Source organism: Psychrobacter frigidicola, assembly GCF_007997305.1.
In the GTDB taxonomy this organism is placed as follows: domain Bacteria; phylum Pseudomonadota; class Gammaproteobacteria; order Pseudomonadales; family Moraxellaceae; genus Psychrobacter; species Psychrobacter frigidicola.
In genome coordinates this window covers 1,153,428-1,211,098 of the sequence record NZ_VORZ01000001.1, presented here as the reverse complement: position 1 = coordinate 1,211,098, position 57,671 = coordinate 1,153,428, and the positions used below count along the sequence as shown (strand labels likewise).

The 57,671-nt window shown below is 42.1% G+C and carries 43 protein-coding genes and 1 tRNA gene (1 of these 44 only partly in view); 27 read left to right on the top strand and 17 right to left on the bottom strand.

The genetic code is table 11. The annotated features are described in order from the left end of the window. Positions 1-76: 76 nt before the first annotated feature. The 3 genes from ES754_RS04895 (at position 77) to ES754_RS04885 (ending at position 4,531) form a co-directional block, all read left to right on the top strand. Positions 77-1,225: an extracellular solute-binding protein gene (locus ES754_RS04895; protein ID WP_147222572.1), complete on the top strand. Its 1,149-nt coding sequence runs from the start codon at positions 77-79 to the stop codon at positions 1,223-1,225. Positions 1,226-1,357: 132 nt separating this feature from the next. Then, complete coding sequence (locus tag ES754_RS04890) at positions 1,358-3,022, top strand: ABC transporter permease (RefSeq protein ID WP_147222570.1); 1,665 nt, start codon at positions 1,358-1,360, stop codon at positions 3,020-3,022. Positions 3,023-3,172: 150 nt separating this feature from the next. Further along, positions 3,173-4,531 carry an ABC transporter ATP-binding protein gene (locus tag ES754_RS04885; RefSeq protein WP_420825325.1) on the top strand — a complete coding sequence of 453 codons (1,359 nt, stop codon included), beginning with the start codon at positions 3,173-3,175 and terminating at the stop codon, positions 4,529-4,531. Positions 4,532-4,556: 25 nt separating this feature from the next. Here the strand turns inward: ES754_RS04885 and ES754_RS04880 are convergent, their stop codons facing one another. Both ES754_RS04880 and ES754_RS04875 read right to left on the bottom strand, forming a co-directional pair. After that, a complete protein-coding gene (locus tag ES754_RS04880) occupies positions 4,557-5,426 on the bottom strand; it encodes a methyltransferase domain-containing protein (protein WP_147223303.1) in 870 nt (289 codons plus the stop codon). A 59-nt stretch (positions 5,427-5,485) separates the two neighbouring features. Beyond that, entirely contained in the window at positions 5,486-5,761 is a 276-nt protein-coding gene (locus ES754_RS04875) for a hypothetical protein (RefSeq protein WP_147222568.1), read from the bottom strand. A gap of 557 nt (positions 5,762-6,318) precedes the next feature. Here ES754_RS04875 and gyrA point away from each other — a divergent pair. The 5 genes from gyrA (at position 6,319) to ES754_RS04850 (ending at position 12,785) form a co-directional block, all read left to right on the top strand. Further along, a complete protein-coding gene (gene gyrA / locus ES754_RS04870; RefSeq protein ID WP_227677965.1) occupies positions 6,319-9,081 on the top strand; it encodes a DNA gyrase subunit A in 2,763 nt (920 codons plus the stop codon). Positions 9,082-9,309: 228 nt separating this feature from the next. Then, on the top strand, positions 9,310-10,380 hold the full coding sequence (rarD, locus tag ES754_RS04865; protein ID WP_147222564.1) for an EamA family transporter RarD: 1,071 nt from the start codon (positions 9,310-9,312) through the stop codon (positions 10,378-10,380). 202 nt (positions 10,381-10,582) lie between these two features. Then, the gene (locus ES754_RS04860; RefSeq protein ID WP_147222562.1) at positions 10,583-11,251 is read left to right on the top strand and encodes a glutathione S-transferase; all 669 of its coding nucleotides are present in this window, start codon (positions 10,583-10,585) and stop codon (positions 11,249-11,251) included. A gap of 150 nt (positions 11,252-11,401) precedes the next feature. Continuing rightward, positions 11,402-11,638: a hypothetical protein gene (locus tag ES754_RS04855; protein ID WP_227677679.1), complete on the top strand. Its 237-nt coding sequence runs from the start codon at positions 11,402-11,404 to the stop codon at positions 11,636-11,638. A gap of 40 nt (positions 11,639-11,678) precedes the next feature. Further along, a complete protein-coding gene (locus ES754_RS04850) occupies positions 11,679-12,785 on the top strand; it encodes a ribonuclease Z (RefSeq protein WP_147222560.1) in 1,107 nt (368 codons plus the stop codon). Between the two features lie 28 nt (positions 12,786-12,813). On the opposite strand, the gene ES754_RS04845 is transcribed toward ES754_RS04850, so the two are convergent. Next, a complete protein-coding gene (locus tag ES754_RS04845) occupies positions 12,814-13,758 on the bottom strand; it encodes an ATP-binding protein (protein WP_147222558.1) in 945 nt (314 codons plus the stop codon). A 110-nt stretch (positions 13,759-13,868) separates the two neighbouring features. Between ES754_RS04845 and ES754_RS04840 the strand changes: the two genes are divergently transcribed. Continuing rightward, on the top strand, positions 13,869-14,894 hold the full coding sequence (locus tag ES754_RS04840; RefSeq protein WP_147222556.1) for a serine/threonine-protein kinase: 1,026 nt from the start codon (positions 13,869-13,871) through the stop codon (positions 14,892-14,894). On the opposite strand, the gene ES754_RS04835 is transcribed toward ES754_RS04840, so the two are convergent. Together ES754_RS04835 and ES754_RS04830 are read right to left on the bottom strand one after the other, a co-directional pair. Further along, the gene (locus ES754_RS04835) at positions 14,862-15,401 is read right to left on the bottom strand and encodes a hypothetical protein (protein WP_147222554.1); all 540 of its coding nucleotides are present in this window, start codon (positions 15,399-15,401) and stop codon (positions 14,862-14,864) included. The two genes, ES754_RS04840 and ES754_RS04835, sit on opposite strands and share 33 nt — an antisense overlap. Before the next feature lie 207 nt (positions 15,402-15,608). Beyond that, a tRNA-Leu gene (locus ES754_RS04830) sits at positions 15,609-15,693 on the bottom strand. Between the two features lie 378 nt (positions 15,694-16,071). Between ES754_RS04830 and rimO the strand changes: the two genes are divergently transcribed. The 13 genes from rimO (at position 16,072) to ES754_RS04765 (ending at position 31,312) form a co-directional block, all read left to right on the top strand. After that, positions 16,072-17,655: a 30S ribosomal protein S12 methylthiotransferase RimO gene (rimO, locus tag ES754_RS04825; protein ID WP_147222552.1), complete on the top strand. Its 1,584-nt coding sequence runs from the start codon at positions 16,072-16,074 to the stop codon at positions 17,653-17,655. 168 nt (positions 17,656-17,823) lie between these two features. After that, the gene (pyrH, locus tag ES754_RS04820) at positions 17,824-18,549 is read left to right on the top strand and encodes a UMP kinase (RefSeq protein ID WP_147222550.1); all 726 of its coding nucleotides are present in this window, start codon (positions 17,824-17,826) and stop codon (positions 18,547-18,549) included. Between the two features lie 108 nt (positions 18,550-18,657). Beyond that, a complete protein-coding gene (frr, locus tag ES754_RS04815; protein ID WP_147222547.1) occupies positions 18,658-19,212 on the top strand; it encodes a ribosome recycling factor in 555 nt (184 codons plus the stop codon). Between the two features lie 285 nt (positions 19,213-19,497). Beyond that, entirely contained in the window at positions 19,498-20,250 is a 753-nt protein-coding gene (gene uppS / locus ES754_RS04810) for a polyprenyl diphosphate synthase (RefSeq protein WP_147222545.1), read from the top strand. Between the two features lie 112 nt (positions 20,251-20,362). Continuing rightward, positions 20,363-21,172: a phosphatidate cytidylyltransferase gene (locus tag ES754_RS04805; protein WP_147222543.1), complete on the top strand. Its 810-nt coding sequence runs from the start codon at positions 20,363-20,365 to the stop codon at positions 21,170-21,172. Between the two features lie 248 nt (positions 21,173-21,420). Continuing rightward, positions 21,421-22,623, top strand: a complete 1,203-nt coding sequence (gene ispC / locus ES754_RS04800; RefSeq protein WP_147222541.1) for a 1-deoxy-D-xylulose-5-phosphate reductoisomerase — start codon at positions 21,421-21,423, stop codon at positions 22,621-22,623. A 48-nt stretch (positions 22,624-22,671) separates the two neighbouring features. Next, positions 22,672-24,048 (top strand): RIP metalloprotease RseP, encoded by a 1,377-nt coding sequence (gene rseP, locus ES754_RS04795; RefSeq protein ID WP_147222539.1) that lies wholly within the window; start codon positions 22,672-22,674, stop codon positions 24,046-24,048. A 263-nt stretch (positions 24,049-24,311) separates the two neighbouring features. Further along, a complete protein-coding gene (gene bamA / locus ES754_RS04790; protein WP_147222537.1) occupies positions 24,312-26,741 on the top strand; it encodes an outer membrane protein assembly factor BamA in 2,430 nt (809 codons plus the stop codon). 141 nt (positions 26,742-26,882) lie between these two features. Continuing rightward, positions 26,883-27,899 (top strand): UDP-3-O-(3-hydroxymyristoyl)glucosamine N-acyltransferase, encoded by a 1,017-nt coding sequence (gene lpxD / locus ES754_RS04785; protein WP_147222535.1) that lies wholly within the window; start codon positions 26,883-26,885, stop codon positions 27,897-27,899. 103 nt (positions 27,900-28,002) lie between these two features. Beyond that, on the top strand, positions 28,003-28,518 hold the full coding sequence (gene fabZ, locus ES754_RS04780) for a 3-hydroxyacyl-ACP dehydratase FabZ (protein ID WP_147222533.1): 516 nt from the start codon (positions 28,003-28,005) through the stop codon (positions 28,516-28,518). 115 nt (positions 28,519-28,633) lie between these two features. After that, positions 28,634-29,413: an acyl-ACP--UDP-N-acetylglucosamine O-acyltransferase gene (gene lpxA, locus ES754_RS04775; protein WP_147222531.1), complete on the top strand. Its 780-nt coding sequence runs from the start codon at positions 28,634-28,636 to the stop codon at positions 29,411-29,413. A gap of 285 nt (positions 29,414-29,698) precedes the next feature. Next, positions 29,699-31,183: a sodium-dependent transporter gene (locus ES754_RS04770; RefSeq protein ID WP_147222529.1), complete on the top strand. Its 1,485-nt coding sequence runs from the start codon at positions 29,699-29,701 to the stop codon at positions 31,181-31,183. Further along, on the top strand, positions 31,184-31,312 hold the full coding sequence (locus ES754_RS04765; RefSeq protein ID WP_147222527.1) for a methionine/alanine import family NSS transporter small subunit: 129 nt from the start codon (positions 31,184-31,186) through the stop codon (positions 31,310-31,312). It begins immediately after the preceding gene. A gap of 100 nt (positions 31,313-31,412) precedes the next feature. Here the strand turns inward: ES754_RS04765 and tgt are convergent, their stop codons facing one another. After that, positions 31,413-32,564 carry a tRNA guanosine(34) transglycosylase Tgt gene (tgt, locus tag ES754_RS04760; RefSeq protein WP_147222525.1) on the bottom strand — a complete coding sequence of 384 codons (1,152 nt, stop codon included), beginning with the start codon at positions 32,562-32,564 and terminating at the stop codon, positions 31,413-31,415. Between the two features lie 215 nt (positions 32,565-32,779). Between tgt and ES754_RS04755 the strand changes: the two genes are divergently transcribed. Further along, positions 32,780-33,427: an SOUL family heme-binding protein gene (locus tag ES754_RS04755; protein WP_147222523.1), complete on the top strand. Its 648-nt coding sequence runs from the start codon at positions 32,780-32,782 to the stop codon at positions 33,425-33,427. Positions 33,428-33,539: 112 nt separating this feature from the next. On the opposite strand, the gene asd is transcribed toward ES754_RS04755, so the two are convergent. Further along, positions 33,540-34,673, bottom strand: coding sequence for an aspartate-semialdehyde dehydrogenase (gene asd, locus ES754_RS04750; RefSeq protein ID WP_147222520.1), 1,134 nt, complete (start codon positions 34,671-34,673; stop codon positions 33,540-33,542). 395 nt (positions 34,674-35,068) lie between these two features. On the opposite strand from asd, the gene ES754_RS04745 reads away from it, so the two are divergent. Beyond that, a complete protein-coding gene (locus ES754_RS04745; protein ID WP_147222518.1) occupies positions 35,069-36,199 on the top strand; it encodes an endonuclease/exonuclease/phosphatase family protein in 1,131 nt (376 codons plus the stop codon). A gap of 487 nt (positions 36,200-36,686) precedes the next feature. Here ES754_RS04745 and ES754_RS04740 read toward each other — a convergent pair whose 3' ends face one another. The 3 genes from ES754_RS04740 to ES754_RS04730 form a co-directional block, all read right to left on the bottom strand. Continuing rightward, on the bottom strand, positions 36,687-38,660 hold the full coding sequence (locus ES754_RS04740; RefSeq protein ID WP_147222516.1) for an acyltransferase family protein: 1,974 nt from the start codon (positions 38,658-38,660) through the stop codon (positions 36,687-36,689). Positions 38,661-39,427: 767 nt separating this feature from the next. Next, positions 39,428-40,840, bottom strand: a complete 1,413-nt coding sequence (locus tag ES754_RS04735; protein WP_147222513.1) for a peptidylprolyl isomerase — start codon at positions 40,838-40,840, stop codon at positions 39,428-39,430. Positions 40,841-40,995: 155 nt separating this feature from the next. Further along, the gene (locus ES754_RS04730; RefSeq protein ID WP_147223301.1) at positions 40,996-44,076 is read right to left on the bottom strand and encodes an LPS-assembly protein LptD; all 3,081 of its coding nucleotides are present in this window, start codon (positions 44,074-44,076) and stop codon (positions 40,996-40,998) included. Positions 44,077-44,620: 544 nt separating this feature from the next. Between ES754_RS04730 and ES754_RS04725 the strand changes: the two genes are divergently transcribed. Together ES754_RS04725 and murU are read left to right on the top strand one after the other, a co-directional pair. Next, positions 44,621-45,751 (top strand): aminoglycoside phosphotransferase family protein, encoded by a 1,131-nt coding sequence (locus ES754_RS04725; protein ID WP_147222511.1) that lies wholly within the window; start codon positions 44,621-44,623, stop codon positions 45,749-45,751. 124 nt (positions 45,752-45,875) lie between these two features. Then, positions 45,876-46,604 (top strand): N-acetylmuramate alpha-1-phosphate uridylyltransferase MurU, encoded by a 729-nt coding sequence (gene murU, locus ES754_RS04720; RefSeq protein ID WP_147222508.1) that lies wholly within the window; start codon positions 45,876-45,878, stop codon positions 46,602-46,604. 122 nt (positions 46,605-46,726) lie between these two features. Here murU and ES754_RS04715 read toward each other — a convergent pair whose 3' ends face one another. The 7 genes from ES754_RS04715 to ES754_RS04685 all read right to left on the bottom strand — a co-directional run bounded on the left by ES754_RS04715 (position 46,727) and on the right by ES754_RS04685 (position 56,172). Further along, positions 46,727-46,843 carry a DUF2474 domain-containing protein gene (locus ES754_RS04715; protein ID WP_147222506.1) on the bottom strand — a complete coding sequence of 39 codons (117 nt, stop codon included), beginning with the start codon at positions 46,841-46,843 and terminating at the stop codon, positions 46,727-46,729. A gap of 22 nt (positions 46,844-46,865) precedes the next feature. Further along, entirely contained in the window at positions 46,866-47,882 is a 1,017-nt protein-coding gene (gene cydB, locus ES754_RS04710) for a cytochrome d ubiquinol oxidase subunit II (RefSeq protein ID WP_147222505.1), read from the bottom strand. Beyond that, on the bottom strand, positions 47,882-49,393 hold the full coding sequence (locus tag ES754_RS04705; RefSeq protein ID WP_147222503.1) for a cytochrome ubiquinol oxidase subunit I: 1,512 nt from the start codon (positions 49,391-49,393) through the stop codon (positions 47,882-47,884). Before ES754_RS04705 ends, cydB begins: the two co-directional genes overlap by 1 nt. Before the next feature lie 519 nt (positions 49,394-49,912). Further along, positions 49,913-52,405: an esterase/lipase family protein gene (locus ES754_RS04700; protein WP_227677681.1), complete on the bottom strand. Its 2,493-nt coding sequence runs from the start codon at positions 52,403-52,405 to the stop codon at positions 49,913-49,915. 354 nt (positions 52,406-52,759) lie between these two features. After that, positions 52,760-53,863 (bottom strand): tetratricopeptide repeat protein, encoded by a 1,104-nt coding sequence (locus ES754_RS04695; protein ID WP_147222501.1) that lies wholly within the window; start codon positions 53,861-53,863, stop codon positions 52,760-52,762. Between the two features lie 173 nt (positions 53,864-54,036). Next, positions 54,037-54,681: a 2-polyprenyl-3-methyl-6-methoxy-1,4-benzoquinone monooxygenase gene (gene coq7 / locus ES754_RS04690; protein ID WP_147222498.1), complete on the bottom strand. Its 645-nt coding sequence runs from the start codon at positions 54,679-54,681 to the stop codon at positions 54,037-54,039. Between the two features lie 168 nt (positions 54,682-54,849). After that, positions 54,850-56,172, bottom strand: coding sequence for an MFS transporter (locus ES754_RS04685; RefSeq protein ID WP_147222496.1), 1,323 nt, complete (start codon positions 56,170-56,172; stop codon positions 54,850-54,852). Positions 56,173-56,567: 395 nt separating this feature from the next. On the opposite strand from ES754_RS04685, the gene ES754_RS04680 reads away from it, so the two are divergent. Beyond that, positions 56,568-57,671 carry the 5' end (the start) of an autotransporter assembly complex protein TamA gene (locus tag ES754_RS04680; RefSeq protein WP_147222494.1) on the top strand. 2,277 nt of this gene lie beyond the right edge of the window, so only the first 1,104 of its 3,381 coding nucleotides appear in the window; its start codon is at positions 56,568-56,570; its stop codon lies off the right edge, out of view.

The following is a 57,671-nucleotide window of genomic DNA, read 5'->3' as shown; positions in this document are numbered from 1 at the left end:
AAGTTTTTCTTATCTATTAGCAGTTGATTAAATAATCCTACCTCATCTACTTATTGCCCCATTTATGGAGAAAACCATGCCGTTGAATGCCGTTACAGCATTGCCCTCTTTTACTCGTCCTGTAAAGGCCACCTTATCTGTTGCGGTCTTTAGCTTGATGTTAGGTTTGGTTGGTTGTAATAAAGCGGAAACGCCTGAGCAAGGAGCCGATACCGATGCGCCAGTAGAAACTACCGCCCCAGTCGCGGGTCAAGATGCTGCGACCAATAGCACTGCAACGGCCAACAGTGATCAAGTGGTGACCATTTACTCTTCACGTAATGAGCAGTTAATTAAGCCATTATTAGATCAATATACCGAAGAAACCGGTGTGAAGATTGAGCTGGTCACGGATAAAACGGGTCCACTAATGGCGCGTCTAGATGCTGAAGGTAAGAATACGCCAGCAGATATGCTATTAACAGTTGATGCCGGCAACTTATGGCAAGCGGCGGAGCAAGGCTTGTTGCAACCCGTATCTTCTCCTATTTTAGAGGCTAACGTTCCTGCTAAGTACCGTGATCCTAAAGGCTTGTGGACAGGTCTGTCTCTACGCGCGCGTACTATATTTTATGACCCAAGCAAAGTTGATGCTGCCCAGCTATCAACCTATGCCGATTTAGCCGATCCAAAATGGAAAGGTAAGCTATGCCTGCGCTCATCGAAAGCGGTTTATAATCAGTCACTAGTTGCCAGTATGATGGAAAACTTAGGCGTAGAAAAAACGGAACAAGTTATTCGCGGCTGGGTGGATAATTTAGCAACGGACGTGTTTAGTGACGATACCAGCATGTTAGAAGCCATTGCTGCTGGTCAGTGTGAAGTCGGTGTTTCTAATAGCTATTATTACGGTCGCCTGCTTGATGAAAAACCTAATTTCCCAGTAAAAATATTTTGGGCGAACCAAGACACTACCGGTACCCATGTGAATATTTCAGGAGCTGGGGTCATTGCAAACTCAGACAATCCAGATGGCGCGCTTAAATTGATGGAATGGTTATCGTCTGATAAAGCACAAGGTTTATATGCCAGCTCTGATAAAGAATATCCTGTCAAAGAAGGTATCGATGAGTCGGATTTACTCAGATCTTGGGGTCCGTTCAAACAAGATACTATCAGCGTTCAAAAGTTTGGTGCTTTACAGACGCAGTCTATTCAATTAATGGATAAAGCGGGCTACAAATAATTCGCCAACTGTCTCTTAGCCAAATATGCTTAGCTAAACACAGCCAGTCTAAACACTGCTTTGATACATACAATATAATACGATTTTTTTATGCGTCTGATATGGTAATAATTTTATGATGACATTAAATCTATGATGACCATGCCAAAAGCGTCTAATCGTCAAAGCGATACGGTCAAAAAAGCCCGTGTTGCTAGTCAAGACCATACGGTCGGCAAACGGATTATCTCGAAATCAGTCTTAGGACTGATTTCGTTGTTTATGCTCGTCCCAATTTTAATTGTGCTGTTGTCATGGACACAGCCGGTGGCAGATATTTGGACGCACATGCGTGAATATATACTGCCGCAAGTGCTCAAAAATACGGCAATATTATTACTGATGGTGACAGTAATCTCTGGCACTATAGGCACTGCGCTTGCGTGGGTGACTAGTATGTATCGTTTTCCTGGACAGCGGTTTTTTGCGTGGGCGCTGATGTTACCACTAGCAATCCCAGCTTATGTTTTTGCCTTTGTCACGATAGGCATTGTTGATTTTAGTGGGCCACTGCAGACAGGGCTGCGTGATTTTGGTATCAGTACCGCTATTCCCTCGGTGCGCAATGTATGGGGTGCCGGTATTGTACTGTCGCTGGCATTTTATCCTTACGTGTATTTACTGGCGCGCCAAGCTTTTTTATCACAGGGTAGGCGCGCTATTGAGGCGGGTCAAATGCTGGGACTAAGCCGCAGTCGAGTGTTTTTTCGTTTGGCGTTACCGCAAGCGTTACCTTGGGTTATTGGTGGACTCTTACTTGCTGCGATGGAAACCCTCGCTGACTTTGGGGCTGTGTCTGTATTTAATGTAGATACCTTTACCACGGCTATTTATAAAGCGTGGTTTGGCTTTTTTAGTTTAACCACTGCCGCACAGTTGGCTGCCTTACTTATTGGCGTAGTGTTTATCGTTGTATTATTTGAGCAGTATTGGCAAGCCAAGCGTGGCAATGCAGTGACGCAAGGAAATAGTCGTCGCTTTGAGACCAGTATACCGGCTAAGTACGCGATGACGTTACTATGTACCGTGGTGTTTTTTATTGCCTTTTTAGTGCCGTTCTTACAGCTGGTGTATTGGACAGCGATGAATTTTCAGCAAGATTTTGATGCGCGCTATATTGGTTTTGTTACCAATAGTCTGCTGCTTGCTAGTATGACAACGTTATTTATCGCCGTTCTAGCCGTTATCATTGCATGGGTTAAACGGCAGTATCCGGATAAATCGACTAAATTGATGACCACTTTAGCCAATTTAGGCTATGTCGTGCCGGGGACAGTGTTGGCTGTTGGCGTATTTATACCGATTGCATGGCTAGACAATCAACTGATTGCTTTTGGCATTACCTCACATCAAGTCTTGTCAGGTAGTGTCATTGTCATGCTGCTGGCATTATCAACCCGCTTTATGACCGTTAGCTTTCAGCCTGTTGATCGCCAATTACAACGCTTGACTATTAATCAAGAGGCCGCAGCCAAGTTGCTCAGTGATAGCCCCTTTCAGCGCTGGCGACAAGTGGTGTTACCAGTGCTTAGCCCAGGCGTATTAACTGCTTTATTAATGGGCTTTGTTGAAGTCATGAAAGAGATGCCTATTACTTTAATGACACGTCGGCAAGGTTGGGATACGCTGGCAGTACGCGTGTTTGAGATGACCAGTGAAGGCATGTGGGCAAGAGCCGCCTTACCAAGCTTACTCATTGTACTGGTCGGCCTGATTCCGGTCTGGATATTGCTGCGTCAAAGCGACAAAACTGGCTAGCCATATCTGCTAAAATATCATGTCTATTGAAACTCTATGTTATAGCACTTATTCAACCTACATTAGGCAGATAATAAAATAGATTCATTACTTCATGTTTATCGTTCTACTCATTAATCGCTTACTGGTACTGTTATGTATACTGACTTTATGAACGACTCGACCGACCACCCAGACGCCAAGGCAGCCAAGACCAAAGCTCGGCTTAGCAATAAAAAAGCGTCTTCAGCGTCAATATTATTAGCACCGAATGCTCAAAAAAAGCGGTTACAAGACGGCCAAGCACAAAATTGGCAGGCGGAGAGCATGCAAGCTCAAGATAGTAAGACCTCTAAACAAGATAAAAACCATACAGGATATTTCAATCCTGCAATTACTGATAAACCCTATTTTAGTGTGCAAGATTTGGTTGTAGGATACGACGATACAACGGTGGTGGATGGGCTGTCCTTAACTTTACAACAGGGTGAAATTGGCTGTTTTCTGGGCTATAGCGGCTGCGGAAAAACTACAGCCCTACGAGCAATTGCAGGGTTAGAACCCACACGCTTTGGTATTGTTAGTCTAAATGAGCAATGTTTGACTGAGCAGACTAAGCGCAAATCCTATGCGGTTTCTCCGGCTAAACGTGGTATGGGCATGGTGTTTCAGGACTATGCGCTGTTTGGGCATTTAAGCGTTGCTAAAAACATCGCCTTTGGTTTGAATAAATGGTCAGCAGCGGATAAAAAAGCGCGGGTAGCCGAGATGTTAAGTCTGGTTGAATTGTCTGAACATGCGGATAAGCGCCCGTCTGAGCTTTCAGGTGGTCAACAGCAGCGGGTGGCTCTCGCGCGCGCCTTAGCACCAAAACCTAAATTATTGCTACTTGATGAGCCATTCTCTAACCTCGATGTGGTATTGCGTGAATCGCTTGCCATGAGCGTACGAGATATTCTTAAACGTACCAATACCACAGCAATTTTAGTGACTCATGACCAAAATGAAGCCTTTGCATTAGCAGATAAAGTGGGCGTCATGCATCAAGGCAAGCTGGTACAATGGGCAACCCCAACTGAGTTATATCATGAGCCCGTCAGTCCGTTTGTCGCTGAGTTCGTCGGTGAAGGGGCGATGATTGATGGCATTATTGAAGCGGGGCATGTTGAGACCGCGCTTGGTGACATTTATCGGCGTATGGAATGCTATGATGAGGCTGGGCAGCCGCAGTACTGCGAGTATGACTATCCCAATGGGACACTGATTAAGGTGCTAGTCCGCCCTGATGACATCATTCATGATGATGACAGTACGCAGACAGCGTTGGTGGTTGGGCGTGTATTTCGTGGGGCAAATTATCTATATCGCCTGCAATTAGACGACGGACAGACGGTATTGGCCTTGGTGTCCAGCCACCATAACCATGAAGTAGGTTCGCGTATTGGCATACTACCGATGCTAAAACATGTGGTGGTCTTCGACGAAAAAAATGTCAACGCTACCACGTGGTCAGAATACGATATGTCATAAGCCGTTATTAAAGTGCTTAGTTATATTAGATTTGACGAGTCGCCAATATGTGCAAGTAACGTCCTAACCATTTATAAGGTTCTTGCCGAGAGTAGCGTAACTCCATCCGAATAACAGCTTCAGGGTCGTTATGACCGCCTCGTTTGAGCGGCGCATAATCATGGAATACGCGTAGACCACTAGTGAGTACGGTTTGATAATGATGCTGTTGTAACCATGACTCGACTTCTTGCTTGGCGACCGGATGATTCGGGGTCAAGCTTTTTTTGTTATCAGCTTTATAATTCGTGTTATCGAGTAAATTAAAATTACCCATAATCAGGTTACGATAATCAAAGCTTGCTGGGTTATAAAAACACAGTGACAGCGCACCATTTTCAGTGAGCTGACTGTCAAAAAAGTCCATAATATCTGCCGGTTCTGCCAGCCATTCAAGTAACGCATGACACAGTATTAAATCAAAAATTTCCGTACTATCAGCTGAATTGTTAGCCGCCAACCTACCTGCAAGTTCTTGATACGGACAAACATACCATGTCAGATTACCAAGAGTATCAGCATCCTCTACACTTGCTTTTGCTTTATCCAACATATTGGCTGAGATGTCATTAACTACTACTGCATGTCCCCGCGCTGCCAGCTCAATTGCTATTTGTGCCAATCCTGCACCCACATCCAAAATACGTAGCGGACGGCCAAGTGCCTCTGTCATCTGTTCAGTATATTCGAAAATATCACGCCGTAATACTGCTAATCGAATATCTCCTTTTAAGCCGCCATAGACTTTTTTTTCAAAATGATCAGCAATAGCATCAAAGCTACGGTCAGTACGTGTCTCTTTAGTTTCTATTAGTTTTTGTGCTTGGTTGTCTTTATTATCATTGTCAGTTTGCATAAGCATTTACGCTGTCTTTATTAAAGTAAAAGTAATGAGGTTGTCTAAGTAGTATGGCATTAACGTCGCCGATTGATAACCCATTTAAAAATCAGCTTGGACAAGGTAATAATCACAAATACGACGACTATAAACACCCAAATACCCGTGCCTTGCAAATTAGCCTGATACGCTTGAGCTAAATAGGCAGATAGTCCCATGGCAATCAGTAATGAGCCCCAACGTACAAAGGGCAAGGCGCTATAGTTATGATTGGGAAATTGGACAGCATAATCGCTAGAAAAACTGTAAAGCACCATTGCTAAAATCCAGATGATAGATAAAACGATGTCCATAAGAAGAAGTGCCTATATATTAAGTAGCTGTATAGTAAGTGTCTGAATATTAAAGAGCTATGTTTTAAAGGGTGATAATATAATGGCACATACTAAATGCCTATTTTAAACATTGCTTAGTGTAGCGAATAGAAATATTTTATCTACCCTATACTTATAAAAATATCTAAAACCCTTTTATCTTATTACTAAAAAAACTCCAGCAAGCGGTTTCTAATCGATCATTCACAATGTGGAAGTTATTAGAACAAAACGGACATTTTTATACCGTATACCAGTCGTAAACCTCATGGTTTCTCTACTGTTAATAACGTGCAAAAGCCCCTAGATGGGCAAATTTGTGCTAAAATAGCTTCTTTTATTCAACATTAAAACTATCGCCATTTCTCTCTACCTTTGCGCTATTTGTATGGCTTTTTTTATGGTTTAAAGTTGACAAGTCAACGGTGTCTCAGACCGTTGTTTTCAACAACGACCTTATTTAACTCTCCATCAAAGCTGCTGATGATCAACGTCAGTAAAAGTGCAACCTCTAGAGAGTGAATGTGAGTGAAGGAATGTATATGAGCGAATCGGTCAGTCCTATTGGTATCGTCGATGAATTAAAACAATCCTATTTGGATTACGCGATGAGCGTGATTGTCTCGCGCGCGCTGCCCGATGTGCGTGATGGATTCAAGCCAGTACACCGCCGTGTGATGTATGCCATGCACGTGTTGTCGAATGATTATAATAAGGCTTATAAGAAGTCGGCACGTGTCGTCGGTGACGTCATTGGTAAATACCATCCCCATGGCGATAGTGCAGTGTATGATGCGATTGTGCGCATGGCGCAGGACTTTAGCTTGCGTTATCCAATGGTCGATGGTCAAGGGAACTTTGGTTCGATTGATGATGATCCACCGGCGGCGATGCGTTATACCGAAGTGCGTATGACCAAGTTGACTCACCAAATGCTGGCGGACTTGGATAAAGATACCGTCGATTGGGAAGACAACTACGATGGTTCTGAGCGCATGCCAAGCGTCATGCCGGCACGTGTTCCGAACTTATTGGTCAATGGGGCAACTGGTATTGCGGTCGGTATGGCAACCAATATGGCACCGCATAACTTGACCGAAGTTATCAATGCTTGCTTAGCCTATGCTGAGAATCCTCAAATCTCTGGTGAGGAGCTGATGACGTATATCTCAGGTCCTGACTTCCCGACCGGCGGTATTATCTACGGTCGCGCTGGTATCCAAGATGCTTATCGTACGGGTAAAGGTCGCCTGCATATTCGTGGTCGTTATCATATTGAGCCAATGACTGATACGGGTGTTAACCGTGATCGTGAGCGTATTGTGTTCACTGAAGTACCGTATCAATCTAACAAAGCTAAGATGATTGAGCGTATTGCTGAATTGGTTCGCGATAAGAAAATTGAAGGTATTAGTGAGATACGCGACGAGTCTGACAAAGACGGTATGCGTATCGCTATCGATTTACGTCGCGGTGAAACCGCTGAAGTTATCGTCAATAACCTGTTTCTACAAACACCACTTGAGTCTAGCTTCAGTATTAACATGGTGGCGCTAGATAATGGTCAACCTAAATTATTGACCTTGCGTCAACTGATTGCTGCTTTTGTACGTCATCGTCAAGAAGTCGTGACCCGTCGTACTATTTATGAGTTGAATAAAGCGCGCGTTCGTGGTCATTTGCTCGAAGGTTTGACTGTTGCATTGGCGAATATTGATGAAATTATTGCAGAGATTAAAGTGTCTGCAAGTCGCGCCATGGCCCGCGAAAACCTGCTCAATAATACGTGGGGCTCAGGCAGCGTACAAGCAATGCTTACAGCGGCAGGTAGCCAATCCGTACGTCCTGATTTCATTGAAGGCGAAGATCCAAAAGCACCGTTTGGCTTAATTAAAGATGATGATGAAGCTAAGCAGCGTTATCGTTTATCTCTCGATCAAGTCAACGCGATTTTAGAGATGCAATTACATCGTTTAACGGGTCTTGAGCAAGATAAACTGACAGAAGAATATCAAGATTTATTACGTGAAATCGCTCATTTAGAATCTATTCTTGGTGATTTTGATAAGTTGATGACGATTATCTCTAATGAGATGATTGAGATTCGTGAAAACTTCGGCGATGAACGTCGTACTGAAATTGTTGATTCACGTACTGACTTTAGCCGCGAAGATTTAATTCCAGAACAAACGGTAGTCATGACCGTTTCGCGTACCGGCTATGCCAAAACCCAACCAATCGACGATTATGTCGCACAAAAGCGTGGCGGTAAAGGCAAGTCTGCCACCGCTATGAAAGAAGATGATGTGATTGATCATTTGGTTGTGACATCAACGCATGCAACGGTACTGTGCTTCACGGATACCGGTCGTGTGTTTAGCTTACGCGGTTTTGAAGTGCCGATAGCCAGTCGCGGTGCACGTGGTCGTCCATTAGTGAACCTGATCGGACTTACCGGTGATGAATCAGTCACGACTATTTTACCAATTCCGCAAACTAAAGACGAGGTGACGGGTCATTTTGTATTCTTCGCTACTGCCAACGGTACTGTTAAACGGGTTGAGCTTGAGCAGTTTGCAACTATCCGTTCTAACGGTCTTATTGCGGTTGGTTTGGAAGAGGGCGACAAGTTAGTTAGTGCCCGTATTACCGATGGCACGCAAGATGTCATGCTGTTTGCATCGAGTGGTAAAGCCATTCGCTTTGATGAAAACGATGCCCGCTCAATGGGTCGTACCGCCAAAGGCGTGCGCGGTATGCGCTTGGCTGAAGGCGATTCTATCAAGTCGTTGGTCGTTATCAAAGAGAATGTTAGCGAAATCCTCATTGCTTGTGAAAATGGCTTTGGCAAACGTACCTTTATCAACGAGTTTAATACCCAACATCGTGGCGGTGGCGGTGTGATTGCCATCAAAACCAGCGAGCGTAATGGCGCTTTAGTACGAGCGACTAAAGTTGAGCCTGAAGATGATATTATCCTAATATCTGATAAAGGTACATTGGTACGCACGCCCGTTGAGCACGTCGCTAGTGCAGGTCGTAATACCCAAGGCGTTACCCTAATTCGTCTGTCAAAAGATGAAAAGCTCGTTGCTATGGCGCGAGTTGAGCATGACGAAGACGATAATGCTCTAATCGATGCATTGAGAGAGGACGGCACGTTTGAGGTAGATGGTCAGGCACAAATAGATATCGATGCAGCGACTGGTAGCACCGATATGTCTGACATCTCTGAAACTATTGATATTGCCAATGACTATAGTTTAGATGACGAGGCATTAGGCGACGATACGGAATAAGTATTTAAATTGATGGCCTGATAGACAGGACAGATAGCTGTCTATCAGGCCATGTTTTGAGCCATTTAAAGAAGATAATTTACTATAATTTGTCTTAATATTATTTCAGCGTTTTAATAAAAAGCCTCCGACGTCATCGTCTGAGGCTTTTGTTTTTTCTTATAAATTACTAGTAAAGAAATTATTTTAAAGTCTGTTTTTCTAAACTATTTTTTAAAGGCTATTGTTATGTCGACTGGCAATCAAACGGTGCAGGGAACTGCTGCTGCGGTGATAGCGAATTTTTTATTTTCGTTACTGTTCTTATTCGGCCTGTTCTTACAACCCTTATCAGGTACGCAAGTAGCGGCGTGGCGAATAGTCATGATGCTGATTAGCATTGTTTTGTTGATAAGTATCTTAAAACAATGGCAGCACACTTTCGATTATCTCAAAACGTTAAAAACACCAAAAGAATGGCTGCTATTTATATTACCAACACCGATTTTGGGTGGACAAATTTGGCTATTCATGTGGGGCCCCGTTAACAGTTTAGGGCTTGATGTGACCTTAGGGTACTTTTTATATCCATTAGTGATGATACTGGTCGGCCGCTTTTTTTATAGTGAAGAGATGAGTGTTTTGCAGTGGGTTGCCACTATGTGCGCGGCCATCGGTATTGGCTACGATGTTTTTCAATATGGGTCGATATCGTGGGCAACTTTATTTGTATGTTTGGGTTATCCCCCTTATTATCTGCTGCGGCGCAAATTGGCTGTACCCCCTATCACAGGTTTATTGTCAGATTTGGTGCTATTGTTACCGGTTGTTTTGGTGATGCTTTATAATAGTGGCGGCTTTAACATGGCATTACATGCGAGTAAACTTTGGTATTTATTACCGCTACTAGGCATTGTCAGTACGGCCGCGATGTCGCTGACAATGGTTGCTAGTAGTAAATTGCCCGTGTCATTATTTGGTACATTGTGCTATCTAGAACCCGTATTCCTATTCATTTTTTCAATTACTATTTTGAACCAAAATGTCGAAGAGGCAGGCTCATTGTTAATGTACGGTCTGATATTTGCCGCGTTATTAATTATGATTTTAGACAGCGCGCTGAGTTATATAGCTCGCAGGCGCGACGACCGTCTACAAGCCTATGATGATTTGCAAATTAACAGTTTTCCACCACGCCGCCGTATAAAAAATCGGCGTATTAAGGGGGTACTGTTGGCGCATCGCTTTCGTAGAATCAGACGCTATCAACAGAAAATAGATAAAATGAATCGTAAAATTGACCGACTACATTCTAAGTAAAACGCTTTTGTGGGATGGTCTATTTATATTGATATTAAGAAAATTTAATTAAAATTTGACTGGATTAAGATTGACCAGACAGGCATTGTTTTTCGTAACCGTTGCGCGCGCGTGCTGTGTTCAAGGTGAGTTAAGTGCGCTATGATTACTAACAATAGTGCCTTTTTACCTCGTTTATGATAACTTATTATTAGGATAACCTATGTTACATTTGCATCACTTAGAAAACTCGCGTTCGTTCCGTATTTTGTGGCTATTAGAAGAGCTGGGAGTAGATTATAAGCTGACTTCTTATAAGCGTAATAAAGCGTACTTAGCACCTGACAGCTTAAAGAAAATACATCCACTGGGTCATGCGCCTATATTAGAAGTGGACAATCAGGCGTTGGTTGAATCTGGTTTCATTATTGAATATCTCATTAAGCATTATGATACAGAACAGCGCTTTAAGCCTGCTGATGATAATGATGCTGCGTGGGATGCGTACACCTTTTGGATGCATTTTGCCGAAGCATCAGTAATGCCTTTATTGGTCATGCGTTTGGTATTCACTAAAGTTGTCGAAAAATCGCCAATGCTGATAAAACCTATTAGTAAAGGCATTCGTAAGCAAGTCGAAAACACAATGATTAATGACAATCTAGCGAAAATGCTGACCATGATGGAGCAACAGTTACAGGACAACCATTGGTTCGCAGGCGAAGCTTTTAGCGCTGTTGATATTCAAATGCATTTTGCAGTGGTCGCTGCCAATACAGGCGAAGGATTAGACAAGGCAAGATATGCTAATTTATTAAATTGGCTGAAACGCTGTCAGGAACGGGACGCTTTCAAACGTGCGGAACATAAAGGTGGACGTATCCAGTTTTAATAGAGATATTGATAGTTAACCTAAAGTTTTATATGCAATAAAAATGGCTAATGTTAAGTAACATTGGCTATTTTTGATAGGATATCTTATAACTCATTACGCATAAAACAATATGTATAAAAGATTACTTATAATATAAAAGGTAAGGCAATGACAGAACCTAATAAGCTTGGCGCTAAAGCTACTGGCCCTTTGGTAGCGCAAGAAATTAATCAGCAACAAGTTTCTATCAAAGCATGGTCACAAAAGATATTGGTTGCTTTATTATGTGTTGCGAGCTTTTATGGGGGCTGGAAGTCACATGAATCGAGTATGGTCAATCAATGCTTTGCCAGCGGCGGACAAATCGTTGAAGGTGGAAAAACTCTATTATGCAAATTATCGTAGATGGAGTGCCCTTATTTATGTCTAAGATGAATAACAAACTATGCTACAACTGACTTTTTTAGGAACATCGGCGGGGGTGCCTACCAAGCAACGTAATGTAACTGCGCTTGCAATTGAATGCCTTAATCCATATTCGTCAGGGTCTAAACAAAACAGTCGCAAATCGCGCCCGTGGTTGCTGATTGATTGCGGCGAAGGTACTCAGCAGCAGCTTTTACATACCAAATTGTCCCTGCATCAATTGACAGCGATTTGCATTACCCACGTACATGGCGATCATTGTTATGGACTACCAGGCTTATTAGCCAGTGCGGCTATGTCAGGACGACGTGAACCACTAACACTTATTGCTCCAAAGGCAATTGCAAAACTTCTGGATGCAGTGACTTTAACCACTGAACTATATTTTCCATTTGCTGTTCATTTTATGGCGATTGAGGATATATTGTTTCAGCAAGCGGGTAAGGTCGCAATTACTCTAGATACGCAGCAACAACTTACCATTGACATTACGCCGCTATCGCATCGTGTACCATCTTATGGCTTTGGTATCACTCAGACTATCAGTCGTCGTACCTTGAACACCGATAAACTAGTAGCAGAAGGTATCCCTGCAAGTGCGTTATGGGGCAAGCTACAACAAGGTAAGGATGTCTATATAGAAAGCGGGCAGCAATTGCGCTCAGCGAATTATGTCAATAGTGAGGAACTGTGCACCCGAGTAATTATCGCTGGAGACAATGACACGCCAAGTTTGCTTGCAGATGCCGTCAAAGAGGCTGATTTGTTAGTTCATGAAGCGACTTATACTGCTGAGGTATTATCCAAAATCCAAGCTAAAAATCCGGACTTTGATCCGATGCATAGTAGCGCACAACAAGTCGGTAGGTTTGCGCAAGAGATTGGCGTTAAGAATTTAATCTTGACTCACTTTAGCGCCCGTTATCAAAGCTTTGATAATCCACAAAGTAACACACCAAATATGGGACACATTCGGCAAGATGCCAAAAGTGTTTATAAAGGTAACCTATGGCTGGCAGCAGATTTTGCGCAATATCTGGTTAATGGTGTAGCGGAAGAAACAGCAGAAGGTCAAACGGATAGCCGCGTACTATACTTAGGTTCTGCACGCGGCAATAAACAGTAGTGCTTTAGAATGAATCTTTAGCGATTTATTAAAGTGCATTATCCGCAGCTTTTAATTGCGCCTGACCTATCCAATAACGACTAAACTGATAGGCTACTCGTCCCGAACGTCCGCCACGCTCAGATGCCCAACGCAATGCATCAGCTCTAGTTTTTTCATCCAGTTCATGATTGTCAATCCCGTCTTCATCATTGCTAACAATACTTTCCGTAATTTGCCCTTGCTGAATGGTTAAGTAATGCTGAACGATTTGCAAATAGGTTTCTTGATTCATCGGATAAAACGATAACCATAAACCAAAGCGATCGGATAATGATACCGTCTCATCAATCTCTTCATAAGGATTGACCTCATCAGTCTGACCATTGTAAATATTGACATTATCTTTCATCAGCTGCGGCAATAGATGGCGGCGATTACTAGTAGCGTACACTAGTAGATTGTCTTGCTCAGAATCCAATGATCCATCCAATACGCTTTTTAGGGTACGATAGCTCTCATCTTGCCCATTAAATGCCAAGTCATCACAGTACACTACATAACGACAATGACAGTCAGCAGGTAGGGCGTTAATAGCGGCGCGAATTTTATCGAGTACGAGCAGGTCATCACGAGCAATTTCAATAATGCGCAACCCCTCAGAATGATAGGCTTGAAGCAATGCTCGTATCAGCGATGATTTGCCCGCGCCGCGCGTACCCGTCATTAACACATGATTTGCAGGATATCCTTTTAGAAACTGTCGTGTGTTTTGTACTAGTTTTGACTTTTGAGTGTCGATTCCATGTAGGTCGTCTAAACTCAAAAATAGATTGACTGCTAAGGGTTCTAAATGACCGGTACGCCCACCAACCCAGCGATAGGCCAGCTGCTCAGGGTTAATCTCAATCGTTGGGGTTACTTGCTGTTGTAAATATTGACTCAGTAAATCTAGCAATGGGGCGGGTAGGGCGTAATGGGCAGAGGGTATCATATCAGCTCTATAGTGGTCAGTAAGGTAGTAGTTGGCGAATAAAAAGGGAATATAACTATACTACAAGTAATTGAGTACATTTTCATCAATCTCCTTGCACGGTAGTCATTATGAAAGACACCTCCCATGATTTACAAGCCCAAGCGCTGACAATTTTGCCCGTATTAACAGAGGCATTACTAACAGTACACTATCATAAAATATCACATCAGCGCATGAGTCAAAGCAGTCAGGTAGAGAGTTACAGCTATCAAGGGTTAACGTGTGCGCAGCATCCGAAATTTGGTAGTGTCATGATTAAATGGTCATTAGTTTCTGGTACTGATGATGCTAATTCTTCTATATTTAATCAAGGTACATCTGACCTAGGTCATGAAATCACTGTCTTGCAAACCTTAGATGAATCATTATCAACTCAAGCTCAACATAATACGGCAAACTTAATCTCCATCACGCCGCCCATACTGGCTTATGACACCTTGAAAATAAGCGTTTTGAATCAGCATCATCTTACCATTCTAGTTATGCCTTATTATCCGAATGGTAGCTTGACGCGTTGGCTCAAAGATAAAGAAAGCCCGCTATTATCTGTATACCAAAAACAGCAATTTATAATAGAAGTTGCGCACCTCATAACCAACTTACATAGGGAAGGATGGCTACACAACGATATCAAGCCAAGTAATATTTTGCTAGATAATTTCTTATCAAATAGTGTTGATAATGGTAGTACAGCGCCTAGATTATTACTGACTGATTTTGCATTGGCACAGCGCCTTGATGACAATAGCAACGTACGCTCAGCTGGCACGCCTGCTTATCGTGCGCCAGAGCTTTGGCAAGGGCGGAGTGCAACGCAGCAAAGTGATATCTATGCCTTTGGAGTCATGATGTATGAAATATTAACTGGTAAGCGACCATTCAAAATCATACCGCAAAGTAACGAGCCGCTAAAAGATTGGGCGATTGAGCATTGCCAAAGGTCAATTTCGGCTCTACCCAAAGAATATTGTTGTTATCAAAATATTATTAATAAGACATTAGCGAAGCGCGCGGAACAGCGTTATAAAAATATGGAAGAGGTGTTGTTGGATTTAAAAGTATTACTGATAATCTTGATAAAGCGCCTCAACTGATTTGTCATTAACAATGTTTTGACACCGACTGAACTGAGTATTAAATGTAGCTCTCATTTTATCTATCTGATCTATATTTATTTGACCCGTATCAGAATAATACGTTTTAGAGGCAACAGCGTAAAGACCTAATGTATCTAGCGCCTCATCACAAACTTTAAAAGGTGCAATAGTTGGCAGACGACTCACGCTCACATTATCCATGATTCTATAGGTATTGTTTACAGTACTTCCTAATAGACCGATATCTTTAGTAATAATTGCATTTTCCAGCCCCGTTTTTAAAATTGTCAACTTTTCCAAAAGTATCTCTGCATCATGGTGAAAGCCTCTAAAACTTTCTAAACTTATCATAAGCTTAGTATCGGCACTAGTATCTACATTGGTACTAACACTGGCTGAGTTAGTATTTTCTGAGGTAGCAGGTTTAAAAAAGCTGCGCAGCCCTACAAGACCAGCTGCTAGCGCTACCAATAGACCTACTGATATCCAAAAACTTTTATTCATTGTTTTAACCTAAGCGCTTTATGCTTTTAATAGATAGTCTGCAATAGCTATTAGTATGGCAGAATTTATTATTAATATATCTATCGAAGTGCTTTGAAGTCTTAATTAAGTTGAAGTATTGATTAAAACCTAAACTATAGACACAAAAAAACCTGCTCGGGAGCAGGTCTGATATAGGTTTGAGACAATCTAATCACTATCGAATAATGGTGGGGCTGGAGAGACTCGAACTCTCACACCTTACGGCGCCAGAACCTAAATCTGGTGCGTCTACCAATTCCGCCACAGCCCCATTTCGTTACTCTATCACCATTAGTATTTAAATTCAAACACCATGTAGACAGTTAACTGATTCGGTAGTGCGTCTCAGTGGTTGGTCATTATATAGAGTTTGAAGGGGTTGGCAAGCTATTTTTGCAATTAATTTTAAATATTTTCTTATGTTGTACTATATTGACTACAAGATGCTGATACTAATGACATTTTTTAAATGAGCTTTTTATGATGTGGGTATACTTTATTTAGCGATTGCTACTTGTGAGCCGTAATACTTTATTAGACTTAATATAATATATAACCAAAAATCAATACTATAGCGTCTTGAAACTGGTGATTATCACAAAAAAAACGTACAATGCGCTCAGCCAATTTATCTCTAGCAAGGTCAGCTATGCCCAAAATATCTACTCAAGCAGTCAACACGGCACCACTATCGTCGCCATCAGCTCCAGCGGCGCTAAAAGACACGGCCACTGTATTTAATCCAGCCCAACCTCGGGTGCAAATACAGAGCCTAGAAGAACAAAGTACTTTAGAGGCCAGTCAGCCTTATCACCATAAAGCTAATCACAATGAAAACCGCAGTATTACTCAAAGTGGTGATGCAAGCGCGTCTGTTACTAGTCCAACAACGGCAGCGCCAAAGATTGGTTTTGTGTCTTTAGGTTGCCCCAAAGCTCTAGTTGATAGTGAACGTATTATTACCGAATTGAGCCGTGACGGTTATCAAGTGGCGAGTGACTATGAAGGCGCGGATTTAGTCGTGGTTAACACCTGCGGTTTCATTGAGTCAGCGGTACAAGAATCACTAGACGCTATCGGTGAAGCCATTAGTAAAAACGGTAAAGTAATTGTTACCGGTTGCTTAGGTAAAGAGGCGGATAAAATTCGCGCAATGCATCCTGCCGTATTGGCAGTGACTGGTGCGCACGCTTATGATGAAGTGATTAGAGCCGTCGCGCTGCATGTTCCGAAACCTGATCGCAGCATGGATAAGGATTATAACCCCAAGATAGATTTGATTAATGAGGCGGGCATCAAATTAACGCCCAGCCATTATGCCTATCTGAAAATCTCAGAAGGCTGTAATCATCGCTGTACGTTCTGTATCATTCCAAGCCTACGTGGCGACTTAGTCTCGCGCCCGATCGATAGCGTCATGAATGAGGCGATGGCGCTTAAAAACGCTGGGGTTAAAGAGCTATTAATTATTTCCCAAGACACGTCTGCCTATGGTCTAGATTTAAAATATAAGACCAGCTTTTGGAATGGTATGCCGCTGAAGTCTAAATTTTATGACTTGTGCCAAGCAATGAACGACTTAGGCATTTGGGTACGACTGCATTATGTGTATCCTTATCCGCATGTCGATAAAGTCGTGGCGCTTATGGGCGAGAAAAAATTATTGCCGTATCTAGATATTCCGTTTCAGCATGCCAGCCATAGCATCCTCAAAGCCATGAAGCGTCCGGCACATAGTGAAAACACGTTAGCACGTATTCATGTATGGCGTGAGATTTGCCCTGATATCGTGATTCGCTCAACATTCGTCGTTGGCTTTCCTGGTGAGACCGAAGAAGATTTTCAGTGTCTGCTAGATTGGCTCGTTGAGGCGCGGCTTGATCGCGTTGGCGCGTTTACTTATTCAGAAGTGGAAGGCGCAGTGGCTAATGATTTGCCTAATCCGGTACCTGAAGCCGTTAAACAAGAACGTTATGAGCGCTTGATGACGTTACAACAAGATATCTCTGCGCAAAAACTGCAAGAAAAAATTGGCAAAACTTTAACGGTATTGGTCGATGAGATTGATGTTGAAGAAGGGGTTGCTATTTGCCGTAGTTATGCCGATGCGCCAGAAATTGACGGTCACGTTTATGTCGATGACATCACGGCTGCGGTACAAGTAGGACAGTTCTTGACGGTCACTATTGATGATGCCAGTGAATATGACTTATTTGCCAGTTATGAAGGTTAAAAAACGGTTTCGCAATTCAAAGCAAAAATTGCCTAATAGCAGGTAGTTTTTGCTACAATTAGCGCAATTTAGTCCTTTTCAGTTTAAAAGCTAATTCTGCTTATATATTAATGATTTTTATTTGTATATTAACGATAATTCATAATTTAATGACAACAAGGTGTGCTCATGTCTGACAAAAATCCCCGCTATTCTCGTATATTGCTCAAACTTTCTGGCGAAGCTTTAGCTGGTGGCAAAGATATGGGGATTGATAGTGATGTGCTTGATAAGATGAGCTTGTCTATCGCGCACTTGCGTGGTCTTGGGGTGCAAGTTGGCATCGTCGTTGGTGGTGGTAATTTATACCGCGGCGCACAACTCCAAAAAGAAGGCTTGGTTGGGCGCGTAACCGGTGACCAGATGGGTATGCTAGCGACAGTGATGAATGGCCTTGCGATGCGTGATGCTCTTGAGCGCCGTAATATTAAAACGCGCTTAATGTCAGCATTACCAATTGGCGGCGTCACTGAAAGCTATAGCAGTCGTAACGCGATTCGTTATCTTAAGAATGGTGAAGTTTGCATTTTTGTTGCGGGTACGGGTAATCCGTTCTTCACCACTGATACTGCAGCGTGCTTGCGCGGTATCGAGATTGAAGCCGGTCTTATTCTTAAAGCGACTAAAGTTGATGGTGTCTATGATAAAGACCCAAGCCTACATGCTGATGCGGTTAAATATGATGGCTTGACCTTCGATGAAGTATTGGAGCAAAAACTTGGTGTGATGGATTTGACCGCCATTGCCTTATGCCGTGAGCACAATGTACCGCTACAAGTCTTTGATATGACCAAGCCTAATGCCTTATTAAATGTCATTATGGGCGAAAATGAAGGCACGCGTGTTTATCACTAAGGGCCATGCTAATAATCTGGCAGTAATATCAATCATAAAGACGATATAAACAGCCAACAGTTAACCACAATGAATAAATCTATCGGTATCGATAAATAAGGACAGGTAATGATTAAAGAGATTAAGCAAGATGGCGAATCGCGCATGCAAAAAACGCTAGAGGCGCTTGAAGGTACCTTTAGTAAAGTTCGTACCGGTCGTGCGCATCCAGGTATGTTATCAGGCGTAATGGTTAGTTACTACGGGTCACCTACACCTTTGAATCAAGTGGCAAGTGTTAACGTTGAAGACTCACGCACGCTACTAGTACAACCGTTTGAACGTACTATGGTACAAGCGATCGACAAAGCCATTCGCGAAGCTGATTTGGGTCTGAATCCAATGACCGCTGACGTTATTCGCGTGCCAATGCCATCTTTGACTGAAGAGACACGCCGCGATATGCAAAAACTTGCACGTGGAGAAGCTGAAAATAGCCGGGTCTCTATCCGTAATATTCGCCGTGATATGATGAGTGATATTAAAGAGCTGGCTAAAGAGAAAGAGATTTCAGAAGATGATGAACGCCGCGCGAGTGATGATATTCAAAAGATTACCGACAAGTTTATTGAAACCATTGATCGTCGTTTAAGCATAAAGGAAACAGATTTGATGGAAGTTTAAGACATCATATTTTCTTTTTTTTGTAGGGTTTCAAGTAGACAGCCAATAGTTTGATATCATTGGCTGTCTGTCGTTATATGAGTTTGTTTAAATGACCATCGCATTTAAACAAACTCATATAATTATATAAAATGCTAGTCGTGTTCAGCGACTTAATCTATCTATGATAAGGTGATGGTATTTAGAAGATACGCGTTTAAAAAATAAGCAGGCGCTTAGATAAAAATATGATCTTCTAAATTATTAACACTGATAAATTTACCTCAATAATGAGCAGTATAGCCCATGTCTACATCCGTCCCTTTGACTTCCGTCCTTCTTCCTCGTCACATTGCTGTCATTATGGATGGTAATAATCGTTATGGCAAAGCAAATGGCTTAGGGCGCGGTGCAGGGCATATTGCTGGTAAAGATGCACTAGACCCAATCGTTGAATATTGCCGTGAAGTTGGGATTGAGGTGTTGACGGTCTTTGCATTTTCGAGTGAAAACTGGCAGCGTCCGCCAAGCGAGGTGGCATTGCTCATGCATTTATTGGCATTAACGATTAATGAGCAAATGCCACGTATGCAAAAACACCATATCCAGCTGCGATTTATTGGCGACCGAAGTTTATTAAGTGATGATTTACGCGCACTTATGGCAGATGCTGAAGCCAAAACAGCCCAATACAGTGCTATGACTTTGGTCATTGCTATTAGTTACGGAGGACAATGGGATATTGCTCATGCCGCCCAGCAATTAGCTCAGCAAGTGCAAGACGGGCAAATACAAGTTGCTGATATCAATAAAGAGCGTTTGGCGCAGCATGTACAGCTTGCTGATGCCCCAGCCGTCGATATGCTCATAAGAACAGGCGGCGAATACCGTCTCTCTAACTTTTTATTGTGGCAGTCGGCTTATGCGGAATTGTTTTTTACCCAAACGTTATGGCCAGATTTTGCTCCAGCAGAGCTGGCACTAATGGTTACCGAATTTGCTCAGCGTCAGCGGCGTTTTGGTAAAACCAGCGAGCAGATAGAGATGCCTACAGCCTAGTCAGTAGTGAATATAAATTAACTGGTATAATGTGGCTATTAATAGAATTTCTTATGTTCAAGATGGTTTCTTATTTTTAATAAACTTTTACGACGAACAAGGCACGGTAAATATGTGGCAACGGATTAAAACGGCAGTTATCCTAATAATTATCGTTGGTATTGCACTATTTGCGAGCCAATCACCTATCTTATTTGCGCCTTTATTGATTATTGGTGTGACGATTGCAGCACATGAGTGGACTAAGCTGATGCCAAAATGGCGACAGCCGGTTGTTTTTGTGTTGATGGTATTAGCAGTAACGCTCGTATCCTTATTGTTTAAAGTCACATGGATAGTGTGGTGGGTAGCCTCTTTAATAATATGGCTCATGGCATTATCTTGGGTAACCAAATTTCCAACGCATACCAAGTGGTATGGTAATCAGCTGGCACTAATGGGTGTCGTTATATTAACGGCTTCGATTACCGCTATGTTTTATCTGTGGCAACAGTCAGCGTGGTGGCTCTTGTATGTCTTCTTACTGGTTTGGTGTGCTGATAGTGGCGCTTATTTCGTTGGGCGTAAGCTTGGTCGTCGCAAGATGGCGCCCAACGTATCTCCAAATAAAAGTATGGAAGGGCTAGCCGGTGGATTAGTAACAGGCTTGGTGGTAGTTATCGGTATTAGTGTTTTTAAACTACAACTGACAGGCACGGCGCTGATTGCTTTTGTGGCTTTGTCTGCGCTGACGATATTGGTATCGGTCTTGGGCGATTTGTTTGAATCTATGCTCAAACGCCGTGCTAATGTCAAAGATTCTGGCACAATTCTACCAGGGCATGGTGGCATACTTGATCGCATTGATTCGCTCTTATCAGCAACACCAATATTTGCGCTTGGTTTCTGGGGTTTACAGCAACTTGGCCTATTGGTGATTTAGAAGACTACCTCTAGCAATGTTATGTAGGATTTCTATTTAAAAGCGTTATTTGTAAATATTGTTTTGAAGGGCTATATGAAAACATAGCCCAGAGACTTATTAAGCTGAGCTAAGTGCTTGGCTTTTTATTTTTGTTAAATTATATTTATATCCGTTTATAATGAATCTCTCTTATACTTTTAAGTTATAGCTATTCATTTGTTTTATTCTCTTTATTTGTTTTAACGATACCATAGGCATCCATAGTTATGACACAACGCATCGCTGTACTTGGCGCAACGGGTTCTATTGGTGATAGTGCTTTAGCAATTTTAGCGGACTATCCCCATGAGTATGAGGTTTATGCCTTATCGGGACACCAGCGTTTAGACAAACTTTTGGCGCTGTGTCAGCAGTTTATACCGAAGCGCGTTTGCGTACCGACGGCTGTGGTTGATGAGTTTGCGCAGCGCTTAAAGGCGGCAGCTCTAGATATTGATGTGGTCGGTGGCGATGCTGGATTGAATGACATTGCTACTGACAATCAAGTTGATACCGTAGTCGCCGCTATCGTTGGTGCAGCAGGGTTGCCTTCGACTTTAGCGGCAGCGCGTGCAGGCAAACGTATTCTGCTCGCCAATAAAGAAGCCTTGGTCATGGCAGGCCAAGTGATGATCGCAGCCGTAAAAACACATCATGCGACTTTGCTGCCGCTAGATTCTGAGCACAATGCTATTTTTCAATGTTTGCCGCCCGTTATTCAGCAAGATAACACTCAAATTCATGACCGTTGCCACGGGGTACGTAAACTGTGGTTAACGGCTTCTGGTGGGCCATTTTTGCAGCAGTCATTTAGCCAAATGCAGCAAGCGAGCGTAGCAGAAGCCGTCAAGCATCCAAACTGGTCAATGGGACGAAAAATCTCAGTTGACTCAGCAACGATGATGAATAAAGGGCTGGAATTAATAGAAGCTTGTCATTTATTTGATTTGAGTGAGGATAAGATAGATGTGGTGATTCATCCACAAAGTATCATCCACTCAATGGTAGAATATAGTGACGGTAGCTTTTTGGCGCAGCTTGGTAGTCCCGACATGAAAACCCCTATTGCCCATGCGCTAAGCTATCCTGCGCGTATTAATAGTGGCTCGCAGCCGTTAGACTTATATGCACTCAGTGGTCTTGAATTCATCAAGCCAGATTTGCAGAAATTTGCTTGCTTGCGTCTAGCGCGGCAAGCGATGCAAGCAGGGACACAAGCGACGATTGTGCTTAATGCCGCTAACGAGATTGCAGTGGCCGCCTTTTTAGCTGGGCAAGTACGCCTGACAGATATTGCGGATATTAATGAGCAAGCTTTGACGGGTGTACAAGTATCAACTTTAAATGCGAATGCCGATATTGATGATATTTTAGCGATTGATACGGTAGCGCGGCGTTATACTGCCAGCATTATTGCCAAGTTGGCCTAGCTGAATTTAGTACAACTTAACCTATAGCAACCTAAGTGAGAAAAGGTAATGACATTCTTATTAACGCTATTGGCGGCAATTTTTGTATTAGGGCCGCTAATTGCCCTGCACGAGTGGGGTCACTTTATCGTAGCCAGACTGTGTGGTGTTAAGGTACTGACCTATTCTATTGGCTTTGGTCCTAAGCTTGCCGGTTGGACCAGTAAGCGTAGCGGCATTGATTATCGTATCTCAGCATTGCCGCTTGGCGGCTACGTTAAAATGCTGGATGAGCGTGAAGGCGAAGTGGCTGAGCATGAGCAACATTTGGCATTTAATCGCCAGCATCCACTAAAGAAAATTGCTATTGTGGCTGCTGGCCCGATCATGAACTTTATCATTGCGATTGTGTTGTTTTGGGTATTGTTCATGACCCCATCAGAGCAGTTAGCAACGACCATAGGTCAAGTATTACCGGACAGTCCAGCAGCGATGGCTCAATTGCCAGCGGGTGACAAAATCGTCGCTATTGATGGCCATAACGTACAAACTTGGGAGGCGATTAACTATCGTCTTGCCGGGCGTATGGGGGAGACGGACAATGTCAGCGTTACCCTGCAATCAGCTGTAACGCCCACTGATAATTTAACTACCTACCAAGCCCCAGTAACGCGCTTCATGCAAGGGGATGCGCAAGGTAGAGATGCGTTAACGAGCTTTGGCATGCTACCTTGGCAGCCAGAAATTGCTCCTATCATCGGTGAGTTGTCCGCTGATGGAGCGGCTCTGCGCCAAGGGTTAAAGGCCGGAGATCAGATTACAGCGATTAATGACACGCCAATAACCGACTGGATTAGCGCTACCCGAATTATCCGTGATAGTCCTGAGGTGCTGTTAAATTTTACCGTGCTACGGGCTGATAAACCGGTACAACTACAAATTATGCCGCAAGGTAAGAAAGACACTTTAGGCAACGTTTATGGTCAGATTGGTGCGATGGTTGCACAATCTGAGATTGTCATTCCTGAGGCCTATAAAACTACGGTAGTATATGGCGCCAGTGAGGCGTTGGTTAAATCGTTTGAGAAAACTGAGCAGCTGGCAGTCATGACAGTCAGCTCGATGGGAAAGATGCTGTCAGGTGTGATTGGGCTTGAAAATTTATCTGGGCCTATTACTATTGCAAAGGTAACCAAGCAAAGTTTTGATATTAGCTGGGAGATGGTGCTATCGACTGCCGCTTTAATAAGTCTAAGTTTAGCTGTATTGAACTTATTACCTATTCCAGTATTGGATGGCGGTCACATTGTTTATTATCTTATCGAGCTGATTCGTGGTAAACCTTTGTCAGAAGGGGTACAGATGATAGGGTTAAATATCGGTCTACTCTTGCTGGCAGGTTTCATGGTGTTAGCAATTGGTAATGATATCAGTCGGCTATTTTGATTGCGTGATACCCGTCTAACAGAGTAAGATGCGCTACGCTAACGTCTCGACAGGGATAGTGCCCTGATTATGCAGGTGATATACTGACTTGGTTAAAGCGTTGCTACTATACTAATGGTAATTTTTAGTTTATTTTATGATACGTTTTATATAAAGTGTTCTGAGTTCCCTATGATCGAGCTAAGAGCTACGAACCGATTGGGCGGGACAATATGGGCTTTTTACCTTAACTTAAGCAAGTTTTTTATTGACGGATAGTGTTTATGCGTACGCCTTTATTTATGAGCGCGGCTGGGTTGCCGTTAGTGGTAGCAATGATGAGTATGCCTGCGCAAGCGGCAAACTTTGTAGTAACAGATATTGGCTTTTCAGGACTACAGCGCCTAACCGCTGATAGCCTCTACCCAGTATTACCTATTTCAGTAGGGGATACGGTCACAGACGCAACCCTTGCCGCTAGTATCAAAGCGCTTTATGCCACCGACAACTTTGCTAATATTCAAAGCCGCGTTGAAGGTAACCAGCTGCGTTTTGAAGTGGTTGAGCGTCCGGTTATCATCGAGGTGAACTTTGATGGTAACAAACTTATTCCAAAAGAAGGGTTAGAGCAAGGGTTAAGAAATGCAGGGTTGTCTGTAGGTGCTGTGCTTAAGCAGTCAACACTACAAGGTGTTGCTAATGAACTGCAGCAGCAATACATCAGCCAAGGCTATTACAATAGTAATATTGAAGTCGACCAGACGCTACTTGATGGTAACCGAGTCAAATTGGACGTGCGCTTCATTGAAGGTAAGCCTGCCAAAGTAGTCGATATCAATATAATCGGTAACAAACACTTTAGTGACTCGCAAATCAGAGACGTCTTTGCAGTAAAAGAATCCTCATGGACGCGCCTTTTATCTAAATCTGACCGCTATGCTAAAGAAAAACTAGCGGCAAGTTTAGAGAATTTAAAAGCGCTGTATCAAAATGAAGGGTATGTTCGCTTTAACGTCGATAATGCAGTGCTTAATATTAGTGAAGACAAGCGCAGTGTATTTATCGAAATTAGCGTAACTGAAGGGGAGAAATATCAGTTCGGTGATATCAACTTCTTAGGTCAGCCCAAGTTTGATAATGATGAGCTTAGAAAGTTAGTGACTTTTGCATCCAACGAGCAATATTCACAAGCTAAGCTCGATGCAACGACCGCTGCGCTAAAAAGTCGTTATGGTAATGAAGGTTATTATTTAGCTCAAGTTCGTCCGGTTCCACGTATTAATGACGTTACTAAAGTCGTCGATATTGACTACTATATTGATCCTGCACGTCCTATTTATGTGCGCCGCATTAACTTTAGTGGTAACTTGCGCACTCAAGATGAAGTACTGCGCCGTGAAATGCGCCAACTAGAAGGGGCGCTTGCCTCTAACGAAAAAATTCAGCTATCACGCACGCGTCTGATGCGCACAGGATTTTTCAAAGGTGTGAACGTCGATGTCAAGCCAGTACCCAATCAGCCTGATCAAATCGATATTAATTATACAGTTGAAGAGCAACCTTCAGGTAGCTCGACCATTGCTGCGGGTTACTCACAGAGTGGCGGTGTGACATTCCAATTAGATCTGACTCAAAACAACTTTATGGGTACGGGTAACCGTGTCAAAGCGGCACTATCACGTTCAGAGACTCGAGACTCTTATAGTTTAGGTTATACCGATCCTTATTTTACTGAAAACGGCGTCTCACAAGGTCTTAGTGCTTACTATCGTGAGACCAAATATGATGATCGTAACGTCAGTAACTATGTTACTGACTCCTATGGTGGTACGCTGAACTATAGCTATCCGGTTGATGAGACTAAGCGTGTTAGTGCCGGTCTTAATATTGATAATACTTCAGTTCGAGGTGGTAGACGGCTTGGCGTGTCAAACGTCCAACAGCTGATCGATGATGGCGGTTCGTTTGAAAGCTATAAAAACGATAAGGGTGAAGATATTATTGGGGGAGCTGGTTTCAAAAATGACTATAGCACCTATAATCTTTTATTAGGCTGGGACTACAGTACCCTCGATCGTCCTGTATTCCCAACTAAAGGTATGAGTCATACCGTTGATGCGACTGTTGGACTTGGTGATGCCAGTTACCAAAAACTTATTTACCGTGGTAACGTCTATTATCCTTTCTATAAAGACTGGGTAGCACGTGGCTATACTAAGCTCGGTTATGGTAATGATTTACCATTTTATGAAAACTTCTATGCCGGCGGGTATGGTTCTGTTCGTGGTTATGAAGCGTCAACCCTTGGCCCTAGATCTAAAAGCTACTATGATGCCGTCGATGACACTTTTGACCGTCTGCAAGATGAAGAAGTCGGTGGGAACGCCTTAGTTAGCTTTGGTAGTGAGTTAATATTACCGATGCCTTTTAAAGGCGATTGGGCTGATCAAGTGCGTCCCGTTATATTTGCTGAAGGTGGTCAAGTATTTGATACCACAGATAAAGAAGACCGTACTTTTATTGATCCTGTCAGCGGCAAGGACACCGGTATAAAACTGCTCACACAAGATAATAAATTACGCTTTAGTGCAGGTGCAGGTATTACTTGGTATACCCCAATTGGACCGATATCACTCAGTTATGCTGTACCTATCGGTGATAAAGAAGGTGATGAAACTGAGAAAGTGCAATTCCAGATTGGTAGCACGTTTTAATTTATTAAGTTCTGGTTTAGCTTATTGCAACTGCGCTCAATCTTTTAGATTGAGCGCAATAGGATGAAATTCTCAATGGTTGCCAAGCTAGATTTTTAGCTTGGTGTCCGTTTTATTTTATAACGCATACTAATTTGAATTATGATAACGATTGAGCAACTTATTACCCAAATTGAGCAGCATCAGCCAGTATTAAATAAATCTGAGCTGAGCGCTGAACAGCTGCGTACCCGCTTGGCGGGCGTCGGTAGCTTAACGGATGCTGATTGTATGCAGATGAGCTTTTTGGCTGATCCACATTATATATCTAGCTTACCGAGCAGTCAGGCAGCAGCAGTGCTAGTCACTGCGCCTTACCGAGAGCAAGTCCCGGCGACGTCTATCGCGCTGGTAGTTGCTACTCCCTACTTGGCCTATGCTAGCGGCAGTCAACTGTTTGTGCCTGATAGCCCTACCGGTTGCATTCATCCGACAGCTGTAGTGGCGGCTACGGCTATTATTGCTGAAGAGGTGAGCATTGGCCCTTATTGTGTCATTGGTGAATACGTACAAATTGGTGCGCGTAGCCGAATGGACGCTCATGTCGTTATTGAGGCACATGCTAATATCGGCACAGATGCCCTTATCAAATCCCATGTAACGATTGCCTATGATTGTGTTATTGGTAATTATGTGCGGTTACACGCGGGGGTGAGTATCGGTGCTGAAGGCTTTGGTTTTGCACCAACGCGAGACCCAAGTTCCAGTGGGTGGGTGCGCATTGCTCAACTTGGTCGCGTCATTATTGGCAATCATGTCCGTATTGGTACCCATACCTGTGTTGACCGTGGGGCAATCGATGATACCGTTATTGGCAATCATGTTATTATTGATAATCTCGTACAAATAGCGCATAACGTGCGTATTGGTGATGGTACTGCCATTGCTGCTAAAACGGGTATTGCAGGTAGTACCATCATTGGCAAACGTTGTATTATTGGCGGCGCAGTCGGCATTAATGGTCATATTGAGATTACAGATGATGTGACTTTATCAGGCATGACAATGGTGACTAAATCTATTAAGACAGCCGGTTCTTATTCTTCAGGAACAGCAGCAATGCCAACCGCTAAGTGGCGACGTGCGGCCGTACGCTTTCGTCAGCTTGGTAATGACTAGCCCATACAAAGTAAGTAACAAGTACAGTTTCTATTAAGCAAACAGATAATATTTATTATATAACATTATTAATAGCCCGCAACAACAGCAAGGAAGCCCCGTTATGAGCGCCACTGATATTGATACCTTAACTGATAAAGACATCGAAACCTTATCTGAGCAAGGGCTGACCTTGCCACTGACTTACCATACGCTCAAGCATTATTTGCCGCACCGTTATCCCTTTATGTTGGTGGATAAAATCACGGCTTGTAAACCGGGTGAGTGCATTACTGGTATCAAAAACGTTACTATCAATGAAGAATTCTTTAATGGTCATTTTCCCGATGAGCCAATCATGCCAGGGGTTTTGATGGTAGAAGCGATGGCGCAAGTATCAGGGGTATTGGGATTTATCAGTGCTGGATTAACCGCAGAAGATGGTTATTTATATTTATTTGCAGGGGTAGATAAAGTACGTTTTAAGCGCCGAGTCATTCCTGGTGATCAGCTTATTATTCGTGCCAAAGCGGTCATGCAAAGACATGGTATTTATAAGTTTGACTGTACAGTACACGTCGAAGACGAGCTTGCTGCCAGTGCGCAAGTTATGATTGCTCGCCAAGAGCAGCAGCAATAAGCTAATAGCCATTCTGATTAGCAATAATTAGGGTCACTAGCTGTCAACGTATGACTGCTTAACCAAACGTAATTTTTACCATTTATTTGCATCCAATGATACAAAGGCCTGCATTATGAGTCAGATTCACCCTACAGCACTCATCTCACCGTCCGCTGTGATTGATGACAGCGCAGTTATTGGTCCGTATTGTATCGTTGGTGATGAGGTAACGATTGGCGCGCATACCATCTTGCACCGGCATGTAGTAGTGACAAGATTTACTCGAATCGGTCAGCACAATCAGTTTTATCAGTTTTCTAGCATTGGTGAAGACCCGCAAGATTTGAAATATGCAGGAGAGCGCACTTGGCTTGAGATTGGCGATTATAATACCATTCGTGAAGCTTGTAGCCTGCACCGTGGTACCACTCAAGATAAGGGTTTAACCAAGATTGGCAGTCATAATTTGCTGATGGTCAATACTCATATTGCCCATGATTGTACTATTGGCAATCATAATGTCATTGCTAACAATGCCGGTATTGCAGGGCATGTCTCTATTGGCAACCATATTATTATCGGCGGTAACTCAGGCATTCACCAGTTTTGCCGGGTAGATGACTATAGCTTAATCGGCGGCGCTAGTTTAATTTTAAAAGATGTGGCCGCTTTCACTATGGTATCTGGAAATCCTGCCCGTGCGCTTGGACTCAATATTGAAGGAATGCACCGAAAAGAGTGGTCAGCTGATACCATTAATGTTCTGCGTAAAGGGTATTTAACTATATTTAGATCTGGCATGACCACCGCGCAAGCACTTATTATATTACAAGAAGATCTGCTGTTTAAAGAGCCAAAAATTCAGCTACTTATTGATTCACTACAGCATAGCAAGCGCGGTGTTGTACGCTAATACTTACTATCTAGATTTTTTTATATACTTAATAATACTCTCCTAGCATTTATAATCTTAAAAGCCATAACTAATAGTTATGGCTTTTTTCTTCTATAGTCTTGACATTTATAACAAGTTAACAGAAACTTACTGATTGTATAGAGTGAGGTTTAACCACCTTACTCTGATGTTAATATCAATTTTAATTCTGAATAATACAGATATTGTCGCATATTCACTCATCCAGAATTTTCTACATGTCAGTCTTAATCATTTTTCAACTGTATTTTTAAGGAGTGTTTTGTGGCAGCACCTAGAGAAAATTGGTCTAGCAGATCAGGGTTTATTCTAGCAGCCGTTGGTTCCGCCATAGGGCTTGGGAATATTTGGCGGTTTCCCTATGTGGCTTATGAAAATGGTGGCGGTGCGTTTCTAATACCTTATCTCATCGCTTTAGTCACAGCAGGTCTACCGTTATTATTTTTAGACTATATTGTCGGACAAAAATATCGTGGTGGCGCTCCTATAGCCTACAAACGTATGGTCAAGTCTGCAGAGTCCATTGGTTGGTGGCAGGTATTAGTATGTTCAGTGGTTGCTATCTACTACGCGAGTGTCTTGAGTTGGGCCGGTAACTTTATGATATTCTCATTAGGTCAACAATGGGGCGATGATACTGAGGCTTTCTTTTTTAATACCTATCTTCAGAATGCAGATAATTTAGAGTTTGTATTTGTACCGAAGTTATTCATCGGTTTAGTAGTCGTTTGGGCATTAGCGTTGACTATCTTGTATGGTGGTATCAAAAAAGGCGTAGAGTTTGCAAACAGAATTTTTATTCCTCTACTGCTGATTATGTTTTTAGGACTTGTTTTTCAGTCACTACGGTTGCCGGGTGCAGTCGACGGTTTAAATGCCTTTTTCACGCCTAACTGGGGTGCTATGACCGATCCTAAAGTGTGGCTCGCCGCTTACGGACATATATTTTTCTCATTGTCTATCGGCTTTGGTATTATGTTGACGTTTGCCTCTTACTTAAAACCGAATGCAAACTTAACGGCTTCGGGTCTGGTTGTCGGACTTGCGAACTCTTCGTTTGAGATATTAGCTGGTATTGGTGTGTTCGCGGCCTTAGGATTTATGGCGCAAGCGACAGGGGTTCCCATCTCTGAAGTGGTTGGTAGTGGCATTGGTCTGGCATTTATTGCGTTTCCTAAGCTGATATCTAGTTTGGGTAGTAGTGGTGATATCGTGGGCTTTTTATTCTTTGGCTCTTTAGTGATTGCCGGTATTACCTCAATCATTAGTATTTTAGAGGTGCCTATTGCTGCCTTTAAAGACAAGTTTGGCTGGTCACGTAATAAAGCAGTAACGATAATAGGCGGAACTTGTGCTGTAATATCTATTGCTTTATTCTCTACAAAAAATGCGATTACCTTCGTGGATATTATTGATAATTTTGCTAATAATATTGGTATTGTCGTGGGCGCGCTCTTATCCATTGTATGGATTACTTGGCTGAATCGTTCAGTATTACCAGAGCTCATTAGTCATGTAAATCGTATCTCTAGTATCAAGCTGGGTAAGACTTGGGTGTTTATGCTCACTATTGTGACGCCAATCTCTTTATTAGTTGCATTGGTATTGACTTTAAAGTCCCTATTAACGGAGGGCTATGGTGATTATCCAATGATGACTCAGTTAATATTTGGTTGGGGTATTGTGGTTATATTTGCATTAGGCGCTTTATTACTCAGTGCTCTCAAAGGTAAAAACGAGGAGATATAAATGAATACGTCAGCAATGATATTGATGGTACTATCGATTTTACTAATTTGGGGCGGTCTAGTCTTAGCGGTTATACATTTAGTCAAACATCCCGACATTCCGTTAGATCAATTAGACCATGATTTATAATTAACGCATAGCTAATAGCTATCTGCTGGTAATAAAAAAAGCTTAAGAGTTTCTTAAGCCTTTTTTATTACCATGAAAGTGGTGCAAGGGTTGAGAAAAACTAGCGTAGATGTAGCTCAGGAACCGTCTGTCCACGCTTACTATAAAACTCAGTTACAAAAGCATCAAAATTATCTTGCTCAATAGCTTCTCTAATGCCTATCATTAAGCGTTGGTAATAGCGTAGGTTATGAATGGTTGCTAATTGCGCACCTAGCATTTCTTTGCATTTATTAAGATGATATAAATAAGCACGGCTGAAATTCTGACAAGTATAACAGTCACATTCTGGGTCTAATGGACGCTCATCATGACGATACTGACTATTGCGAATACGTACTACACCAGCGTTATCTAAGTCGCCCGTGACAAAATAATGACCGTTACGCGCATTACGGGTGGGCATCACACAATCAAACATATCCACGCCGCGGCGCACTGCCTCAACGATATCTTCAGGTTTACCAACGCCCATCAAATAACGCGGCTTATCGGTAGGCATAATATCTGGAATATAGTCGAGAACTGCCATCATCTCATCTTTAGGCTCACCAACTGATAGACCTCCAATCGCATAACCATCAAACCCAATCCCAAGTAGCCCCTCTAATGACTGCCTGCGTAAATCTTCATACATACTGCCTTGGATAATACCAAATAGCGCATTAGTGCTGCCCAGATTTTTATGCTCATCAAGGCAGCGCTTTCCCCAACGTAGAGACAGCTCTAACGATTTTTTGGCTTCGTCATGAGTGGCGGGATAGGGCGTACATTCATCGAACTGCATGACAATATCAGAATTTAGACTGTATTGAATTTGCATGGATTTTTCAGGCGATAAAAATACTTTAGCACCATCTATAGGGGATTTGAAATGTACGCCTTCTTCAGTAATTTTACGCATAGCGCCTAGGCTGAATACCTGAAAGCCACCCGAATCGGTCAAGATTGGCTTATTCCAATGCATAAATTTATGCAAACCGCCAAATTTATCAATGACCTCCGTACCCGGACGTAGCCATAAATGAAAAGTATTGCCCAAAATGATATCTGCGCCAATGGCTTCAATATCACGCGGTAACATGCCTTTTACCGTGCCGTAAGTGCCAACAGGCATAAAGGCAGGCGTTTGTACCTCGCCATGATTAAGGTGAACCGTACCACGGCGCGCGCGCGTCTCACCACTGGCAGTTTTATGTAGTGTAAATTGCATATAATAATCGCTATCTAAGCTATGGAAATGGTGCTAATTATAGCATTGCTAGGCAATTTTTTGGGCGCAGATATTTAGATAGCTTTCAAATCCTAGGAGTTTGCTACTCACTAAAAGATATAGACATTACAATCATTTGATTGATAAAGTGAATAACTGATTTGCTAAACATAAATTAGCCGTTAAACCCTAATGTCTGCCTGCGGAGGCAAAATATGAAGACCGCAACTTATCTCTCACTCGGCATTCTATTATTCATACCAGGAGTTGCTATGGCTACCGAAGAACCTAATTATACAATATTGGTAAAAAGTGCAGACTTTGAACTGCGTCGTTATGATGCGCAAATTGTCGCTCAAACGTGGGTTACTGGTGATCAAGATACTGCCAGTCGTCAAGGATTCAAGACTTTAGCAGATTATATCTTCGGTAATAATAAGGCTAAGAGTGGTAGCAGTAGTAAAATCAGTATGACTGCGCCTGTTATGATACAGCCTCAAGCTGCTAAAAATGGTGAGTCGTCTAAAATCGCGATGACCGCGCCCGTTATGATGAAACAGGAGGATAATAAGTGGCGTGTGCAGTTTATTATGCCAAGTCATTATACGATGAAGACGTTACCTAAACCCAATAATCCTGACATTACTATCGCTGAATTACCAGTAAAAACCTATGCCGTCATTAAGTTCTCAGGGCTTGCTGGCACTCAAAAGGTAGAATCTAAAACCGAAGAGCTGCGCACATGGATGCAAAGCCAAAAGTTAGAGGGCATAGCAGTTCCAGAGCTTGCACGTTATAATCCACCGTGGACATTACCCTTTATGCGTCGTAATGAGATTATGATTGCTTATCAGAAAAAGTGAATGACTTAAGAGGATATATTGATAGTATCTAAAATGGAATAATCTCAATAATAATTAAGAAAAAAGACAGCGCTTGCTGTCTTTTTTCTTATAGACTTCCGAAGTATATATATTAGTTTTTTTGCTCACGGACGATGTTGAGCATCCGGCGTAATGGTTCAGCTGCACCCCATAGTAATTGATCACCAACGGTAAATGCGCCCAAATATTCGCCGCCCATATTAAGCTTACGCAGACGTCCGATTGCAACGGTTAATGTACCGGTCACTGCAACTGGTGTTAAGCGGTTCATGGTCGCTTCTTTATCGTCTTCAACCACATCCAACCATTGATTACCGCTATTTTTTAGTGCCGCTTCGATTTCTTCTAACGGAATATCCTTTTTAAGCTTAATGGTTAAGCCTTGTGCATGACAGCGCATGGCGCCGACACGTACACACATGCCGTCGATAGCAATGTTGTTCTCTGCATTATTGCCAAGAATTTTATTGGTTTCAACGCCGCCCTTCCATTCTTCACGTGACTGTTTATTTTCCAGTTGCGAGTCGATATAAGGGATTAAACTGCCCGCTAATGGTACACCAAAATACTGCTTAGGGAAGTCGGCAGAGCGTTGCGTTTCGGCAATTTTCTTATCAATGTCAAGTATCGCGCTAGCAGGATCAGCCAGCTCATCTTTGACCGCATCACGTAGCACGCCCATACCATTAATCAGCTCGCGCATATTGTTTGCGCCTGAGCCGCTCGCAGCTTGATATGTCATGGCGCTCACCCATTCTATCCAGCCTTTATTGAACAGCTCACCAATTGCCATGAGCATTAATGAGACCGTACAGTTACCACCGATGAAGTCTTTTTTACCATTTGCTAATGCGCTATCAATAACGCTACGATTGACGGGATCTAGAATAATGATGCTGTCATCTTCCATACGTAATGTACTAGCGGCATCAATCCAGTAGCCCATCCAACCGCTATCGCGCAAGGGTTGGTGTACTTTTTCGGTATAGTCGCCACCTTGGCAGGTAATAATAGCATCACAAGCGGCTAGTGCTGCAATATCATGAGCGTCTTTCAATTGGCTTGGACTAATGCCATCAAAACTTGGCGCTGCGCCGCCGGCATTGCTGGTTGAAAAAAATACGGGAGTTATGCCCGCAAAATCATTTTCTTCACGCATCCGTTGTATGAGTACTGACCCGACCATACCGCGCCAGCCTACCAAGCCTACTGTTAAATTACTCATGAAAATTTGTCCTTAATTTTAGTTATGTGTTGCGATACCAACCGATAACAATGCCGTGAATAGGCGTAAAAAGCAAGACGTTTTGCATTATTTATCCTAACTATTAATCAATAATTACTATCCTTACCGTAACTTTAACTTATTAGGTCAGCTTTAGTAATCATAAACAGGCGTTATAAATATACAAAATTGTGTCAAACAAGAGACGCGCCACACCCAATATATATAATATTTCTACGAAAAGATCGGGTTGATGAATAGTAAGCAGTAGGTGATAGTCAGATGAGATGCTAAAGTAAGCGGTGATGATTGGCATGACTATTAATATGCCACTAATATAACTGTTGATATGATTATATGTTTAATCATTAACTTAAAATGGGCTAATAAAATCTATGGATTCCTCCCTCCTATATTATGGCGTGCAGCTGCTGGCAGGGCTGATTGCTTTTATCACTGCTTGGGGTTGGTTGCCACTTGATAACTGGTGGGTGCGTGATGTTGAGTTTCCGCGTATCCAGATTTTAGTGCTGGGCATTATTGCTTGGCTGGGCATGTTACTGTTCGGATCAGAATGGCAAATAGGTCAGTGGTTGTTATTTATTGCTTTGAGTGGCACTTTAGGTTTTCAGCTTAGAATGGTACTGCCTTACACCAGGATATGGAAAAAGGAAGTGCAAAGTGCCAAAAAGACGTCAATAGGGACTGAAAATCAACTTAAAATTATGGTCTCAAATGTCCTAAGCCCGAATAAGCAAACACAGAAACTGGTTGATTTGGTCAATCAAAAACAGCCCGATATTTTAATTACTCTTGAAACTGATGAAAAATGGCAACAAGCATTGAGTTCACTTGAACCTGATTATCCTTATACCGTTAAAGTGCCGCTAGATAATTTGTATGGTATGCACCTATACTCTAAGCTTGAGCTCATCAATCCTGAAGTTAAGTATCTGATGATCGATGATATTCCCTCGATCCATACTCGATTGCGCCTGCAAAATGGTCGCGTTATTTGGCTTTACTGTTTGCATCCTATGCCGCCAAGCCCAACCGAAGCGGACAAATCAACGACTCGTGATGCTGAGCTGCTAATGGTCGGGCGTCATATTAAAGAGCATGACCAAACTGCCATATTGGCAGGTGACCTGAATGATGTGGCATGGTCAAAGACTACCCGACGCTTTCAGCGTATCTCAGGCTTGCTCGATCCGCGTATAGGGCGGCATTTTATTAATACCTTTCATGTTGACTATCCACTTCTACGCTGGGCCCTTGACCATATTTTCCATAGCGCTTGTTTTACGCTTGTAGATATGAAGCGAATGCCGTCTATTGGTTCCGACCATTTCCCAGTTCTGACCACGTTACAATATGAGCCAGAAGAAACCAGTAAACAGGAAGAAAACGCGCCAACTGCGGATGCCAGTGATATTAAAGAAACAGATAACAAGATTAAAGAAGGTAAAAAAGAGGGCGCCAAAGTATCAAAAGTGCATTTAGAAGCTAGTAGCACTGGTCAATAATATTGCGCCAGACTAGATTACACCTCTTTTTAGGTTTTGAAGTTACGTAAGCAAAAGCTTACAGTAAATAGGGCTTTTAACGTCTAGTGGCACACAAAGCATTACCCTATAATGCCCTTATCAACACAAGGATAAGCAAGGATGGAGTGTTGAGATAATAGCTATAAGGACAGTTAGCCCAGCTTTTTATAGCTATTGTTTATGACTTAGGACAAGTCAGTGCGGAATCAATAATAATAACAATAATAACAATAACGTGAAGCGTTAAAGCCCGAACCAATTGCCCTAGGTTCGGGCTTTTTATTGTGTGTTAAGTTTTCTTGGGGTAACATTAGATATTATGAATTTGCCCAAAACCAAAAACACCCAATTAAATAATGGTTTTTGGCCGAGGATACGCTACTCTTTTCTGAATTAGAACACTAAACTGACTAGAACCTGAAAAATATCAATTTTTATACTGAGTGTTTGTTATTATATATAATATTTAATTAAGGTCAGTCAAAATACGATTGAGTTTAGTCTTGAGGTTATCTCTTATAAAGTAAGTATACTCTACGCTCATATGATTACTATCACGATAAATCATTTTCCCAGAGAAAACAGGTAAACATTTATCATTAGTGCAAAACATATCTGACATATCAATACTACTAATAATATTTTTATACTCTATTGTAGGATCTTTTTCTAGTAAAGCATCGACTCTATTAATGGAACAAGAGTTTATATCTAGCGAGTTTCTATTTTGGTATATGCATTCTGGTACATCAAAATTAAAGCGTGGGTTATCTCTTATACCAATAATGTTTATTCCATTAGAAGCTATTTTTTCCCAGCTCTCAATATATGATTGGGGTATGAATTCTTTTTTATTAGCGCTTGTTTTAGTAGAGTTTGTAATAACTGCATAAGGGTTTATATCTATAATTTTATCAAGCGCTCTCTTATTCCATTCTTCACAGGATTCATCTGATGTCTCGAATGTTCCTAAAGAACACCCACTTTTAGTCATATTTATTATTTCGACATTAATCTTTTTGCCTATTTCATCCAATGCGGGTAACCACTGCGTTGCATGAGAACTACCGACTAGCACTATTTTTTTGTCAGATTTAACATCTCCAAAACTGCAGGTTTTTGCCTTAACCCCTGTGCCCTCTTGATTACACCCTATAGTATATGGAGCAGGTATTATCTTATTTATTGAAAGAAAGGTATCTTGATCAATTTCTGTATCTTTATTTTCTAAGTGAATTTTGTCTTCAGAGAACGGTTTAATTTCTTTGCTCTCAAAATCTATTACTGAATTTTTGACGGTTGATGATATTTGATGTTTATACATAAGAGCTGATGCAACAACAGGTAGTAAAAATGTGATACCAATTAAAAAGTTTAAAACTACTTTTTCTCTAGGTATTTTTTTAAAATGGGATTCTATTTTTTGACTTGAGAAATAAGCTAAGATAATAGATATAAATATAATAACTAAACCTTGAACTATACCAACAGTATTATAGCCAAAACACTCTTTATAAAATATTAATATAGGCCAGTGCCAAAGGTATACAGTAAAAGATATACTTCCAAAAAATACTAATAATTTGTTTGAAAGAATGTTATTTATTAATCCATTACCACCTGACCCTGAAATGATAATAAGCATAGCACCGATTACAGGAATTAATGATACGTAACTTGGGAAACCAGCACCTTTAGGTATAAGTATTGCTCCTCCAATAATTAAGGATATACCTAAAAACCCTAACATCCCTCTATATTTTATTTTTTTGAAGTTTGAAACTAATAGAAATGAAAAAACACCAAAGAAAAACTCCCAAGCTCTTGATAGAGGGTTGAAATAGCTTATAGATTGGTCGTTTTCAACTGAAATTACTGCATATATAAAAGAGGTGATTATGATTAGGATGATACCTAAGAAGAGAGGTAATGATGTTTTTTTCTTCTTTGAGATGTATGCTAAGGGTATGATAACAAGTGGAAGGATGATATAAAATTGGATCTGAATAGAAAGTGCCCAAAACTGTTGGACTGGACTGGGTAACACATCAGCGGCTAAATAATCTACAGACTGACGCATCAACTGTAGGTTTTCAATATGTAATGCACTTGCAATTATTTCCTGCACCACTCCCTCTATAAAAACTGGAGATATTATTAAATAGCTCGCAATCAGTGTTGTGCCTAAGACAACATAAGCCGAAGGTGCTACCCTCTTTATTATTCCACCCCAGAAAGGAAACGGGTTTATTGTACCATTTACAAAGAAGCTCTTTAATATAATTGATGACATAAGAAACCCAGAGATGACGAAAAAAACATCGACACCACCAGATACCTTATGTACCCATATGTGGAATATCATGATGATTAAAGCGCCTATTGCTCTTAGCCCTTGAATATCATTTCTATAACCACTTAAAATATACTTATCAAACAAAAAATTTCCCCACAAAACTAATATAAAATTCCAATTTAGATCTTAAATTTACACAACAGAAAAACCAAAATATAGTCTAAACAAACCTATTTTTTTGATTTTTTAAAAGAGATAGCTCCCTTGTTATATATATGATCGTGATACCCTTTTTAATGGATGGAGGATAGAACCGACTCGAAAAATTTTGCTCAATAATCTCTAAAAATTAAATTTGTTTTTCCATAGCAACCTCAAATTTTTCCGCTAATGGAGCATATCTTATACAAAAAAATGAACGGTAGCAATATTAGGTTGAACGGTAAGAAGCTTGTCATACCTAAACCATACAATAATGACTTAAAAGAGTAATAAAATGTATACAATTCAATAATTACACATGTATGAAGTTGACAGAAAATATCTTTACCTTTTTTACAATAACTTTGTTACTGATTATCTATATTTAATTAAAATATCGTAATAGGGTATATCTCAAAGAAATTGGTGTGTTTAATCTTCGATAGAGTTAACAAACTATATAAGTCAGACCGATATAATAAAAATAGTTATTGCAGGTTATTGAGATGTTTTACAGTTTTTGAGTTATTTAGCTACTTACTAGCGTAGCGATCCTGCTGTTTATTTTTTATTACTAATTTATCGTCGTTAGTAATAGTAAAGCGATCAAGCAATAAAAAAGGGTATCTGCATTTGCAAATACCCTTCGTTATTTAATATTGAAGCAGGAGGCTAAATCAACAACCTATTGCTGATTTGAGTCTTATGTACTATTCAAGTACTTGAATATAAGCCCCTGAACGCAGCTCTTGCAGCCAGTCTTCTTGGGCTTGCGGCGCTAAGCGTTGATAAAGCGCTTGGCGTGCCATATTGCGGCGATATTGATCGCTCACATCGTGCTGACGCTGACCTTCAACTTTTAGAATATGCCAACCAAACTGGGTTTTAAAAGGTGCTGAATAATCACCAACAGCAGTGTTTTTCATAACGGCTTCAAATGGTCCAATCATATCTTCTTCGCTGACCCAATCCAGATCACCACCGCGTCCAGCTGAGCCAGGATCATCTGAATAAGTCGCTGCTAATCCTGCAAAATCAGCACCTTGACGCAGCTGACTGTACAAATCATTTATTTTTTGTTCAGCAAGTGCATCTGTCTGTAACTCATCAACCTTAATCAAAATATGACGCGTATGCCACTGAGGTATTATCATCGAGTCGCCAGATTTTTTGTTCGCAAGTTTGATGATATTAATACCTTCAGGGGTCACCAGCGGCGCACTTACTGCGCCAACAGCAAGCTTGGTAATCTCACTTGATAACTCAGTTGGTAGGGCGGCAGCTTTATGAAAGCCCATATCGCCACCTTGTATCTCAATGGGATAACTTCCTTGAACTGCGGCAATAGCAGCAGCAACATCGACGTTTGGTGCTTGTAAACGTGTACGCAGTGCCTGCGCGACTTTTAGCGCGCTATCACGTTGGGCTTGAGATAGGCGATTGTAGTCATCTATGTAGGGTACCCGCACGTGAATGGTTTGATATTCGCTTTGGCTGAGACGCTTGGCTTCTGGCGAGGCCAAAAACGAATCAATATCTTGCTCACTAATACGTACACGGCTAGAGATTTGGCGCTGTTGCAAAGATTGAATGGCCGCGTCTTCTATTAATTGAGCACGCAAGGTGGCATAGCTGCCCGCTTGCGTGCCATCTAAACGCTGCTGCAGGGCTGCAAGACTGGTCAGCCCTTCAGCTTGGGCGATTTGTGCAAGGCGTTGATTGATAGCCGCATCATCAGGTTTAAGACCAACGCGATTGACCAGTGATAATTGTAATTCGCGTAAAATAAGTGCATTTAAGACTTCAGACTGCAGCTGTGGCGAATTAGCAAGCGGCTGACCAGCAGCTTGCGCGCGCGCTTGAGTTTGACTGATAGCAGCAATCAAATCACTTTTTAAGATAGCGTTGTCATTGACCAAAGCAATAATACCATCTGTACTATTCACTGGTGTGAGACGGTTATTGCTGTTTTGGGCAGTTTTACTGGCGCCAGTTTGTCCAACACCGATGCTGGTAGGTTTGACAGTCGCGGCTTGGGCGCTGAGGCTGAGAGCTATGCCGGTGCTCATACCAATAGAAAACAGGACTGCACGGCTGGTTTGGCGTAAAGTAAAAAATCTCATGATGCTCCTCATCAATGTCATCGCATCGGGTGGTGGTCTATTGACCATATTCACCCTTATTGGGATGGTACTGTGCACAATATTGTCGCGTAAATGTTTAGTGTTCTTGTTGGCTCAATTTGTTAAAGCCAGTTGTATTTTAGACAAACTATTTATTATTGTTTCCAAGCAGTTTGTACAGGCTCAAAACCAAGAACTTTATCAGAGAGTAATCGAGTTAAGCGACTGGCGCCACTACCCAGACCATTCAGTCTAACCTCTGCCATAATGGCTTGCGTTGGTTTGTCTTTTACATTCAAGTCATTATAGTAGCGGCGACCATAAACGGCAAAGCCAAAGCAGCAATCCTCATAATCAATGCCAACGAGTGAGTCAAGTATTTTATCACGGCGATAATCATATTGACCCTGTGCTAGTACCCGCCAATTATTATTGACAGGGAAAATAGCTGACGCGGTAAATGCAGACAAAGGCAACTGATTAGTGTTGTCATCAAGCTGACGTTTAACGAAGCCTACGTTAAATAAGCTATTTTCTGTTGGTTGATAGCGCAGCTCAGTGGTAATAAAGTTTAAATCATAGCTATTATTAAACGCACCGCTGACATCCACCCAGACGTTATTATAAGGCTGCGCGCTGGCATTCCAAACCATCCCAGAAGAGGAGGCAGTGAAGACAGGTTTTTGGTCTTCTAAAGTGACACGTCCATCATCGATATAAAACTGCTCTGCAATGCTACCATCAAAACGTGTCACGCCCGTTGCGTCGATGTAACGATAGTTGACCCCTGGCGTAAAGGCATGCAAGTCTTGCAGACGGTCGTGACCTAAGAACCAACTGTCTGAGAACAGCTGCTCATAGTTAATGGATGCGATACGGGTATTAAAGTTAGGAATATCATTTTGATCTTTATAGGGCGAATAAGTATATTTAAGCCGTGGGCTTAGTATCTGATAACCACCCATAGTGTCGTCAAATGCGCCGAAAGGTGAACCACCACGGTAGAAATAAAGGCCTGCATCAACACTGGCCTGTGGTACAAATACGGATTGACTACCATCTGCTTTACTCAGTTCATTGTCTTCTAAGCTGTCCTGATCATAGGAAGTATATAAATGCTGCAAGCTAAGCTCAGGCTTAACATAACCCCACGAAGACTCTATAGGATAAGCCGCGCTAATCTTATTGTAGACTCGTACGCCACTTTTTTCATCTTCAGAACCATCATCGATGGATTTTTTAAAATAAGCTGAGTCATGAACACCAGTAATATCGAAGCTCTCCGCCCATGGCAGACGGTAGTTCAAGGTCAACTGTGGTAAACGCGAATAGGGCTTATCTTTATCTTCTAGCGCCTCGCCAGTATTGGTAAAGGCATTGAGCGTTTGGAAAGTTTCGACTTTAATCTCACCGCTAACATAGTCGTTATAGTAGTTAAGACGTGCGCGCCGCGGCAGATTCAACGTATTGTCTGACAAACCTAGCGTATCAAAATCATTAATATAATCTTCATCGGATACGTAGCTGTACTTTGCATCACCACTTAGACGTGGAATGCTGCTGGATGACCAAAAGTGATCATAAAAAAAGCTGCTGCGATCTTTACCATCATACTCTTTATCATTCGGTAAATAAGAGCCGTTAAAAATACCCTCGCCATAGTTCTCCGTTAAATAACGGAACTCACCTGAGAGCATGGGATTACGATTGGTATAAACGTGGGTATTGATTGTCGCGTCGTAGTTGGGTGCTAAATTTAAATAATAAGGAACATCAACTTCAAGGCCACTTTTACTGCCAAGACTGGCACTGGGTAATAAGAACCCACTACCACGCCGATTGTCGATAGGGAAGTTAAAATAGGGTAAATAAAATACGGGTATATCGGCGATGCGGAAAGTAGTGTCATAGGCTTTGCCACGTCCCGTATCCGTATCTAAGTCGATACTTTTGGCTTCAAGTTGCCATTTACGATCTGTTGGGGGGCAGGTGCTAAACATGACATTATCGAGCTCATATTGACTCTCGTTAGGCCGATTAAGTCGTTTAGCATAACCATGGGCTTGTAAGGGCACGCTAGCAAAAGCCACGCCATAAGCCGTTGATTGCCCAGTCTCCGTACTATAAGCCAAACTGTCTGCTACCCCAATCAAGCCCCCTTGTGACGCCTGTTCCGTGATATTGGTTTTGTTATTATCACGCGGAGTATTATTGGGCAGTGCTGATGTTGGCATACCATTGACACTATTATCGTTGCCTGTTGTTTGATCGGTAAACATCACTTTACCTTGGGCACCAGCTACACCGGTAGTTAAGTCCAGCACAATTTTATCTGCTTCGATATGCTGGGTACCTTGATCAATAATGACATTACCTGATAGCTCAGCATAATCGACATTATCGTAATAGCCATAGTCGGATTCAGTAAATAACGGTGCTTGATTATTAGGGATGCCATTTAAATTCGTCGGTGTTTGTCCATCATTGACAGCGCGTTGGTAGTTAGGGTTGCGACTGGGATAAACCCATTGACCTTCACAACGTTGGGCGCTGTCTACTGAGCTTGGTAACAGATTTAAATTAGTACCTAGTTTTGGAAGGGTTTGCGCATTATTTTTATCACTGTTTCGGCCGCTATTTTGAAGTTGGTTGTCATTAGTAGGGAGCTGTTGTGCGTTGCTTTCAGTATCCACAATAACGTTAGTGTCAGCATCAGGCTTTAACTTGTAAAATTCCGCCAACCGTTGCAAGCTTTCTTGAATGTTTGCATCTTTAACATTAATTTTACTATCATCTGCTGACGATTTGTTTTTTATACTTTTACGCGACCACTTGTTGCTCTTGCTGGTTTTAACGCTGTCGTTAACGCTAGAGTTTTCTGATAATTGAGTGCTATTTACTAATTGAGTACCACCGACTGACTGAGGATTATCTAAAGATTGTACGGCAGTTTTATCGGTATTTTCAGTGATTTCAGTAATGTTGTCTGCATTGTCATTGTTGGCAATATCAATGGCAGGGTCATCAGTATCTATATCATTAGCAAAGTTATTGGCATTGGCAACGATAGTGTTATTGGCAGCTTTAAAGGCACTACTTCCTGCGCCAGTGCTAGGCGTTATCAGCGGTTTGGTCGTCTGTATATCCAGACTTGCGGTGGCAGCAGCGCTCACGGTCAGGCTTAAGGCACCAAATAAAATTAAACGGATGCTTTGGTAAAGCGGAGAATATAACAAGGGCACACCTATGATTGCAAAGCCTAATGGGTTGCGATTTGGAGTTAATAAAGTGAGGTTTTCATCACTATAAAACCAAACAGCAAGCGTACTAGCATAATGCCAATGCATTATATTAACTTCTGAGAGCTTATATCTGATATTTTATAGTAATTGCAGGTTCAGTAATGATAAGACGGTTAATACTTTAAGTTGATATATCAGCACTTCGCACTATTATCATACGGCTAACAGCCTCTGATACGAGCAATAAGTGCTAGTCTAGCCTAGACAATCTATCATCTTACACCCAGTGACGACTTATCATAGTCAAAAAAAACCAAATCGGCTACACTATTCATCGAATTTTATGACGTAGCAAGACGTTTTTCTCACTTCGGGTACAGCGGGCTAATCATTATTAGCTTAAAAAATAAATTGAAAAACTAACGACACTAAAATATAACCCATTTTAACAATAATTTGCCTGACTTATCACTATTTTAATGAGTGACGACGATTCTTTATCTTTAACTTACGATGCCTTTATAGGATAAATAAAAATATGACAGATAAAATGCTATTAACACCTGACGCGACTACTGAATCTGACTTGATTGACGCTAGTACCGATAGGCGTAAGCAACAGTTAACGGCGTGGTTGCAACAGGTTTTTATAGACCAAGAATTCATGCTTGATAGCTTGCCTGGTGATGCTAGTGCCCGCCGCTACCATCGCATTCAATTGCGGGATAGCCATGGAACATCTACGGCGCGCTATATTGTCATGGATTCAGCGGACGAGCAAGATGCGATGCAGCAGTTTATTAATGTGACTAAGCTGATGATGCCCGCAATAAATGTGCCGGAGCTGATAGCTCAAGATGTTGCTAAAGGGTTTTTGGTTTTGCAAGATTATGGTACGACTGAGTTTGCAGAACTATTAGTGAGTGCGACTCCCACGCAAGTGAATGAGTACTATCAGCTGGCCATGCAGACGTTAATATCACTACAGAAGGTAGCAGTAGCAACGGCAAAAGCACAGCATCAATTACCCGATTACGATGCAGCCATGCTGAACCGTGAAATGGACTTGTTCAGAGAGTGGTTCGTACCTTTTATTGGGACTAGTCTTGATGAGACCTTGTGGGAGAGTTTAAAGGCGGCGCTCATAACAGAGGTTTTGACGCAGCCGCAGGTCATTGTCCACCGTGATTACCACAGTCGTAACCTTATGCAAGATAAGACCGATAGCTCAGGGTTAGGGGTCATTGATTTTCAAGATGCCGTCATTGGTGCCTATAGTTATGATTTGGTATCATTAGTGCGCGATGCCTATGTAGAGTGGTCAGAGACCCAAGTATCACGTTGGATTCACGATTTTTGGCAATTGCAGCAGCAGGCAGGTTTAGCTACTGTTAATAGTTCCGAAAAGTTCGAAAATGATGTCAATATTATGGGAGTCCAGCGCCATCTAAAAGTATTGGGAATTTTTATTCGTCTCTACAAGCGTGATGGTAAAGACCGTTATTTGGCAGATATTCCTAAAGTCATGCGCGATTTAATGTTTGAGCTAGAATGGCTTGGTGCTCATGGTAATGAAGATATTAAGCGGACAGTACAGCCCTTTAATATATGGATACAAGATAGCGCGTTACCCGCCTATCAGCAGAAGTTTGTGCAGCAGTATATATAGCTGTATTTAGTACATAATACTTAGACATCAAACCTTTATTTATATTTAAGCAGAAACATTTAAAAGTTACTCTATTAAAATTAAACAGCTTTAAAACTCATATTTAAAAAAATAAGGAGCGGTCATGTCCGTAATAACGCAAGCAATGATTTTGGCAGCGGGTAAGGGTACCCGTCTACGTCCGCTGACCCTTGAAACCCCCAAGCCTTTAATTGAAGTGGGCGGGCAGCCACTGATTGTTTGGCATATCAAAGCCCTACAAGCGGCTGGTATTACTGATATTACGATTAACGCCTCGTGGCTTGCACATAAACTGATGGACACTTTAGATGATGGTTCACAATATGGCGTTACTATACATTGGTCAGTAGAAGACGATGAGCCGCTAGAAACTGCGGGTGGTATTTTTCATGCACTGCAAACGGGTAAATTACAAGATGCGCCTTTTATTTTAATCAATTCTGATGTTTGGACGACCTATGATTTTAAACAATTGCAGAACTACGAACTGGGAGCAGATCAGCGCGCACATTTATTACTCATTGATAATCCAGAGCATAATAATAGTGGCGACTTTGCTGTTAATAACGGCTTGGTCAGTGAGCAACCGATTGGCGATGCTGACAAGTATACCTTTGCTGGGATTAGTGTATTGTCACCGCGATTAGTCGATGGTCTAGTAACCGGTCAATCTGCAGCGCTTGCGCCGTTACTCAGACAAGCTATGATTAAGTTTCAGGTAACGGCCGAAGTTATTACCGATAACTGGATTGACGTCGGTACAGAAGCACGTTTAACACAAATTAATAACTTTATCGAAACCAAAGGAGTAGGGACTCATCGCGGTGCTTAAGCTTCTTAAAAAATCTTAGCTATATTCTTTAACCATACAAGCCTTAAACAAAAAACGCAGCGCTAATAATTTATCAGCACTGCGTTTTTTATGATTTATTAAAACCAGTTGGAGATATGAATCTAAACACCCATTGCGAGTTTAATTAACTGCGCAATGGTAAAGATAGTCAAGAATCCGGCGAGGTATAAGCCAATAAACCATGCCCATTGTGATTGTTTTTTACTGAGATTTTTCATAATGAACTCCTAACAATGACCTTTAATACATATGCTCGTGATCGGTTTTACCTTTGAAGGTGTAATAGGCAAAAGCGGTATAACTTAAGATAATCGGTAGCATGATACCCGCACCAATCAACAGAAATGATAGCGAGGTATCAGCGGCAGCGGCTTCATAAATAGTCATCTGATAGGGTACGATATACGGGAAGATGGCAAAACAGACACCAATATAACCCATCAAAAATAATGCCACAGTTAATAAAAACGGACGATACTCGCGATCAGTTCTTAAATCTTTACGCATGAAATAGAAAAGCAGCAATACAATAATTGGCATTGGCGCTAGGTACAACAGACCAGGGAAGCCAAACCAACCTTCGAGCGCATCGATATCAGAGAAGTACATAAAGATGGTTACTACAACCATCGCTAATACTAAGGCACTCAATATCCAGCCCGATACTTTTCTCGCCCAAACTTGCAGCTTATCTTCAGTTTTAATAATAAGCCAAGTAGAGCCGAGCAAGGCATAGCCAATAATAAGCGCAATACCGCAGACGACAGAGAATGGTGTGAGCCAATCAAATGGACCGCCGGTATATAAGCGATTGCTTGCCTCAAGACCTTGTACCAACGACCCCAACATCACTCCTTGAAAGAAGGCGGCAGCGAAGGAGCCAATCGAGAAAAATAAATCCCATACATAGCGGTGTTTGGTGGCTTTAAAACGAAACTCAAACGCCACCCCACGCATGATTAGTCCAAACAGCATAAAGATAACTGGCAGATACAAACCGCTCATAATGATGCCGTAAGCGACTGGGAAAGAGGCGAACAATCCGCCGCCGCCCAGTACTAACCAAGTCTCATTACCGTCCCAAAATGGGGCGATAGAGTTCATCATGCGGCTACGGTTTTTATCGGAGCCAGCAAATGGGAATAGAATACCGCAGCCCAAATCAAAGCCATCAAGCAGGATGTAAATAAAGACTGATAAAGCAATCAATCCCGCCCAAATTAAGGGTAGATCTAATACATCACCAAAGTTAAACATTAGCGTAAACCCCCGTCATCGACGTCATTCGCAGGTTTGTCTAGATCTGCTTGCGTCTGATCTTTTTTTGTTTTTTCAGCAGCGTTTTTGTCGCCACTCAACGTGCGTCCTTGACCTTCAGTGATAGAATGCTCATAGATGTTATCTTCACCAGGATCTTCGTATTTTTGCGGCCCTTTAGCAATCAAGCTTAGAATATAAAAGCTACCAGCACCAAAGACAAAAACATAGAGTATGATAAAGCCAATCAAGGTAGTCGCTACTTGCTGCGCGGCAACCGGTGACATACTCTCAGCGGTACGGATTACACCATATACCGTCCAGGGCTGACGCCCTGTTTCAGTCACAAACCAACCGGCAAGTAGAGCGATAAAACCAAGCGGTGTCATCATCATCCAAGCGCGATGAAACCATTTACTTTCAGGATTAAACTGCTGTTTTTTGAAGTATTTGTAGACACTAAATAGTCCCACAAGCACCATTAACATGCCAATAGCAACCATGACGCGGAATGACCAAAAGACGATAGGAACGTACGGTCGGTCTTCTGGTGCCCAGTTTTTAAGGCCTTTAACTTCACCATCTAACGAGTGCGTTAAAATTAAACCCGATGCGTAAGGAATTTTGATTTCATAGTGGTTTTTTTCTGCTTTTTGATCTGGGATACCGAATAGGACTAGGGGCGCACCGCGTTCATTCTCCCACAGACCTTCCATCGCGGCCACTTTAGCGGGTTGATGCTCAAGGGTGTTAAGACCGTGCATATCACCGATTATTACCTGTGCTGGCGCGACGAATATAGCCATGACCATCGCCATACCTAACATAACTCGACCATGCTGACGGTGTTCAACATGCTTTTTAGATTGAAGATAGTAAGCACCAATACCACCGATGACAAATGCAGTCGTCAAGAATGCCGCTGTCATCATATGTGCAAAGCGATAGGGGAATGAAGGACTAAAGATAATCTCTAACCAGTTGGTTGGGTATAATAAACCATCAGCACCAACCATAAAGCCCTGTGGCGTCTGCATAAAACTGTTGGCAGATAAAATCCAAAAGCCTGATATCAGTGTACCAATGGCGACAATGGCGGTTGCTGCAAAATGCATGCGTTTACTAACGCGGCCCCAACCAAAGAGCATGATACCCAAGAATGACGCTTCTAAGAAAAACGCGGTTAAGACTTCAAAAGCCAATAGTGGGCCTATAACGTTACCGGCTTTATCAGAGAAGACGGCCCAGTTAGTACCGAACTGATAGGACATGACAATCCCAGATACCACCCCCATGCCAAAGACGACGGCAAATATCTTTATCCAGTGCTTATAAACTTCAACATAGATAGGATTCCCCGTTTTAAGCCAACGGAATTCTAAAACCGTCAACCAACTGGCAAGTCCGATAGTGAAGGCGGGATAGACAATATGCCAGGAGATAACAAATGCGAACTGAATGCGTGCAAGCATCAGCGCATCAAGCTGGTCAATCATAGACGTAGCGAACATAAACGGTTACCTTTATCTGTTAGCTGATTAGCGCTAGCTTCCATGATACGCTCAAGTAACTGTCCGTAACCATCCGTCACTATTCATAGATATATAGGAGGGAACAAATATTACGGGCAATAGCCAATTGTCATTTAGCTACAAATTCTGGTTAGTTAACAAGCATTAAGCCAGAGATTATTTAGCTAAATTGAATAATTTATATCCTTATAAACTATCAAACATTCGTTTATTAAATCAGAAATGGCTTTGATTTAAAGTTAATATATTATGCGCCACCCTAAATACACACGCAAGTTACGACTAATAATAAATTCAAACGTATCAGTCATAACTGCTACAGCTAGTAGGGTTGAAATGAGCAGCTGATACTCATTAAAACTTAGGACATTGTTTAAGTTAATTTATCAATGATAAAGAATAATTCGTACGTTGATGACATTTAAAACCTAATTACGCTACCAGCGTATCTCAGGTTTTAAATATTCATATTTAACCAAAACTACATTATTTATAATACTAAGGTAGAGGCTGTTGTAGCTGTGTGTGCAAAATACGACGCAAAGTAAGAATAGTTTGTGGATTGGCTTGAATACTATGGCCACCGCTGATGACGGTTTCTGATGCTGCGCCATCGAGGTGGGCACTGGTATAAGGAACAATACCATCCGATAAACGCTCGGTCAGCGCTTGGCTAATATCCTCATTGACCGTGACAGATGACACGAGAGGTTCATTGGGTAGCGCTGTCATATCGGCCGCATTATGATTTGATGAGGTGGCACTATTCCTATTATTTTCTTCGGGCGCGGCTTGGGACAAGTCAATCTTTGCACCATTGGGTTGCAGCTGCGCCAGTCCTTGAGTGATGTCCGAGTCATTATTAGCGATGATGGAGTGATAAGTAATTCTATTGTTAATAGCTATGTTCTTAGTCAGTTGAATAAAGGAAGACTTATCACTCAACTGGCTTGCGCCATTCTGTAAATATAAGGCTCCTAATGGATTTTGTGCCAAGTCTCCTTGGGTCGCAATCGTTGCCAAATTATCCGTAACCGTTTTAACTATACTTAAAGGCAAATAGATGACGCGGCGGATAGCACGCGTAAACCAGCGGTCAGCATAATCTGTACCTTGAAAGGGCGCGGATAAAAAGACTGCGGTGTCAACTTGTGGCAATGTTCTTAATTTGAAGCGCATACCCAGTTCCTCCTCTCCAAACGCTTGCTTAAGCATCGTATCAATTTGACGTTTATCATTAGAAAATATATTTCTATCCTCTAATGCATCAAGGTTTTTGGTCAAGTTATCATCAGAGAGCATCATTCGCGCAATGATGGCGCCCATACTGTGGCTAATGATTACACTGTTCTTACTGGCGCGATTTTGACCGCCGGGATCGGTTTGCTCATAAGTAGCGGTTAGTAGCTTTTGAATTTGATAGCGATTTTCTAAAATAGGCAAGTTAGTCGGATAAAAGATTTGCCATACTTGATAGTTATCACGCAACTTATCATCGTTAAAGATATCGTTGGTTAAATTGACCCAAGTCGCAGGGCTTGATGCCAAGCCATGTATCATAATGAGAACACGTTTGTTAGGATCGTACGGCTCTAACATAAATAATTTAGGCAAGCTGGCCTCTTGGCGGCGTGTTAATAAGTTTAAATAGCCAACGCCATCCAGCTGATTTTCTGCTAGCCATAACCCATAACCAGCAGAGAAGTTGGCCGTTAGTGGGTAATTATCCCCTAAAATAGTCACGCTTTCGCTACGGTAAGGGTTATAGAGGTGGATGTCGAGCTGCTCACTGCTAAGTACATCGAGAACACTATCGCCGGTAGGTATAATCAGACCAGTCATTAATAAGTGTCCCGTTGGATAAATACGCGCGCTCATCTCGCTATCATCCATACTGCCATTGCTCGCTGCTTTAGATAGTTTGCCAGATAGCGATGATACTAATAACTGGCGGATGGTGGTGGTATACCGGTTGTCGAGTGAGGCGACCAAGCTAATCCCTAAGCCGGGGCGTTTACTGATGGAATTAAGTCCTGATAAGCGCAGATCATAAGTTGAGACTAAATCGGCGAGGGCAGAGGCTTGCTTGTGGGCATTTTGCAAATAATTATTTTCATTGGGCAAATAGATATCCAGATTATAGTTGTCCACTTGCATCTTCATGACTTTAATCTGATCGGTAGGCTCACCCTGAAGCGGTGAGCTGTTAGCAATAGCGGCTTCATTGCTATCATCCAATGCTTTTAAAGTTGGTAAATAAGACACCTTAATATTCGCGGTATCGCCCAGTAGCTTGTGTGCATTATCCGTGGACTCATACAACTGAGTGAGCACGTCGTTACTGGCAGCGTTATAGATGTCTTGAGTTTGGATATCAAGGTCGGTCGGTATCCGGTTAGGTTGGCTCGACTTAGCTGCCTCTGCGCCTTCGAAGTCGTGCTCTAGGCGGTCATAAAATAAATAGGTATAGCTGGATTTAATAGCGTCAAACAGCCTTGCTTGATAACTGGTTAAACAGGCACTGGTATTTTGTCGTTGCTTGTCCGTTTGCGTCTCACTTAAAGCGGCATTGGCGTAATAGGGATCAATCGGCGGACGCGCCAGTGCATCGCTGCAATCTTGCGATTTTGCCAGCTGCTTTGCTTTGGCATAGTGCAGTTCAGAGAGGATAGCGAGGGCGGAGCGGTAGTGTTTATTGAGCATACTGTCAGTGAGCTGAGCTAAACACAGATCAAAGTGCTGCATACAAGCTTGGTCATTGAGACCTGCTGACAATAAAGTCGATGCGGTGTCGCTACTGAGCTTATTACTTGTAACAATATTACCGCGCTGAGCAGAAATGGTTTTGGACGACGCTTGTTTGTTCACTGATACCGTACTACAGGCAGGCAGCAACATTATTGCCAGTATGAATACTATTAGCGACGCCGCAAAAGTTGGTTTTTTAGTAGCAGACGCGGTCACAGCGGCAACAAGACGGACAAATGCCATAGAGAATCTCAGTAGATAAAAGTAAATGGGTATTAATAAAGGCGTCAAAAGCACCTGATGATAAGTGTAGCGTATCTTTTATCATCACAATATTATATGAAAATCTCATGTATTTGAAATCACATATAATTAAAATTCAAGATTGGAAGTTTATTCGTTAAAAATAGTATACGACCATAACTATTAAAAGTTTTTCAATAAATAAATTTTGATAAATAGTTTTGTTGATACGGTAAGCACAAAAAAGGCGCAACTGCTTTATTATTGATAAATCATCAACATAAAACAGTCGCGCCTTTAGTCCCACTATCAAAAGCGGGACCGTTTTAATGAGTAACTATTTATCCCATATATTTATGGCTGGGTATTGGTATCAGATGCTGATAAGTCCCAAATATAGAATTTACCGGCTTCAATCAGCTTAATTTGCTGACGAATAACACTATTATCAGGCATTTTTTTCTCAAGGCGACGCAGACGATCTAACGCTTGGCTACGGCGGTCACTCAACAAGTCCGATTGGGCTAAGCTTTGCTCGGCTTCGGTATAACCGAGTGCTACTGCGCGATCGAGATACTTTTGCCCTTCTTTAAAACCACCACCTTCTGACAACATCAAGCCGTATAAGAAGTTCGCCTCAGCGCTATTTGGGTTAATCTTAATAGCGCGATCAACATACTTACCGCCTCGTACGGTGTATTCCGAACCTAAATCCAAGTTACGACCCATGCCGTTAAGTTTGGCTGCGCGTAGTAAGACATCATAAGAGGCATCAGGCGCGCGGGCGTACGGATCAATCCAATCGGTTAATACTTTAATTTTTTCACGGGCAGTATAACGTTGGGTGCGGTTAGGGAAGTTTGGTGGATAATGGCGGGCATTAGGCGAGGTGTCTTTGATAAAATCATCAAGCAAGCTGACATCGAGTTTTTCACTATTAGCAGCAGTTTTTTGCGCGATGATGATCGTTGGTACAAAGCTGACGTCTGAGATTCGTGCTTGTGGAATAGGGATATTAGCTAACTGTCCACGGCTGATGTCAGGGCCGGTGCTAGTAATCGGAGCAGGTTGATATACATGTGCCACTCCCGTCTGTATGAGTTCTGCATTAGTAGGTTTATAGGCAGTTACCAGCGGTAACGGTTTAGGTTTAACTGCTTGTGCAGCGCTAACTGGGCTATCGACAGATGGTTCGATGTAGTTAGGCGCAGTAGTTTGGTCAACTTGCTCAGCAGTGTTAGCGGTATCGCTAGTGGCAGTAGCAGAGGCGGCACGGCGAACTATGCGTTTACTAGAGTCAATCGCACTTGGTGCAGTGCTGGTAACGGTAGAAGTCGGTGTATCAGTCGCCGCTATAGCAGTCGCAGATAACATCATAGTGCACGCTGCTGCTAAGGCAGTAACGGTCGCAAATTTATGTGGTTTTTTAGAGTGTGAAGGTTGGTTTATGGCATTCATAAAAGTAGTTACCTTAAGTAAGAAGCTTGGGTAAGAAGTAAGTCGTATGATAACGAAGAAATAAAGGAAAATAGTACAAGTTTTTATTACCCTAACAAATTAGCGTTATTGCGCTCAATAGTAGGAGTGTTAAAAGTCAGTTTTAAAGTTAATGGAAATAAATGAGTCGAACCTTATAAATGGTAGGCAGTGGCTTTCATCGCATTGGCCATCCAGCGCATAGTATGACGCACAGACGGTGATAAGGCTGCGCCGCCATTATCAAGCGCCACTTGTCGATGATGCAGCTCTTCAATATCCATTTGTGCCAATATCTCTTTTGAGCGCGTATCTTGCACCGGCAATTGACCAATATGGTCTTGCAAATGCTCACTGACCTGCGCTTCAGTCTCAGCGACAAATCCTAGGCTAAATTCATTAGAGATTGCCCCCGCCACTGCCCCAAGTCCAAATGACATGACATACCATAGTGGTGTAAAGATACTCGGATGGCTACCAAGTTCTGCTAGGCGAGTTTCACACCATACCAAATGATCGACTTCTTCTTGCGCTGATTGATGCATAGCTTGCTTAACATCGTGGTCTTTAGCGCTGAATGCTTGACCATGATAGAGCCCTTGCGCGCAGACCTCGCCGGTATGATTGATCCGCATTAGACCTGCCACATGCCGCGCTTCAGTGATGTTCAGTTCAGGAATCGTATCATTACTGACGGGAAGAGGGCGTGTGCTTGGGTTTGAGCGCGGCACGATAGCCCGCAATCCCTTGTCAACGCCAAGCAACAAATGATCCATTTTGGATAAGGAACGCAGCGCCATAGGTAGCTCCTGATTGAGGTAGTGATAATCACAATTTTGTCCTACTATAGCAAACAATTTTGAATACTGGCATGGAAATTGTCAGCATAACTGCCAATTAACTGACGCGTCTGTAACTGAATGTCATGCTAATACTTGCCATATTGAATTTAATAATACTGCATAAACCTATTCATCATGGGTTTGAATGACCGCTTGTTTGATATGTTTATTCAGCTTGGTATATAAAAATAGACCGAAAGCGATGTTAAGGACACCAGTAATTAAAAATAACTGTGGCAGGGACATCTTCAGGGTGTTTAATATGACAATGGCAAAAATAGCTGAGGTGACCATGAAAATGGCATTGAAAATATTATTCGCGCCAACGACACGGGCGCGGTGACTTTTAGGGGCGTAAGCCTGCATTGACGCATATAAAGGCACGATATATAACCCGCCGCTGAACCCTAAAAAGAATAAATCAGCAAATACCCGCCAGCTGCCCGCTATATTAAATAAATTACTGACACCTAATAGCGCTCCGGTGTTGACGTCAATATTCAATCCTGATAAAGAAAAGTACAAGTCAATCGCAAAAATACTTAATCCCGCAATACCAAAGGGTAGTAGGCGCAAACTAACCTGATTTTTAGTAAAAGTTTTACAGAGCAGCGAACCAATAGAAACCCCAACTGAGAATAAAGTCAGCAGAAAAATAACGACCGACTCATCACCATGCAAAAGCACCTTACTAAACTCTGGCGTTTGGGTCAAAAATGTCGCGCCATAAAACCAAAACCAGCTATTGCCCAAAATCACAAAGAATAAAAAGGGTAACGAATATAAGTAGCGCACCGTCGCCATACTGGTGGTAAAAATATTCCAGTCGATGGTTAAGTTTGCCTGCATCGCTGGCATGTTGGGAATAGACCGCGCCGCTACATAACCCAATATCGCCACCATTAACACCACCCCGCTCACCCAATATAGGGGTTGCGGCAGCTGCGTTAATACGCCAGCGATAATCATACCCAGCAAGATGGCCAGTGAGGTGCCCATTTGAAACAGTCCATTGGCACCGACCAGCTCATCTTCCTTCATCGCCTGGGGCAAATAAGCATATTTAATCGGCCCAAAAAAAGTAGATTGGGTACCCATTAAAAACAAAGCCACAAATAACAGTGCATACCATTCAAATACAAAGCCCACTGCTGCAATTACCATAATGACCAGCTCAAGCAACTTAGTAATACGTGTCAGCTTAGACTTTTCATACTTATCAGCGATTTGGCCTGCCAATGCCGAAAATAAAAAATAAGGCAAAATAAACAGCATTGCAGCTAAGTTATTCAAAATGCTGATGGCTACGCCAAGCTGACTAGCTGCCGTGTAGGTGAGAACCAGTATTAGTGCTTGCTTGAAAATATTGTCATTAAACGCACCCAAAAATTGAGTAAAAAACATGGCGCTAAAACGGCGATGCTTGAATAACTGAAACTGGTTTGCCATGAGGGCTCCTACAAGCGGACAGCATCTAAAGGACTAAAGAGAAAAGAGTGGCTTATAACTGTTATTATCAATTATTATTAATACTATCAAAAACTTATCAAAGGTTAAGATAGGTTTTATGAATATTAGGCAGTATAATAGCAAGGCTTTAGCAGAAATACATGCGATAGACCCTATGATTTAATAATTAACTCAGTTATGATTTGTAAGTTTTACGTAACTACTTTTTATGTCACTATTTTACTCACGTGCTATGAGTTTATTCATCAGTGAACTTTAACAGCAGAATTTTCGTCGATATAAATTTTTATAGTGCTGTTTATAAAGTATGAGCCGTAAATCAAAAGTATTGAAAGTACCATTGAGCCGCATGAAGCGATAGGAAATAAGTAATCATGAGCCGTCAGCTTTTAAGTCCAGCACGCAACGTATCAAGCTTGTCCACTAATCAAAGCCCTAGCCGAAAAGAGGTGTTCAGTGAATGTGCTCACTCACGCATTTATTTTGCCCGCACTGCGTTGTTTACCGCACTGACGAGTAGTTTAGTTGGGTTTGGCATCACGCCGGCGCTCGCAGCTGAGACCAATGATGGTGCTAATAGCAATGTCAGCAATAGCTCGGCACTGTCTGACGCCCAGCTTGATACCGCATTAGATGCGTTACGCTTAAAAAAGGCGGTTGATGACGGCATTATTGAACAATCAGTATTAGATGACTATAAAAAGCAAAACTTAAGTAGTAATTCTAAAACCCAGCCTAAAAATCAATCTAATAAAAAATCGAGTTCAGATAACCGCAGTAACAGTATGTCATCTAGCACGTCCAATGATAACTTGCAGCAACAAGTGGCAAGCGTACAGCAGCAGGGCTATCAGATGATGACGCCTGCGCAAATTGAGCGCGAGCTTGCCGCTGTCAATGCTGCGAACAAGCAAAGTAGCCGTAAAGATAACAACAGTGGTTTTAATGCGCCGGTTGCAATGCTGGACGGGCGCACAACGCTTATTGGACTGGATACTAGTTTAGATGCTGCCAATTTACCAGCACCAAATAATCTTGAGACGCTTGGGTTTAATGACAGCACTAATAAGAGTAAAGAGGCGCGCGCTGAAAATGCCGAAATTATGGCGCGTCCCATTAACGTCAGTGATGCGGTCACCAGCGGCCGTGTTGATGTGGGTGTCGATATTAACCAGCAAGCCAATCCTAAGAAAACGCTTGCGCAGCAGCAGAGTAGACCGGCCATTGGCGCAGGCAATCCAAATAAACCAGTAGATGCTTTGAATCCCGAAGATTACCTGCCAGGTTATGAAGATTCAAGCGAGACGCAAGCGGTTGCTGAAAGCGTGAAGCAAGGCGCTAAGCCTAAACTGCGCGCTCGTAATAACGGTGGTTTTATTAAACGGACATACAATCGCTTATTTAATAGTGGTTACATGGCTTTACCACATGTCGAAACTACGGTTTATTTACAGCAAGATGCCGCGAGCAATGCTCCC

What these genes read in the sequence shown, in the direction of transcription:
- ES754_RS04755 (WP_147222523.1), top strand. Translation starts at nt 32,780, where the DNA reads ATGAAGACCGCAACTTATCTCTCACTCGGCATTCTATTATTCATACCA.
- lpxD (WP_147222535.1), top strand. Translation starts at nt 26,883, where the DNA reads ATGATAACGATTGAGCAACTTATTACCCAAATTGAGCAGCATCAGCCA.
- ES754_RS04705 (WP_147222503.1), bottom strand. Translation starts at nt 49,393, where the DNA reads ATGTTCGCTACGTCTATGATTGACCAGCTTGATGCGCTGATGCTTGCA.
- asd (WP_147222520.1), bottom strand. Translation starts at nt 34,673, where the DNA reads ATGAGTAATTTAACAGTAGGCTTGGTAGGCTGGCGCGGTATGGTCGGG.
- ES754_RS04885 (WP_420825325.1), top strand. Translation starts at nt 3,173, where the DNA reads ATGAACGACTCGACCGACCACCCAGACGCCAAGGCAGCCAAGACCAAA.
- ES754_RS04845 (WP_147222558.1), bottom strand. Translation starts at nt 13,758, where the DNA reads ATGATACCCTCTGCCCATTACGCCCTACCCGCCCCATTGCTAGATTTA.
- tgt (WP_147222525.1), bottom strand. Translation starts at nt 32,564, where the DNA reads ATGCAATTTACACTACATAAAACTGCCAGTGGTGAGACGCGCGCGCGC.
- cydB (WP_147222505.1), bottom strand. Translation starts at nt 47,882, where the DNA reads ATGTTTAACTTTGGTGATGTATTAGATCTACCCTTAATTTGGGCGGGA.
- ispC (WP_147222541.1), top strand. Translation starts at nt 21,421, where the DNA reads ATGACACAACGCATCGCTGTACTTGGCGCAACGGGTTCTATTGGTGAT.
- ES754_RS04840 (WP_147222556.1), top strand. Translation starts at nt 13,869, where the DNA reads ATGAAAGACACCTCCCATGATTTACAAGCCCAAGCGCTGACAATTTTG.
- lpxA (WP_147222531.1), top strand. Translation starts at nt 28,634, where the DNA reads ATGAGTCAGATTCACCCTACAGCACTCATCTCACCGTCCGCTGTGATT.
- bamA (WP_147222537.1), top strand. Translation starts at nt 24,312, where the DNA reads ATGCGTACGCCTTTATTTATGAGCGCGGCTGGGTTGCCGTTAGTGGTA.
- ES754_RS04735 (WP_147222513.1), bottom strand. Translation starts at nt 40,840, where the DNA reads ATGAGATTTTTTACTTTACGCCAAACCAGCCGTGCAGTCCTGTTTTCT.
- pyrH (WP_147222550.1), top strand. Translation starts at nt 17,824, where the DNA reads ATGTCTGACAAAAATCCCCGCTATTCTCGTATATTGCTCAAACTTTCT.
- ES754_RS04805 (WP_147222543.1), top strand. Translation starts at nt 20,363, where the DNA reads ATGTGGCAACGGATTAAAACGGCAGTTATCCTAATAATTATCGTTGGT.
- ES754_RS04895 (WP_147222572.1), top strand. Translation starts at nt 77, where the DNA reads ATGCCGTTGAATGCCGTTACAGCATTGCCCTCTTTTACTCGTCCTGTA.
- rimO (WP_147222552.1), top strand. Translation starts at nt 16,072, where the DNA reads ATGCCCAAAATATCTACTCAAGCAGTCAACACGGCACCACTATCGTCG.
- rarD (WP_147222564.1), top strand. Translation starts at nt 9,310, where the DNA reads ATGTCGACTGGCAATCAAACGGTGCAGGGAACTGCTGCTGCGGTGATA.
- fabZ (WP_147222533.1), top strand. Translation starts at nt 28,003, where the DNA reads ATGAGCGCCACTGATATTGATACCTTAACTGATAAAGACATCGAAACC.
- ES754_RS04860 (WP_147222562.1), top strand. Translation starts at nt 10,583, where the DNA reads ATGTTACATTTGCATCACTTAGAAAACTCGCGTTCGTTCCGTATTTTG.
- ES754_RS04855 (WP_227677679.1), top strand. Translation starts at nt 11,402, where the DNA reads ATGACAGAACCTAATAAGCTTGGCGCTAAAGCTACTGGCCCTTTGGTA.
- coq7 (WP_147222498.1), bottom strand. Translation starts at nt 54,681, where the DNA reads ATGGCGCTGCGTTCCTTATCCAAAATGGATCATTTGTTGCTTGGCGTT.
- rseP (WP_147222539.1), top strand. Translation starts at nt 22,672, where the DNA reads ATGACATTCTTATTAACGCTATTGGCGGCAATTTTTGTATTAGGGCCG.
- ES754_RS04715 (WP_147222506.1), bottom strand. Translation starts at nt 46,843, where the DNA reads ATGAAAAATCTCAGTAAAAAACAATCACAATGGGCATGGTTTATTGGC.
- ES754_RS04685 (WP_147222496.1), bottom strand. Translation starts at nt 56,172, where the DNA reads ATGGCAAACCAGTTTCAGTTATTCAAGCATCGCCGTTTTAGCGCCATG.
- ES754_RS04745 (WP_147222518.1), top strand. Translation starts at nt 35,069, where the DNA reads ATGGATTCCTCCCTCCTATATTATGGCGTGCAGCTGCTGGCAGGGCTG.
- murU (WP_147222508.1), top strand. Translation starts at nt 45,876, where the DNA reads ATGTCCGTAATAACGCAAGCAATGATTTTGGCAGCGGGTAAGGGTACC.
- frr (WP_147222547.1), top strand. Translation starts at nt 18,658, where the DNA reads ATGATTAAAGAGATTAAGCAAGATGGCGAATCGCGCATGCAAAAAACG.
- ES754_RS04850 (WP_147222560.1), top strand. Translation starts at nt 11,679, where the DNA reads ATGCTACAACTGACTTTTTTAGGAACATCGGCGGGGGTGCCTACCAAG.
- ES754_RS04725 (WP_147222511.1), top strand. Translation starts at nt 44,621, where the DNA reads ATGACAGATAAAATGCTATTAACACCTGACGCGACTACTGAATCTGAC.
- ES754_RS04835 (WP_147222554.1), bottom strand. Translation starts at nt 15,401, where the DNA reads ATGAATAAAAGTTTTTGGATATCAGTAGGTCTATTGGTAGCGCTAGCA.
- gyrA (WP_227677965.1), top strand. Translation starts at nt 6,319, where the DNA reads ATGTATATGAGCGAATCGGTCAGTCCTATTGGTATCGTCGATGAATTA.
- ES754_RS04695 (WP_147222501.1), bottom strand. Translation starts at nt 53,863, where the DNA reads ATGAATGCCATAAACCAACCTTCACACTCTAAAAAACCACATAAATTT.
- ES754_RS04700 (WP_227677681.1), bottom strand. Translation starts at nt 52,405, where the DNA reads ATGGCATTTGTCCGTCTTGTTGCCGCTGTGACCGCGTCTGCTACTAAA.
- ES754_RS04880 (WP_147223303.1), bottom strand. Translation starts at nt 5,426, where the DNA reads ATGCAAACTGACAATGATAATAAAGACAACCAAGCACAAAAACTAATA.
- ES754_RS04875 (WP_147222568.1), bottom strand. Translation starts at nt 5,761, where the DNA reads ATGGACATCGTTTTATCTATCATCTGGATTTTAGCAATGGTGCTTTAC.
- uppS (WP_147222545.1), top strand. Translation starts at nt 19,498, where the DNA reads ATGTCTACATCCGTCCCTTTGACTTCCGTCCTTCTTCCTCGTCACATT.
- ES754_RS04765 (WP_147222527.1), top strand. Translation starts at nt 31,184, where the DNA reads ATGAATACGTCAGCAATGATATTGATGGTACTATCGATTTTACTAATT.
- ES754_RS04890 (WP_147222570.1), top strand. Translation starts at nt 1,358, where the DNA reads ATGATGACCATGCCAAAAGCGTCTAATCGTCAAAGCGATACGGTCAAA.